The 46,121-nt window shown below is 35.7% G+C and carries 47 protein-coding genes; 23 read left to right on the top strand and 24 right to left on the bottom strand.

What is annotated here, in order from left to right; translation table 11 throughout:
* The 3 genes from A9G32_RS12760 to A9G32_RS02685 form a co-directional block, all read left to right on the top strand.
* A partial coding sequence (locus tag A9G32_RS12760; protein ID WP_176701307.1) for a hypothetical protein occupies nt 1-444 on the top strand: 444 nt, incomplete at its 5' end.
* Between the two features lie 241 nt (nt 445-685).
* On the top strand, nt 686-1,807 hold the full coding sequence (locus A9G32_RS12945) for a hypothetical protein (RefSeq protein WP_176701306.1): 1,122 nt from the start codon (nt 686-688) through the stop codon (nt 1,805-1,807).
* Nucleotides 1,808-2,472: 665 nt separating this feature from the next.
* Nucleotides 2,473-4,011, top strand: a complete 1,539-nt coding sequence (locus A9G32_RS02685; protein WP_065590462.1) for a hypothetical protein — start codon at nt 2,473-2,475, stop codon at nt 4,009-4,011.
* 408 nt (nt 4,012-4,419) lie between these two features.
* Here A9G32_RS02685 and pgm read toward each other — a convergent pair whose 3' ends face one another.
* The 3 genes from pgm to A9G32_RS02670 all read right to left on the bottom strand — a co-directional run bounded on the left by pgm (nt 4,420) and on the right by A9G32_RS02670 (nt 6,868).
* Nucleotides 4,420-6,057 carry a phosphoglucomutase (alpha-D-glucose-1,6-bisphosphate-dependent) gene (gene pgm, locus A9G32_RS02680; protein WP_065590463.1) on the bottom strand — a complete coding sequence of 546 codons (1,638 nt, stop codon included), beginning with the start codon at nt 6,055-6,057 and terminating at the stop codon, nt 4,420-4,422.
* Nucleotides 6,058-6,156: 99 nt separating this feature from the next.
* Nucleotides 6,157-6,660, bottom strand: a complete 504-nt coding sequence (locus tag A9G32_RS02675) for a hypothetical protein (protein ID WP_065590464.1) — start codon at nt 6,658-6,660, stop codon at nt 6,157-6,159.
* A gap of 22 nt (nt 6,661-6,682) precedes the next feature.
* Entirely contained in the window at nt 6,683-6,868 is a 186-nt protein-coding gene (locus A9G32_RS02670; protein WP_065590465.1) for a hypothetical protein, read from the bottom strand.
* Between the two features lie 166 nt (nt 6,869-7,034).
* On the opposite strand from A9G32_RS02670, the gene A9G32_RS02665 reads away from it, so the two are divergent.
* Together A9G32_RS02665 and gloA are read left to right on the top strand one after the other, a co-directional pair.
* The gene (locus A9G32_RS02665) at nt 7,035-7,535 is read left to right on the top strand and encodes a glycine zipper 2TM domain-containing protein (RefSeq protein ID WP_065590466.1); all 501 of its coding nucleotides are present in this window, start codon (nt 7,035-7,037) and stop codon (nt 7,533-7,535) included.
* A 222-nt stretch (nt 7,536-7,757) separates the two neighbouring features.
* Nucleotides 7,758-8,165 (top strand): lactoylglutathione lyase, encoded by a 408-nt coding sequence (gloA, locus tag A9G32_RS02660; RefSeq protein ID WP_034910998.1) that lies wholly within the window; start codon nt 7,758-7,760, stop codon nt 8,163-8,165.
* 57 nt (nt 8,166-8,222) lie between these two features.
* Here the strand turns inward: gloA and gmk are convergent, their stop codons facing one another.
* Entirely contained in the window at nt 8,223-8,846 is a 624-nt protein-coding gene (gene gmk / locus A9G32_RS02655) for a guanylate kinase (RefSeq protein ID WP_065590467.1), read from the bottom strand.
* A 194-nt stretch (nt 8,847-9,040) separates the two neighbouring features.
* Here gmk and A9G32_RS02650 point away from each other — a divergent pair, with 194 nt between their 5' ends.
* Together A9G32_RS02650 and A9G32_RS02645 are read left to right on the top strand one after the other, a co-directional pair.
* Complete coding sequence (locus A9G32_RS02650) at nt 9,041-9,745, top strand: AzlC family ABC transporter permease (protein WP_065590468.1); 705 nt, start codon at nt 9,041-9,043, stop codon at nt 9,743-9,745.
* On the top strand, nt 9,732-10,055 hold the full coding sequence (locus tag A9G32_RS02645; RefSeq protein WP_065590469.1) for an AzlD domain-containing protein: 324 nt from the start codon (nt 9,732-9,734) through the stop codon (nt 10,053-10,055). The genes A9G32_RS02650 and A9G32_RS02645 overlap by 14 nt, the downstream gene beginning before the upstream one ends.
* Before the next feature lie 88 nt (nt 10,056-10,143).
* Here A9G32_RS02645 and A9G32_RS02640 read toward each other — a convergent pair whose 3' ends face one another.
* The 8 genes from A9G32_RS02640 to A9G32_RS02605 form a co-directional block, all read right to left on the bottom strand.
* Entirely contained in the window at nt 10,144-11,043 is a 900-nt protein-coding gene (locus A9G32_RS02640) for a heme biosynthesis HemY N-terminal domain-containing protein (protein ID WP_065590470.1), read from the bottom strand.
* 10 nt (nt 11,044-11,053) lie between these two features.
* Nucleotides 11,054-12,484, bottom strand: a complete 1,431-nt coding sequence (locus A9G32_RS02635) for a uroporphyrinogen-III C-methyltransferase (RefSeq protein ID WP_065590471.1) — start codon at nt 12,482-12,484, stop codon at nt 11,054-11,056.
* 99 nt (nt 12,485-12,583) lie between these two features.
* Entirely contained in the window at nt 12,584-13,327 is a 744-nt protein-coding gene (locus tag A9G32_RS02630) for a uroporphyrinogen-III synthase (protein ID WP_065590472.1), read from the bottom strand.
* Nucleotides 13,324-14,244 (bottom strand): hydroxymethylbilane synthase, encoded by a 921-nt coding sequence (hemC, locus tag A9G32_RS02625; RefSeq protein ID WP_065590473.1) that lies wholly within the window; start codon nt 14,242-14,244, stop codon nt 13,324-13,326. Before hemC ends, A9G32_RS02630 begins: the two co-directional genes overlap by 4 nt.
* A 135-nt stretch (nt 14,245-14,379) precedes the next feature.
* Nucleotides 14,380-15,750, bottom strand: coding sequence for an adenylosuccinate lyase (purB, locus tag A9G32_RS02620; RefSeq protein WP_065590474.1), 1,371 nt, complete (start codon nt 15,748-15,750; stop codon nt 14,380-14,382).
* Between the two features lie 48 nt (nt 15,751-15,798).
* Entirely contained in the window at nt 15,799-16,446 is a 648-nt protein-coding gene (gene hflD, locus A9G32_RS02615; RefSeq protein ID WP_065590475.1) for a high frequency lysogenization protein HflD, read from the bottom strand.
* 1 nt (nt 16,447) lies between these two features.
* On the bottom strand, nt 16,448-17,566 hold the full coding sequence (gene mnmA / locus A9G32_RS02610; RefSeq protein ID WP_065590476.1) for a tRNA 2-thiouridine(34) synthase MnmA: 1,119 nt from the start codon (nt 17,564-17,566) through the stop codon (nt 16,448-16,450).
* A gap of 275 nt (nt 17,567-17,841) precedes the next feature.
* Nucleotides 17,842-18,531, bottom strand: coding sequence for a LexA family transcriptional regulator (locus tag A9G32_RS02605; protein WP_065590477.1), 690 nt, complete (start codon nt 18,529-18,531; stop codon nt 17,842-17,844).
* Nucleotides 18,532-18,681: 150 nt separating this feature from the next.
* On the opposite strand from A9G32_RS02605, the gene A9G32_RS02600 reads away from it, so the two are divergent.
* Nucleotides 18,682-18,909, top strand: a complete 228-nt coding sequence (locus A9G32_RS02600) for a helix-turn-helix domain-containing protein (RefSeq protein ID WP_065590478.1) — start codon at nt 18,682-18,684, stop codon at nt 18,907-18,909.
* Between the two features lie 70 nt (nt 18,910-18,979).
* Here A9G32_RS02600 and tpiA read toward each other — a convergent pair whose 3' ends face one another.
* A complete protein-coding gene (gene tpiA, locus A9G32_RS02595; RefSeq protein WP_065590479.1) occupies nt 18,980-19,744 on the bottom strand; it encodes a triose-phosphate isomerase in 765 nt (254 codons plus the stop codon).
* Between the two features lie 100 nt (nt 19,745-19,844).
* On the opposite strand from tpiA, the gene zapB reads away from it, so the two are divergent.
* The 4 genes from zapB to A9G32_RS02575 all read left to right on the top strand — a co-directional run bounded on the left by zapB (nt 19,845) and on the right by A9G32_RS02575 (nt 23,323).
* The gene (gene zapB, locus A9G32_RS02590; RefSeq protein WP_034910977.1) at nt 19,845-20,090 is read left to right on the top strand and encodes a cell division protein ZapB; all 246 of its coding nucleotides are present in this window, start codon (nt 19,845-19,847) and stop codon (nt 20,088-20,090) included.
* Between the two features lie 78 nt (nt 20,091-20,168).
* On the top strand, nt 20,169-21,476 hold the full coding sequence (locus A9G32_RS02585; RefSeq protein ID WP_065590480.1) for a DUF2868 domain-containing protein: 1,308 nt from the start codon (nt 20,169-20,171) through the stop codon (nt 21,474-21,476).
* 1 nt (nt 21,477) lies between these two features.
* Nucleotides 21,478-22,836, top strand: a complete 1,359-nt coding sequence (locus A9G32_RS02580) for a DUF3482 domain-containing protein (protein WP_065590481.1) — start codon at nt 21,478-21,480, stop codon at nt 22,834-22,836.
* Nucleotides 22,784-23,323, top strand: coding sequence for a C40 family peptidase (locus tag A9G32_RS02575; RefSeq protein ID WP_081296713.1), 540 nt, complete (start codon nt 22,784-22,786; stop codon nt 23,321-23,323). Before A9G32_RS02580 ends, A9G32_RS02575 begins: the two co-directional genes overlap by 53 nt.
* 110 nt (nt 23,324-23,433) lie before the next feature.
* Here A9G32_RS02575 and A9G32_RS02570 read toward each other — a convergent pair whose 3' ends face one another.
* The 8 genes from A9G32_RS02570 to rsmE all read right to left on the bottom strand — a co-directional run bounded on the left by A9G32_RS02570 (nt 23,434) and on the right by rsmE (nt 33,162).
* Nucleotides 23,434-24,621, bottom strand: coding sequence for a pyridoxal phosphate-dependent aminotransferase (locus tag A9G32_RS02570; RefSeq protein ID WP_065590482.1), 1,188 nt, complete (start codon nt 24,619-24,621; stop codon nt 23,434-23,436).
* A gap of 261 nt (nt 24,622-24,882) precedes the next feature.
* Nucleotides 24,883-28,425 carry a pyruvate:ferredoxin (flavodoxin) oxidoreductase gene (gene nifJ / locus A9G32_RS02565; RefSeq protein WP_065590483.1) on the bottom strand — a complete coding sequence of 1,181 codons (3,543 nt, stop codon included), beginning with the start codon at nt 28,423-28,425 and terminating at the stop codon, nt 24,883-24,885.
* Nucleotides 28,426-28,712: 287 nt separating this feature from the next.
* The gene (purM, locus tag A9G32_RS02560) at nt 28,713-29,750 is read right to left on the bottom strand and encodes a phosphoribosylformylglycinamidine cyclo-ligase (RefSeq protein ID WP_065590484.1); all 1,038 of its coding nucleotides are present in this window, start codon (nt 29,748-29,750) and stop codon (nt 28,713-28,715) included.
* 98 nt (nt 29,751-29,848) lie between these two features.
* Entirely contained in the window at nt 29,849-30,259 is a 411-nt protein-coding gene (gene ruvX, locus A9G32_RS02555; RefSeq protein ID WP_065590485.1) for a Holliday junction resolvase RuvX, read from the bottom strand.
* A 3-nt stretch (nt 30,260-30,262) separates the two neighbouring features.
* On the bottom strand, nt 30,263-30,820 hold the full coding sequence (locus tag A9G32_RS02550; protein ID WP_065590486.1) for a YqgE/AlgH family protein: 558 nt from the start codon (nt 30,818-30,820) through the stop codon (nt 30,263-30,265).
* 21 nt (nt 30,821-30,841) lie between these two features.
* Nucleotides 30,842-31,294, bottom strand: coding sequence for a GNAT family N-acetyltransferase (locus A9G32_RS02545; RefSeq protein WP_065590487.1), 453 nt, complete (start codon nt 31,292-31,294; stop codon nt 30,842-30,844).
* Between the two features lie 3 nt (nt 31,295-31,297).
* The gene (gene gshB / locus A9G32_RS02540) at nt 31,298-32,254 is read right to left on the bottom strand and encodes a glutathione synthase (protein ID WP_065590488.1); all 957 of its coding nucleotides are present in this window, start codon (nt 32,252-32,254) and stop codon (nt 31,298-31,300) included.
* Nucleotides 32,255-32,436: 182 nt separating this feature from the next.
* Entirely contained in the window at nt 32,437-33,162 is a 726-nt protein-coding gene (rsmE, locus tag A9G32_RS02535) for a 16S rRNA (uracil(1498)-N(3))-methyltransferase (RefSeq protein ID WP_065590489.1), read from the bottom strand.
* A 97-nt stretch (nt 33,163-33,259) separates the two neighbouring features.
* On the opposite strand from rsmE, the gene folB reads away from it, so the two are divergent.
* From folB to A9G32_RS02515, 4 genes are all read left to right on the top strand, one after another.
* On the top strand, nt 33,260-33,631 hold the full coding sequence (gene folB, locus A9G32_RS02530) for a dihydroneopterin aldolase (RefSeq protein WP_034910947.1): 372 nt from the start codon (nt 33,260-33,262) through the stop codon (nt 33,629-33,631).
* A gap of 28 nt (nt 33,632-33,659) precedes the next feature.
* Nucleotides 33,660-34,664: an MBL fold metallo-hydrolase gene (locus A9G32_RS02525; RefSeq protein ID WP_065590500.1), complete on the top strand. Its 1,005-nt coding sequence runs from the start codon at nt 33,660-33,662 to the stop codon at nt 34,662-34,664.
* A gap of 62 nt (nt 34,665-34,726) precedes the next feature.
* Nucleotides 34,727-34,933 carry a hypothetical protein gene (locus tag A9G32_RS02520; RefSeq protein WP_065590490.1) on the top strand — a complete coding sequence of 69 codons (207 nt, stop codon included), beginning with the start codon at nt 34,727-34,729 and terminating at the stop codon, nt 34,931-34,933.
* Nucleotide 34,934: 1 nt separating this feature from the next.
* Nucleotides 34,935-35,363, top strand: a complete 429-nt coding sequence (locus tag A9G32_RS02515; RefSeq protein ID WP_065590491.1) for an EamA family transporter — start codon at nt 34,935-34,937, stop codon at nt 35,361-35,363.
* A gap of 91 nt (nt 35,364-35,454) precedes the next feature.
* Here A9G32_RS02515 and moeA read toward each other — a convergent pair whose 3' ends face one another.
* The 3 genes from moeA to rsmI form a co-directional block, all read right to left on the bottom strand.
* Nucleotides 35,455-36,681 (bottom strand): molybdopterin molybdotransferase MoeA, encoded by a 1,227-nt coding sequence (moeA, locus tag A9G32_RS02510; RefSeq protein WP_065590492.1) that lies wholly within the window; start codon nt 36,679-36,681, stop codon nt 35,455-35,457.
* A gap of 165 nt (nt 36,682-36,846) precedes the next feature.
* Nucleotides 36,847-37,938 (bottom strand): redox-regulated ATPase YchF, encoded by a 1,092-nt coding sequence (gene ychF / locus A9G32_RS02505; protein ID WP_034910937.1) that lies wholly within the window; start codon nt 37,936-37,938, stop codon nt 36,847-36,849.
* Nucleotides 37,939-38,143: 205 nt separating this feature from the next.
* On the bottom strand, nt 38,144-38,971 hold the full coding sequence (gene rsmI / locus A9G32_RS02500) for a 16S rRNA (cytidine(1402)-2'-O)-methyltransferase (RefSeq protein WP_065590493.1): 828 nt from the start codon (nt 38,969-38,971) through the stop codon (nt 38,144-38,146).
* Between the two features lie 417 nt (nt 38,972-39,388).
* Between rsmI and nlpD the strand changes: the two genes are divergently transcribed.
* The 7 genes from nlpD to A9G32_RS12750 all read left to right on the top strand — a co-directional run bounded on the left by nlpD (nt 39,389) and on the right by A9G32_RS12750 (nt 45,707).
* Nucleotides 39,389-40,459 (top strand): murein hydrolase activator NlpD, encoded by a 1,071-nt coding sequence (nlpD, locus tag A9G32_RS02495; protein WP_065590494.1) that lies wholly within the window; start codon nt 39,389-39,391, stop codon nt 40,457-40,459.
* Between the two features lie 118 nt (nt 40,460-40,577).
* Nucleotides 40,578-41,330 (top strand): 2,3-diphosphoglycerate-dependent phosphoglycerate mutase, encoded by a 753-nt coding sequence (gpmA, locus tag A9G32_RS02490; protein WP_065590495.1) that lies wholly within the window; start codon nt 40,578-40,580, stop codon nt 41,328-41,330.
* A gap of 113 nt (nt 41,331-41,443) precedes the next feature.
* Complete coding sequence (locus A9G32_RS02485) at nt 41,444-42,022, top strand: thymidine kinase (RefSeq protein ID WP_034910926.1); 579 nt, start codon at nt 41,444-41,446, stop codon at nt 42,020-42,022.
* 178 nt (nt 42,023-42,200) lie between these two features.
* A complete protein-coding gene (locus tag A9G32_RS02480) occupies nt 42,201-43,409 on the top strand; it encodes an aldose 1-epimerase family protein (protein ID WP_065590496.1) in 1,209 nt (402 codons plus the stop codon).
* A gap of 225 nt (nt 43,410-43,634) precedes the next feature.
* Nucleotides 43,635-44,228: a UbiX family flavin prenyltransferase gene (locus tag A9G32_RS02475; protein WP_065590497.1), complete on the top strand. Its 594-nt coding sequence runs from the start codon at nt 43,635-43,637 to the stop codon at nt 44,226-44,228.
* Nucleotides 44,229-44,368: 140 nt separating this feature from the next.
* A complete protein-coding gene (locus A9G32_RS02470; protein WP_141672749.1) occupies nt 44,369-44,683 on the top strand; it encodes a hypothetical protein in 315 nt (104 codons plus the stop codon).
* Between the two features lie 457 nt (nt 44,684-45,140).
* Nucleotides 45,141-45,707, top strand: coding sequence for a hypothetical protein (locus tag A9G32_RS12750; protein WP_141672865.1), 567 nt, complete (start codon nt 45,141-45,143; stop codon nt 45,705-45,707).
* Nucleotides 45,708-46,121 lie beyond the last annotated feature (414 nt).

The following is a 46,121-nucleotide window of genomic DNA, read 5'->3' as shown; positions in this document are numbered from 1 at the left end:
TCTAAATTATCTAAATTATCTAAATTATCTAAATTATCTAAATTATCTAAATTATCTAAATTATCTAAATTATTACCGAAATTTCTCACAAAATTATTGCTAAAAATCCCATTGGCATTGTTGTTATTGCTGTGTTCATTAAAATCACAGGCATTATCGACCACGACAGCAGATAGCATTCAAGGTAGAGCATCCTATTTAGCCTTTGATGACCTCGTCATTAAAGTGACAGCAACAGATGACTTATTAGGTATTAATTTATCAAATAGTCGAAAATTCACACCACAAAGCCGCCTTTCATTATCGACAATCCAGATTAAGTTACCCGAGGTAAACCAAAGTTTTGCTGATATTAACATGACGACAGCGACATTATTTAGTTCATTGAATCTGAAGGAGTTAGTGGCACAAAGGAATAGGAGGGCGATGTTGATGAACAAGTGAGTGCCCCATTTTGGCGCAATAAATTAGCAGTAAACACATATTTTGGTGATGTTGTCAGCAATAAACACTATGCCAATCTATCAGTTGTTTGCGTTGTTCTTCAACCTTTAGCCTTCAATGCTTAGGGTGTCGGATAAGTTTAAATAATTTATTTAACAAATTATATGTTTGTTGGCGTGGGAATTTATTAGTAATGCTAGAAACTTATAAAAATAAAATATTATTTGATAAAGGAAATAAAATGAAGTATCCAAACCATTTAACTGCTGAACGTATTTTATTTTGCAATATATGTTTGCTTTTTTTTATTTTATGTAGTGCCTTTTATAGTAGTTATTCATTTGGGGTTAATCGTAGTGATGCAATAATACTTTCATCTAGCCCATTACCACCATTACCAGAACCGCCGCCGCCGCCACCGCCGCCGCCGCCGCCACCGCCGCCGCCACCGCCGCCACCGCCGCCGCCGCCGCCGCCGCCGCCGCCACCACCACCACCGCTTAAGCCGTTTCCGCTTTTTGCAAGGCCGAACACGGACTGGGGCGATGGTAAATATGCTGGTGCTCCTGAGTGGGATCCAGATAAGGGATACAAAGTTTTAGCCAATGATGAAGGAGCTTACAAAAATAATTTTCCAACAACGGGAGCAGATGGTTTATACTTTGATATTTTAAATACATCCGTTCAAGATTTAAGCCAATTAACTTGGTCCCCTGTTGAGTATGATGGAATAAAAGTAACGGCGCACTGGACAAGGCCAGATCCGCGTGATTATTGGATTAAAGATAAAGGGCAATTTGTATTAAGAGTATGGTTAAATGGTCCTAGAGCGAGAGACTATTATAATCCTGAAAAAATTCACAAGCCAAATTTACCTCATACCTTCGTACTAGAAGGCAAGGATGCTAGTGGGCGAGTAATGGTGAAATATGGATTTGAATTGAGGATGTGGTTTGTCCATCGGGGGGGGGCAATGGAAAGACGTTCGAATCATGAGCATTGGTGTGATCGTTTGGGTTATCATCGAATGCCACTGATAAGAGATTTAAGCAATGCACTAAACTGGGGGGCTCCTGACGCCGCCAAACCTTACTCACCATGGCCTCATAATTACCAGCGTCGAATAGGTGGGGGATTTTTCTCGGAGTGGGGCTATCTGGCGAAGTACGCTGATGCGGGTTTCAGTGATGGAGGCACCTACATGCGGTACTACTGGTCAGGTGACTGCGAGCGGTGGTCGTCGAAGGGCACTTGCTCCATCGGATATTACCATTACGTCGTTATAAGCGCGCGCAACGGCTACTACACCTACACCTATGACGACTCGAACAGCAAATTTCTGGGCTTTTGTGTCACACCTTAACTTTTAGTTCTTAGTTCTTAATCCTTAGAGCGCGGAAGGTGGTTATGGCGCTTGATAGGACAATATAAAAAAGAATAAAGCCCCTGCGTAAGTGTGGGGGCATCCCTTAGAGTTGCGCAGTTGTGGCAAAGCCACAATTGCGCCGCCACCGTCCCCGACGCAGAAAGCTTGCGCTTTTGTTATTAATTAGTTCTGATTAACAGTCTGTTATAAATAGCTATTATCAAATAACAAAAGCGCCTTTCTTAAAAAGCCAAATTCAACGTAATAAACAACTAGCCTATAAGTATATGATTTTATTTAAAGATAAAAAATTCAATAAAATCAATAGTCTACCTGAGCGATTTTAGAGCAATAAAATCTCACAATATTGTAAAGTCAATATTTTACTTTTTCATAGCGATAGCATGCACGATAATTAAGTAAAGCTAGTACACCAGACAGTGCGAGTTGGGAAATTTTTGCTTTGGATGTTATCGCTAATGTCAATTATTTTCGCAAAAGGTTAAATGTTCTAAGCCTAATACTATATTTTAATTAATAAATTATCCAAAAAACTAGCCAAAATTTTCACAAAAGATTATACTTTTACAGCTGATAGAAAATCAGCTTATTTAATAAGTTAATAAAAATGAAATGGAACATTCATTAATAGGTGAAATGTAATGGATTATTGTCGTAGGTGCAAGAATAGGCAGGCCTATATCTTAAATTCTCTTAAATCTTCAAATTATCAAAAACTCTTACAAATTGATATTTCTTTAGTGAAATTAGCGGATTTATTTATACCGCAACTAAAATTCATCTTTACATTCTCAAGCGTATGGTTCTTGACTCCGTTGTTGTTATTATCGTATTCATCGAACTCTCAAGCACTAACGGCTCATACAAGCGGTGTTATACAGGGTAGTGCGCCTTATTTAACATTTGACGAAGGTCGGACTAAGGCTATAACAACTGATGAGCTATTGGCTATCACATTATCCGATGGTAGTAAAATCACACCTAGAATTAATAGTTCCTCGTCTACAAAGCCAATTGAGTTACCCATAGATGGCCAAAGTTTTGCTGATATTAATATGCTGGTGCCAGCATCTACCAATTCAGTAAGTATAAACAGCTTAGTGACACGTTATCATTATTGGGGGGATGATGATGGTGATGGAGAAGGTAGCGGTGGAGTTAAAATAACAGGAAGTATAACGCTCAGGATAACCGATAGTGATGGTCAAGCAGTTAATCGTAATGATGTTTTAGATATTTGCAAGTCACCTTATAAAGTGGAATTAAGTAGTACAGACGGTAATATAAGCACTTATTACGGCATACCAAACACCAACTCCTTTAAAGGTCGTAAAGTAGCATATTATATCAAACCGAAGGCATCGCCAACCGTTTGTTTTGTAAGACCGAATTTGTTTTGGGGGGACAGATTAAGTGCTGGTCCAGCCGACATATGGAACGACAAAAAAGGATTTTTAGTTCAATCAAGCCATCCAGACTCATACAGTCAAAATTTCCCGACAACGGGAGCTGATAATTTATATTTTGATTTCATCATAGGTGGAGTTGACGTTGGTCAGTTGACTTGGAAAGCGGTTACTTTGGGGGGAATAACTGCTACGGTAACAAATGTTGTAGCTAGTGATGGATGGATTCCTAATGCCGATAGAAGGAAAGTCGTAGCACGCGTTAAATTAACAGGGCCTGCAGCAAGCAGTAATCAAAAACAGTCAGATACTCCCAGTATAATTTCCAGGCCAAGTTTACCACAGACATTTGAATTAGTGGGTAAGGATAGTCGTGGTAATGTATTAAAATATGGATTTCAATTAAAGAAATGGTTCGTTAGTCGAAATAAAAAAGATATAGTTTCTAATCAAGAATCTTGGTGTAATAGTATAGGTTATCGTCTTCCACAGACAAGTGATTTGACTAATGAAGGTGAATCTGGACGTGGAGCAAAACCGTCTTCAAGTTATAAACATTATCAACGCCGAATAGGAGCTGGATTTCTTACAGAGTGGGGGCCTTTGTATAATTATACTGATGTGGGCTTTGGCTCCTCTTTTTGGTCAAGTGACAGGAAAAAAGATCTCCATGATAATATAATTTATTGGCACGAGATAAGCCCAACAGGTCGTTCTGTCTGGAAGAGCAGTGTTGACAGTACTGCGGCTGTTTGTGTTTTTAATGCTTTGTAAGGTGTAGATGGTAGATAGAAGTTATGGTGTTAATAAAAGACAAAACCAACGTAAAGATAAGTTCAAATAGGTAAAGTTTGCTGTGGGTACTTTAATGATTGAAAGCAAAAAAAGCGATTCGACTAGCAATACTGAAGGCTTACGCTTTTGCATAAAGTGCAAAAGCATTTTTTTAATTCACCACAATAAAAAAATCAACCAATAGTTATTTGATTTACTTTAAAATTTAATAAAATCAGCATTCTACTTGAGCTATTTATATAAAAAATTCCACTGCTTTAGGTAAAAATTGCTCAGAAAATATATTGATATTATTTTTGTTTTGATATCTTTCTAATAAAAGACTTATGTAAAAAAACAGCAACCAAGCAAATAGCTGCTGTTTTTTATTGCGTTTGTTTTTTTCGGTTATTTAATCGCTTTAGCCACAATTTGTTGCGCCTCTTGCTGTAGCGTATTTAAATGTTCGTTGCTTATAAAGCTTTCTGCATAAATTTTGTAAGCATCTTCTGTTCCTGATGGGCGAGCGGCAAACCAGCCGTTTTTGGTTATCACTTTAAGCCCACCAATTGCAGCATTGTTAGCTGGTGCAGTGGTTAAACATTGAGTGATTTTTTCACCTGCTAAGTTGTCGGTGGTTAGTTGGCTGGCATCAAGTTTGGCTAGTTTTTGTTTTTCACTAAACGAGGCTGGCGCTTGGATTCGTCCATAATAAGAAACACCAAATTTATCTTCAAGTTCTTGGTACTGTTCTTGTGGATTTTTGTCTAGTTTAGCCGTCATTTCGGCAGCAAGCAGACATAAAATAATGCCATCTTTGTCGGTAGACCATACTTTACCATTCGTTCTTAAAAACGATGCGCCTGCGCTTTCTTCGCCAGCAAATCCAAGTTTACCATTGTAAAGCCCATCTGCATACCATTTAAAACCAACTGGGTATTCTAAGTACTGTTTGTTTAAGCTATTAGCAACTCGGTCGATCATTGAGCTTGTGACTAGTGTTTTACCAATAGCAATATCTTTGTGCCATTGTGGACGGTTTTGGAACAAGTAATTAACACAGGTTGAAAGGTAGGCATTTGGGTTCATTAGCCCTTTTGGTGTCACAATGCCATGACGATCAAAGTCGGTATCATTACCAAAGGCTAAATCAAATTGGTCTTTTAATTTTAATAACCCAGCCATAGCCCAACGGCTTGAGCAGTCCATACGAATAACTTCGTCATGATCTAGATGCATAAAGCTGAAAGTTGGATCGACTTTGTTATTAACAATATTAAGGTTGATGCCATACTTTTCGGCAATGCGTGGCCAATAGGTGATACCAGCACCACCCAATGGGTCAACACCGATTTTGAGCGATGATGATTTGATAAGAGAGAGATCTAAGATGTTTTCAAGATCGTTGATATAGTCGGTTTCGTATTCTTTGGTGTGGATGTAATTTGAATTTAGAGCCTTGTCTAAGGTGACACGTTTTACACCATTGAGTTTGTTTTTCAGTAATTCGTTGGCGCGGTTTTCAATTTGTTTGGTGATGTCAGTATCCGCAGGTCCGCCATTGGTTGGGTTGTATTTTATTCCGCCATCTTCTGGTGGATTATGCGATGGAGTGATAACAATGCCGTCTGATAGCTGTGATTGTTTGTTTTGATTGTAAGTTAAAATGGCATGCGAAATGACTGGCGTTGGCGTATAACCCCAATCACGAGCCATAACCACCGTTTGCTCGTTGGCGACAAAAACTTCAAGCACTGATTTTAAGGCAAGTTCTGATAAAGCATGGGTGTCTTGACCAATAAAGCAAGGGCCTGTAATGTTGTTCGCTTTGCGGTATTCGGCAATTGCTTGAGCAACGGCTAATATATGTGCTTCATTAAATGTGCCTTTGTTTGAGCTTCCGCGATGACCTGATGTACCAAAAATGACTAATTGGCTAGCATTATCCGTATCAGGTTGGATTTGGTAATAGTTATTGCGTAATGTTTCAACGTTGATAAGATCTGATGGTTGAGCTAACATTCCTGCGCGGCTTTGCTTGGCCATTTTTTACTCCTCTTTCATAAAAAATACTTTATATGACTAAAAACGCGAATCTGTTGAGTTTATATCACGTTTTTAGCTTTTTTATTTTTATTTAACCTATTAAGGTAAAAATGCGTTGGTGACTTGGTTTATCATGGTTTCAGATATGCCCATGTCACTCATTATTGATTCAATAATATATAATTTTCTGGCAGTATTAGTGTTGCTGATAACCCAATAAGGTGTACCAATGATTTCGCGGGGTTTTGTGTTTTTGCCTGATGTTTCTAGTAATTGTTTATCTTTGGCTAAATATTTTCGCTTGCTTCCATGTAAGGATGTTGCAGCTATGGCAAATAGTGCTGGATTATAGTTATACAACGCACTAAGCAGTAATATAAAGCGACTAATAATGGATTTCTCGTTCGTGAAAGCGTCACTAGTTAATAAGTCATTAAACAGTGGATAATGATTCTCTTTTTGTGCAATAGTCTGTTTTTTTGCCGATGTAGATTGGTTTATATTTAATAAACGTCGTAATATACTTGATGCATCTTCGCCAATGTGTTTAGTTTGGCCAGCAATAAATTGGTATAATTCTTCGTCGATTTCGATAGTTTTCATTATGTTACTTGTGCCTATTGTATTATTTCACGGGACATCCTAAAGCAGGAATTTTGCCTAAATGCGAATCATGGGCTGATTTGTTATCTAAACAATCATTCGATGGCTGTTTAATGGCAGCATTATCGGTTGTTGTAGGTGCTTGATTTGCATCATGACAAGCAGTTATCATAACTGATAATATTAATAGAAAAAATAACCGTTTCATATATTCATTGCATAGTTGATAAATTTTTGTGCTGAGTATAACCTAACTTAAGCATAAATTGTATTGGCTATTGATAAAATAATGAAAATGGTATTGTTGTTTTTAAAAAAAAATATTATTCTAAACTGTGTATAAAAAGCTTATACTATTATTATATGAGGAATAAATTATGAAAAAAATCGTCACGTTAACTATTTTAGCTGCAATTTTATCTGGATGTAGCAATAGTGATGTTTATTCTGGCGATGTTTATACAGCAGATCAAGCAAAACAAGTTCAGCAAGTAAGTTATGGTACAGTTGTTTCAGTACGACCTGTTAAAATTCAAGCTAATGCGTCAAATGGTAAAAGTGAAAGTGTAGCAGGTAGTCTTGGTGGTGCTGTTATAGGTGGCGTTTTAGGTAATACTATTGGTAATGGCTCTGGTCGTGTGTTAGCTGCTGCAACAGGAGCTATTGGTGGTGCGATTTTGGGTGATGCTATTCAAAATAAATCTAGCCAAGCTAGTGGTGTTGAGTTAGAAATCAAGCAAAAAAACGGATCTAATATTGTTCTTGTACAAAAAGGTTCGGCTAACGATTTTTATGTTGGTCAAGCTGTTCGTTTAGTCACTAATGGTAAACAAATTAGCGCATCACCACGTTATGGTAGTAGTATAAAAAAATAACGCTTAATTTTATTAGTTTTGGACATATTGTCCTTAAATAACAACTAATTTTCGCTCATCTTGATGATGAGTGAAATGCTTTGGCTAATAATTTGATTAAGATAATTCTTGTTGCTTGTCTTTTACCTATAATCACTCAATTTTTAACAAAAATTTGCCTGTCTGAATTCTAACGTATAAACTCAAACAAATTATTAATTGTTATAAAGGGATAATAAAGTAATGCGTATATTACATACTATGATTCGAGTTGGCGATCTACAGCGCTCAATCGATTTTTATACTCGTGTAATGGGAATGCGGGTGTTAAGAACTAGTGAAAATACTGAATATAAATATTCACTTGCATTTGTTGGTTATGGTGATGAAATAACTAGCTCAGTTATTGAGTTAACTTATAATTGGGGTACCGATAAATATGAGCATGGTTCGGCGTTTGGTCATATAGCTATTGGTGTTGATGATGTTGCTAAAATGTGTAATGATGTCAAACAAGCTGGAGGCAAGGTAACGCGCGAAGCTGGACCTGTAAAAGGTGGCTCAACCATTATTGCTTTTGTTGAGGATCCTGATGGCTATAAGTTAGAGTTGATCCAAAATGATCAGGCTGATAAAGCGTTAGGTAATTAATTTATTCCATAAAAATATCGCCACTTTTTTGGCGATATTTTTTCATCTTATTTCGAATTATTCCCCTAGCAAATCTACTAATAATTGCCTATTGATGATAGCTTGTTTTGGTTGCTCAAGGCTGGCAGTGGTAATAATGGCACTTAAGGCATTTAATGAGGTGTCAAAATCATCGTTAATAATGATATAGTCATATTCGTTATAATGTGAAATTTCAGCTCGGGCTTTTTGCATTCTTTTGGCAATCACATGGTTGTCGTCTTGCCCACGTTTAACTAGGCGGTTTTCAAGCTCTTTGAGCGAAGGTGGTAGTATAAATATGCTTTTTGCTTGTGGCATTTTTTGGCGTACTTGCCTTGCACCCTGCCAATCAATATCTAGAAAAACATTAATTCCTTGCGATAGGCTTTGTTCTATTTCGGCTTTAGATGTTCCGTAATAGTGATCAAATACGTTGGCATATTCGACAAATGCTTGCTGATCAATTAAAGATTCAAAGTGTTTGTGATCCACAAAGTAATAGTGTTCACCATGCGCTTCTCCTGGGCGAGGATCGCGCGTAGTATGCGAAATTGATACTTTAGCTTGATGTTGATTTTTTTGCGCTAGGTAGGCTCGGATCAGACTTGATTTGCCTGCACCACTTGGTGCAGAAATGATAAATAAAGTTCCTGTATGCATAGATATATTTGCCACATTAATTGTTATTAAGTTATTTTGATTGTCATCAATATTAGTTAAGCAATATTATAGCAAATTTCGGCAATATATTATGGCTTATTGTGAATTAAGTTATTTAATTTGTCATTTTTAATATGTATTTGTAATATAGGTAATATTAATCTATAGCATATTGTTATTATTAAGGAATATCTATGCCATTATCATTTAAAGATGGAGTTTATGCTTGTATTCCAACGCTATTGGGGTATATCGGTATTGGTATTGCTGCCGGTGTTGTGGGTAAATCGGCAAATTTATCGGTACTCGAAATTACATTACTGGCTATTATTGTTTATGCAGGCGCTGCGCAGTTTATTATTGCTGGATTAATGATAGTAGCTACACCTATTTCGGCTATTATTTTTACTGTTTTTTTAGTTAATTCACGTCATTTTTTGATGAGTATGGCAACAGCTCCAGCTTTTCGCAAAGCATCGTTATTAAATAATATTGGTATTGGTAGCTTATTGACCGACGAAAGTTTTGCCGTGGCAATAAATGCGATTACAAATAAAGTGCCAGTTAATGCTGCTTGGATGCATGGCCTTAATTTAACGGCTTATATTACTTGGATTTTGTCTTGTTTTATTGGTGCTTTAATCGGAGAGTGGTTGCCTGATCCTACACAATTTGGTCTAGATTATGCTTTAGTCGCCATGTTTATTGGTTTGCTCTATTTGCAATTGATTAGCGATAATAGCAAAAGTCTTAAAAATCGACTTTTAGCTATGTTAACGGTTGCTGTTTTGCTAATTTTCTTAATGCGTTTTGTGTCACCTGAAATGGCTATTTTAATCAGTACGTTTGGCGGTTGTTTTATGGGTATGGCAATGGAGAAAAAGCATGACAACTTATAGTTTATTGATTATTTTAGGTTGCGGGTTAGTAACTTGGTTGCCAAGAGTGATTCCATTTATATTAGTTCGTAAATTTCAGTTGCCTAATGTTGTGACTCAATTCTTGTCATATGTACCTTTATGTATTTTAACAGCGCTATTTGTGCAAAATTTATTTGTGGCAAAGGAGGGGCATTTTCCTGATTTTAATGTGGAATATTGCTTAGCGACAATTCCAACCGCTATTGTTGCCTTTTTGACTAAGAATCTAATGTGTATTGTGGTTGCTGGTATGTGCTTTATGGCGTTAATTCGCTATTTTATGATTTGATTTGTATCAATCAATAACTTAATTTTAATCATTATTGTGAGTTCAAACAAAAACAGGGCAATTACCCTGTTTTTCTTGTTATATTTTTTTATGTTCTTTCTTTTTGTTCAAGTTTACTAATCGATTTTAATATCTTTTCTGCTTCGTTTGCTTGGCCTAGTTGAGTTAGATAATTAGCCATCGCTTTTTGATAAGCCATATTATTTAAAATGGCTCTTGGTTGTTCATTCCACCATTTTACTAGTGTTTGTGCATCACTATTAGTCGATAATTGCTTAATTCGACCAATATAGGCTGCTTGTTTAAACTGATCTAGTTGCGACTCGCTGTACACTTTAGCTTTGTACATTGCTGGTAATAGGTCAATGATCGCTTGATAATCACCCATTTCATAATAAAGTTGATCTGCTAATCTAAGTACTTCAGCATTGCGAGGCTTTTCGTTTAGTAGCTGATCTAATGTGATGCGTGCAGTTGTGTATTCTTGGTTTTTTAGTTGCAATCTAATTTGTACTAGCTGAAAGGCAAATAACTCATTAGGTTGGCAACTTTTAGCGGCTTGTTCTAGCGACTGATTAGCGGGGATTAATTCATCATTATCAATTTGAGCTTGTGCCGCAAGTAAATACGATAAGGTGGTATTTTTTGCCCCTTTGGCACTTTTGATAAATAGTTTAGCAGCTTGCTTATAATCACCTTCAAGTAATAACATTTGCGCTTGTTCAACACGTTTTATCGATTTTTTTGGCGACTTTAAGCGTAGCCAATTGCCTAATTCTGTTTTAGAATTAAAAATTTTATTCAACAAACAGTAAATTAAATAAAGGCAAAGTAGACCAACTAATTCAAGTATCATAAATGAATTAAATGACATACTGACACGATATTTGGCAAATTCAAATACCGCTGAACCTTGGTGCCCTTGTAATAATGGTCCCAAAAAGAATCCACCCACTAGTACTAAGAAAATAATTAGTATTTTTATCATTATTATTCTCCTATTTTGTTAACATTGAGCGAACGCGGGTTTGCATTAGTTTTTCAAGTTCGCCAATGCTAGTTAGGCTTTCAGGCACATTTTGATTGCTGATTGATTGATTTTGCAAATTTTCAAGTTCATTAATAAATGCTTTAACGCTTGGAGCATTCCCATCAAAATAAGCATTAACCCAAATTGCGGTTTCATTTAGTGCACGTTGGTAAATAAGTTCTTGATGTCTTGGTACGGCTTGCGCTGCAATCAATAAACGGAAGCGGATGTTTTCACGTAGGTAAAGCGACTGTTCCAAATTCAGTGGTGCTTTTAATATTTGGCATTTGACGATTTGTTTTTCGTCTTGTCCTGCTTGTTCTAAGCAAGCCTTAAAGTTGTTCTCTTTGTCATCAAGTTTTTCTATGGTGATAAATTTATCCATAAAAGTCTTGGTACTGCTTAATAAATTATCAGACCAATCGTTAACCGATGATGATACCCCACTATTATTATCATTAGCTATACTGTTAATGTTTGTTTGTGGTGTGTTTGTAGCATCTTCGGCATATTGTGTCATGCCAAGATCGATATCTTTATAATTACCTACTAAAGGTAATTCGGTAAGCGATTCTGATAAACCAATTAAATTTATTATAATGCCATCGGTATCTGTAAAACTCACTTGAGCAAGTGAATTAATATCTTTACTAATTGCCTGTCTTGCTGGTAGTAGGCTTGGGTCATTAGCTTGGGCTAGGCTTTCGTCGGCACTTTTTAGTAGTAATCGTGCGGATGTGTAGTCTTGGTCATTCCAGATTTTGCGACCAGCTAAATGTACTAAGTAATTGGCTTGTGAAATTAACCAAACATTGTGATCACTTGTTGACATTGCTGCTAAGCGTTCATTGATATTTTGTAAGCTTTGTTCTGTCAATTTTTGTGAATCATTAATTTGAGTTGTTAATTGTTGCTGTAGCTGTTGTTGATCACTCAGTTTACGATCAATACGCTGTTCTAGTGAATTGAATTGCTGATTTTGTTTATTAACTGCGTCGGTAATACTACTTTGTAAATCATTTGTTATACTTTGCTTGGTTGTTTGTTTTAAATTGGCCAGCTCAGTTTGTAATATTGAGATGGTTTTTTTTTGTTTTTTAATTTCCTGTTGACCATAATAAAGCCCCAAACCACCTAAGCAAACAGTTAATGCTATAGCAATTATTGATAGTTTTGAAACGGGTGATTTGCTTGTGTTCTTAGTGTTATCGCTAACACTGTTTTTAGGTTGGGATTTAGATTCCACAGATGGATTGGATTGAGTGGTTGTTTGATTTTTTTTATCTTCTTTCATAGTGTTATTCGCTTCATTTTGAACCGCTGTTATCGTTATTTGACTAAACGAAGTTGTGTTTATTGTTGAAAGTGTTGCATTGGCACCGTAATATTTTGGTGGCATAAATAACCTCATTTAGATTTCTAGAAATTTATGTTGCATTATGACATAGAGTTAACATTGTTTTAAATAAATTTTAATTATTGTCTTAATAAGCAAGTGTCATAGATTATTTATATTATCGGCTATAGTATAATTTATCATTACAGCGTTAAAAAGCTTTTGATTATTCGCACTACTCACTAGTTGAACTTTTTGCCAATTAAGTTGTTTCGCTTTTGCAAAAATTCGTTGGCTTGTTACTACAAGATTAGCATGCATTTTATGTTCAAGATTGATATATAACTCAAGCTGGATTAAGTGTTCTAGACTAGTAATAATGATGATTTGATTTTCAATATTACTAGATAATATCTTTGGCGGATAGGTGATTGGCTCACGGCAGTAACACGTTATTGATTTTACTTTGGCTTTTCGATTTGTTAGTGTTTGAGATAATAATTGCCGACCTGAATTACCGCATAAAATTAAAACAGTATGATTTTGTACAGATTCTTGCTGTAGTTTTATCAATAATCCTTCACTGTCTTCTTGTTCTGGATAATTGACTTTAGTTGTGGTGAGCTGGTTAAATAATTGTGCTGACTTTTTTCCTATTGCGTAATACCGAACATTAGTTGGTAATATTAGATTGCCAATATAGGTTTTAATAACGTGTGTAACTTGTGGTGAAACAACGATCACAATATCGTTAGGTAAAAGTTTATTCAGTTGTTGTTGTAAATTTAGTAGGTCATTGCCTTGTGAAATAGTAAAAAATGGAAGATGTTGTACAGGCAAATTTGCTTGAGCAAATAGTTGGGTAAGGTTTTCACCCTCTGGAGAGGGTCTAGTTACATAAATCATCCGCCATTTAATTCCTTTAATATTGTTTTCGCACCTTGATCTAATAAGCGTTTTGCTAATTCTTGTCCTAACTTTTCGGCTTCAGTTATACTACCCTCTAATGTCCCTTTAATTATTTTAGAACCGTCAATGCGTCCAACAAGGCCTTGTAGTGATAAAATATTGTTATTTAATTGGCTATAACAAGCAATGGGTACTTGGCATCCTCCTTGTAAGGCTTTATTCATTGCTCTTTCTGCTTCAATACAAACTCGGCTATGTTTGTCATCAAGCACTGAAAGAATCTCTAATATTTTTTTGTCATCTGCTCGGGTTTCAATACCAATAGCACCTTGTCCGACAGCAGGTAAGATTAAGTCAGTATCAATATATTGTTTGATTCTGTCTTGTAGTGCTAAACGTTTTAAACCCGCTGAGGCTAGTATGATGGCATCGTATTGTTGATTATCCAATTTAGCTAAACGAGTGCCGACATTGCCACGAAGATCTTTAATTTGTAAATGGGGATATTTTGCCCGCAATTGACATTGACGTCGTAAACTTGATGTACCAATTATCGCACCATTGGGTAGCTCATCTATATTTGAATATTTATTTGAAATGAAGCTATCACGTACATCATCTCGCTTGCAAATTGTGGCTAATGTTAATCCTTCAGGAAACTCAGCAGGGATGTCTTTTATTGAATGGACAGCAATATCCGCTTCGTTATTTAATATTGCTTGTTCTAGTTGTTTTACAAAAAGACCTTTACCACCAATTTTCGATAAAGGGCTGTCTAGCAATACATCACCTTTAGTTACCATGGGAATTAATTCCACTGTCAAATTTGGGTGATTAGTTAAAATTTGTTGCTTAACAAAATTTGCTTGCCATAGCGCTAATGGGCTTTTACGAGTTGCAATGCGAATGTTCAATTCATTTCCCTATTTTTTGTTTAGGTGATTTATATTTAATGAGTAATTTCTACACTAGTGTGATTAATATGATCACCTGAAAGTCAATATGGCCTGATAGGGTGTGACTGTATCAGGCTATTTGGATTTAAGTTGTTATTCTAAATTGTCAACAAAGCTAACGGCATAACCAATATAGTTAGCTGGTGTTAACTGTTTTAGTCGTGTTTTTTCGCTTTCGGGTAGATTTAATGAGTCAATGAATTCTTGCATGCCTTTTGCATCAACTCGTTTGCCTCGAGTTAATTCTTTTAATTTTTCGTAAGGTTTTTCGATACCATAACGGCGCATTACTGTTTGAATTGGCTCGGCTAATACTTCCCAGTTGCGATTAAGTTCTTCAAGTAAGTGGTCTTGGTTGACTTCGAGTTTGTTTAATCCTTTTAGGGTTGATTGATAAGCTATAATGGCATAACCAATACCTACACCTAGATTACGCAACACTGTAGAATCGGTTAAATCACGTTGCCAGCGGGAAATAGGTAATTTGCTACCTAAATGGTTCATAATTGCATTGGCAATCCCTAAGTTGCCCTCTGAATTTTCGAAGTCGATAGGATTAACTTTGTGTGGCATGGTTGAAGATCCGATCTCGCCAGCAATAGTTTTTTGTTTAAAGTGATTTAGTGAAATATATCCCCAAATATCTCGATCAAAGTCTATCATAATGGTATTAAAACGTGCTACACAATCAAAGAATTCGGCAATGTAGTCATGTGGTTCAATTTGGGTGGTATAAGGATTCCATTTTAGTCCTAGCGAGCTAACAAAATCTTCACTAAATTTATGCCAGTTCACTTGCGGATAAGCAACCATATGTGCATTATAATTTCCCGTTGCGCCATTAATCTTCCCTAGTATTTCAACCGATTTTAGTTGTTGTAATTGGCGCTTTAAGCGGTAAGCTACATTAGCAAACTCTTTACCTATGGTTGATGGCGTAGCGGGTTGACCATGTGTTCTTGATAGTAGTGGTAAATCACGATAAGCGATAGCTTGTGAGGTGATTTTATCAATGAGTTTATTCCAATATGGCACTAAGACAGCTTCTCTAGCTGTTTTTAGCATTAACGCATAAGATAAGTTGTTAATGTCCTCTGATGTGCAAGCAAAATGGATAAACTCATTAATGGCGTGTAATTCTTCATGAGTACTCACTTTTTCTTTTAGAAAATATTCTACAGCTTTAACATCGTGATTAGTAGTTCTTTCGATTTCTTTAATGCGACTTGCATCTTGCACACTAAATTGGTCTACAATTTGATTAAGATGATTAGTAGCTGATTGACTTAATGTTGGAACCTCTAAAATATCTGCTTGTGAAGCTAATTTTTGTAGCCAACAAATCTCGACCTGAACGCGGTATTTTAATAAACCATATTCGCTAAAAATGGTGCGTAACTCTGTGGTTTTTTCACCATAACGCCCGTCAATTGGCGAAAGGGCAGTGAGTGCAGATAATTCCATCGGTTTTACTCCGTTACAATATTTGAAATATCAGTTATAAAGTGCAAATTAGTTTGCGCAATTAATTTGGTCTAATAGTTCTTGTGCTGCTTTACAAATGCGTTTACGGCAAAAAAGAAACTGGAAACGATTTCCACCAACTTGATACCATAAAATAGCCGATCGAACACATCCCAAAAGGGCGGTTCTTACTTTTGCTTGTACCAATGTGTTTTGTAAAAATTCGATTTTGCCAACAACTTTTATTCTTGTTGATATCGGGCTGATGATATCAGAATAAATTCCGGCTAATGAATAGGACAGATCATCAATATTAGTACTAACAGTTTCATCATTTATGTCTAGATAAAGTCCTGAAATGCGTTTTAATCGTTGGTCAATTTTATCTAATGCGTCATTATTTTTTAATAATTTGCTAGTAATGCCAATTGTACCAAACAGGTAACGAATAATTTGGAATTGTTCTTTTTGTCCTGATAATAATAATTGTATTACTGTTTGTAATCCTGTTTTGATATTTTTAATACCATCATAAACATCATCCGTTGTTTTTGGCGAGGTTTTAAACAAGCTTTTTATTGCTTGTTCATAAAGTGTAACATCACAAACGCCTGTGTTAGCAAGTTGTGGCACCAGTATTGCACTTTGTGCCGCACCAGCGAGGGCAATAGCAATATGGTGGTATTTATTATTCACGTTAGTCTTCCTTACTGTTTGTAATTCGTTCTTCTATAATACCACCACCAAGACATACTTCATCTTTATAAAAGACAGCAGACTGACCTGGTGTAACAGCTACAACAGGATTATTAAATATGACTTTAATTTTGTCATCGGTTAATGGTATTACTTGGCAGGCTATGTCTTGTTGACGATAACGTGTTTTTACAGTACAGCTAAATGGTTTTGTTACTACTTTACGATCAACCCAATGAAGTTGTTGAGCAATTAATCCTTCAGAAAGGAGTGCTGGATGATCATGACCTTGTGCCACAATCAATTCGTTATTGGTAAGATCTTTGTCTACAACATACCATGGTGTGTCGTCAGCTTGTTTTAAGCCACCAATACCAAGCCCTTTGCGTTGCCCTAATGTGTGATACATCAAGCCTTGATGTTGACCAATAATCTCTCCATCAATAGTGCGAATGTTACCTGCTTGAGCGGGTAAATATCGTGCTAAAAAGTCACTAAATTTACGTTCACCAATAAAGCAGATGCCAGTTGAGTCTTTTTTAGCAGCGGTTGCTAAACCAAGTTGTTGTGCAATTTTTCGCACTTCTGGTTTTTCGAGTTCACCAACTGGAAATAAGCTTTGGCTTATTTGTGCTTCGCTAAGGGTGTAAAGAAAGTAGCTTTGATCTTTGTTATTGTCGATCCCTCGTAATAATTCGACTTTATCGCCTGTTTGACGTTTACGGACGTAATGCCCTGTGGCAATAAAGTCTGCGCCAAGATCTTCGGCCGCATATTCTAAAAAAGCTTTAAATTTTATTTCTTTATTACATAAAATATCAGGATTTGGCGTTCGGCCTGCTTTATATTCAGATAAAAAATGTTCAAATACGTTGTCCCAATATTCGGCAGCAAAATTGACAGTATGTAATTTTATATTTAATTTGTCACAAACTGCTTGCGCATCGGCTAAGTCAACAGCGGCAGAGCAATATTCTTCTGTGTCGTCTTCTTCCCAATTTTTCATAAATAACCCAACAACATCGTATCCTTGTTGTTGTAATAAATAAGCTGAGACAGAAGAATCAACGCCGCCAGACATACCGACAACGACTTTTTTTCGAGTGTTTATATTTGGCATAATATTATATTAATAGGTAAAACTAATAAAAAATTTAATGCTAATTTTAGCATAACTAGTGAAAAAAGCATAAAGTTATGCTGATAACACTTGTTAAGTTAATTTATTTTTTATAATAGCTTTACATTGATTTTATACTGAAACACATAGTTACCTGAAACTTTTTGACATTTTTTTACCTTGGTATTCATAGAAAAAACGGGAGTTAAATACATTAAAACAGCCTTACCAGTCGAAGCCGATAAAGCTGTAATTAGCCCAAGCTTAAATGGGTTTTAGTTAAGATCTTTTAGAAGATAAACTACATGCCCAATAATTTTAAATTCTTGCGGTTCATGCTTATCCCCAATAATGGTTGGGTACTTAGGATTGTCGCAAAGTAATGCTAAGTTTGCTCCTTGATTTTGAATGCGTTTTATACTGATTTGATCCTCATATTCAACAGCATACAAATAGCCATCGATCGGTTTATAATGCGCTTTATCAATAATAAGAATATCATGATTTGATATTGTTGGCTCCATGCTATCACCTTTTGCCCATACGGCGACTAAGTCTTCGTAATTACAGCCTTGATGCCTTATTAAATTAATATCAAATGGGATTGATTCGATTTTTGAGTAAGATTTCACCATATTATTTAAATGGTGGAATGGGATATATACTGAATCTTGAGTATCTGAATCTGATAATAATCGACATTTTCCTTTTCCAGTTACTAACCATTCAATAGGAACATTACATTTTTGGGCTATGATAGCTAATCTATTTAGTGATGGGTAGGTTTTGCCTGATAAGTAATCTCTTATTACAGCTTCTGACATGCCAACTTTTTTAGCAAAGGCATTACCTGAAAGACCTTCTAACACTAGGCTTAATCGATTTTTAAAATTAATGACCCCTGTATTAGTTAGGGTTCGTGTTTTTTCTTTTTCGGTTTGGTTTTTTATTTTATTTTCGAACATTTTTTCCTCTATTCCATTTTTTTATTGTTTTTATTGTTTTAAATCGTTTTTTTCTGTGTTATTCTGTTCTATATAAATTCATATCTTTTGAACATTGTATTACCGATAATCTTTACAATAGTAAGAATTTAACTAATAGAGGATCTCATAATGAGAGAGCAAGATCAAGACTGGGCACCATCTAGAGTTGTAGGCGAAATTAAAATTAGAGGCGGAAATTTAAGAGCATTGTCTAGAGCTAGTGGTTTGCAGGCTGATACTTTAAGAAACGCATTATATCGCCATTGCCCTAAGTATGAACGAATTATTTCTGATTATTTACAAGTACCTGTCGAAAAAATTTGGCCTTCACGTTATCCGACTAAGGCTAAAAAATGATATTAATTTAAATGATAAAAAGACGCTAAATTAAGCGTCTTTTCATTTTGTTATTCGACATATTTATGCGTTATTTTTTAGCCTGTTCAGCCGCTTTAACAATTGCCGCAAAAGCATCAGCTTTTAGTGATGCACCACCAACTAATGCGCCATCAATGTCGGGTTGAGTAAATAGTTCAGCCGCATTTTTATCATTAACTGAACCACCATATTGAATGGTTACTTGTTGTGCCACTTTTGCATCTTGTTTAGCAATATGATCACGAATGAATTTATGAACAGCTTGTGCTTGTGCAGGAGTTGCAGATTTGCCAGTTCCAATAGCCCAAATTGGTTCATAAGCAATAACAGCACCGTTAAATGCTTGAACACCAAGTGCTTTTATTACTGCATCAATTTGGCGTGCGCAAACAGCTTGTGTTTGACCAGCTTCGTTTTCTGCTTCGGTTTCGCCAATACATAATACAGGCACTAAACCAGCTTCTTTAATTACACCAAATTTTTTTGCAATAAATTCATCAGATTCTTTGTGATAAGTTCGGCGTTCAGAATGTCCAATAATAATATGAGTCACGCCAATTTCTTTTAACATGTTAACTGATACTTCGCCAGTAAAAGCACCTGATAAATTAATACCAACATCTTGTGCTCCTAAAATAATATTAGATCCACCTAATTGGTGTTTTACAAAATCAAGGTATACAACAGGTGGTGCAATTGCAATATCACATGCTGTGTCGTTTGATAGCTCACTTTTTAGTCCTGAGACTAAGCTTTTAGCCATATCCAAACTACCGTTTAATTTCCAGTTACCCATAACGAGAGGTTTTCGCATAATTTTCTCCAACTTAAGATTTAAAAAGGTGTTGATTTTAGAATGAATTCGGTATAATGATTAGCATTATACACCAAATAATTTGAGCTTGAGGAAAAATATGTCATTAGAAATACTAAATCAATTAGAAAGTCGAATCCAACATACTATAAATACTATCAATACATTACAACAAGAGATTGCAACCTTAAGAAAAGGCAATCAAGAGTTAGAGCAATTAATTAATGATAGTTCAGATGAAATGAAAGCACTACGTGACGAAAACGAAAAGCTAAAACAAGATCAGCAAGTATGGCAACAACGTATTCAAACTTTATTAAGTAAAATTGGTGAAATTACACAATAATTGATTCGACTTTATGAACGCGACTTATGTCGCGTTTCTTTTATATTTTATTTATTATAATGTTGAAGATTAAGTCTAATGCGACAAAAGCTAAAATCACTCTGGTTGACCGAAACGATCCATTTAATTGAAACAGAATTTGGGCAGTTTGCTGATCAAGATATCAACCGACAAGTAAGAGCCGAACAAATATCGCTTCCAGATCGAATTGTGATGCGGGCAATCATGTTGTCTAAACAAAATGGATTGTATTTGGCGCAAAAAGTACTTTTGCGATCGGTAAAGTTATCTTTTGCATTATTGCTGCTACTATCTGTTTTTTTAGGTGGTTCATTAGCATTGGGAGCATTAAGTCAAAACCCTATCAATTTGTATTGGGCGCTTTTTAGTTTGTTAGGCGTTCATTTAATTACGCTAACTATTTGGCTTGGTTCGTTTTTCCTCTTTTCCAATTTTGGTGGTAGTTTGTTGATTCATTGTTGGTTATGGTTGGCTAAAAAGCTTTCTCAAAAAAAGACAGTGCAACAACTGATCCCTGCATTTGTTGAACTATTTGGCTCTCGTATTCGTTGGCTTATTGGGTTTGTGCTTAACCTGTTTTGGACTGTGATTTTAAGTTGTGCATTATTAGTTTTAGTTGTGCTATTTTCAACTAAGCATTATAGTTTTGAATGGCAAACCACTTTGCTTAGTTCTGACACGATTATTGGTTTAACTCATTATTTAGGCTATTTACCGTCATTACTTGGCTTTGAAATTCCAAAAGACGAAGTTATAAAGCTAAGCGAACATGCGTTAAGTGCTGGTGAAATTCGATCATCGTGGGCTGTTTGGCTGTTAGGTGTATTTATTGTTTATGGATTAATGTTGCGGCTTTTGTGTATGGTGTTTTGTGGTGTTAATTGGCTTATTAGTAGTCGTCGAATTGAGCTTAATATCTCTCATCCTGATTATCAAATATTAGCAAATCGGTTGCAGTCATTATTTGTGAATATTGAAGATGCTGATAAATTAGGTCAAAATAGTCACCAGTGGCATTTTTCAACACATTCAATAGAAGCTGCTGAAGGTAATTTTTTGGTTGCCATCGATGTGCAAGAAAGTTGGCACTACCCTGAGTCTGTCTCATTTTTAGGTTTTTTAAATACGCGTGAACAGCGCAGTAATATTCTAGATTATTTGCAATTGACGCCAGCTCAAAAATTATTAATTGCGGTTGATACCGATAGAGCGCCAGATAGGGGAGTATTAAATTTTATTAATCAACTGATTAATAAATCTCAGCAAACTCGTATTTGGTTTATTAATCAAGGTAAACAGTATCATAATTGGCAATCATTATCTTTACAGTTGGCTCAACCTGACTGGCTAAGCGAGGCTCTGTAAAATGCTATCAACATTAAAATTAGCAGTGGTTGGTCATGCCAATGTTGGCAAAACATCTTTACTACGCACCTTAATTCGTAATAGTCATTTTGGAAATGTATCTGATAGCCCTGGCACCACAAGACACGTTGAATCAATAACATTGCCACTTGAGCATAATAAATCAATAATTTTTTATGATACTCCAGGATTAGAAGACAGTTTAGCACTTTATGATTATATTAACCAATTACTTCCTACTAATGCAAAACTTGATGGTGTCGATAAATTAACATTTTTTTTACAAAGCCCAGAGTCTGAAAACGTATTTAATCAAGAAGCTAAAGTCATCAAACAACTGCTAAATAGTGATGCGGCTATCTATGTGATAGATGTACGAGAGCCAGTATTGGCAAAGTATCACGATGAATTAGCTATTTTAGCCAATAGTGATAAGCCCATATTAGCTGTTTTAAATTTTACTGCAGACAGTAACCAAAATGAAAAGGAATGGAAAAGATTACTGTCACGCATTGGGATTCATGCTATTATAAGATTCGACGCTATATTTCCTCCTTTGGATGGTGAAGAACGTTTATATCATAGCCTTGCTTTACTAGTTGAGCCTGCTAAGGTTATATTAGATAACTGGCTAGATAAAATCGCACAAACTCGTAATTCTCGAAATCAAACCGCTAATCTGATTATTGCCGAAACACTCGTTGATGTTACAGCCTTTTATGAAATGGCTAAATCAGAAGATGTGCAGGCAATTGCTGATATGCAAAATAAAGTTAGAAAGCGAGAACAAATGGCGATCAATGAATTATTAAAATTGTATCAATTTGATTCAAATCAAGAAAGTGAAGAGAATTTACCTTTAATAAAAGGTCGCTATAATGCTGATCTATTTAATATTGATGCTCTAAAAATGATGGGTACTCATTTGACTAAAGGCTTTGTTCAGGGGGCGACAATTGGTGCTAGTATTGATTTAGCGACCGGAGGTATCTCACTTGGATCAGCTGCGTTAATTGGTGCCGCAGTTGGTAGTTTAATGCAGACTGCAAAACATTATGGTTCTAGAGTTCGGTATCAGCTTTCTGGATATAGAAAGTTAAGTGTTGATGATGTTATTATCTGTTTTCTTTCTTTGCGCTTAATTCGCCTTAAAGAAAGTTTGAATCATCGTAGCCATGCGGACACTAGCCCAGTTAGATTATCTAAAATAGATAAAACCGAATGGGAAAAAGGCGTGTTGCCTAAAAGCTTAAAATTGGCTAGGCGTTATTCGTATTGGTCAACGTTAAATAAAGGAACAAAAAGAAATGATAAAAAAAGACAATCAACTATTAGGGACGTTGCTCGACAACTGTACTAACGTGAAAAAACGTTTTTTAATAACTATATTGTTTTTTTCTATTTTCATGTTGTTTGGTTGTAGTACTACCCAACGTCAAGTTTCTATTAAGAAAACTAAACCTAGTCCTAATCTAACCATGTTAACTAAAATAGAATCTCATTATAAAAAATGGCAAAACACGCCATACCGTTATGGCGGTACGACTTTAGCGGGTAGTGATTGTTCTGGTTTTGTAATGAATTTTTTTAAAAATAAACTTTCAAAAAACTTACCAAGAAGTGCTGCTGAGCAAGCTCGGTTGGGTGTTAAGGTAAACACCCCTAAAGCAGGTGACTTAGTATTCTTTAAAACAGGCCGTAGCCGTAGTGGTCTACATGTTGGCATTTATTATGCAGACGGCAAATTTTTACACGCTTCAACATCAAAAGGTGTAGTTTATTCAAACTTAAATGATAGTTATTGGAAAAAACATTATTGGATGACGCGTCGTATTATGGGTAGCTAAATTTTTTTCGTCATTATCTTCAATGAATAATTCAATTTTGACGGCTTATAATAAAAATAAAGCTCTTTAAATTAGCTAATATTTAAAGAGCTTTAGAATAAGCCGTTAATTTAAATTTTTCCTTTTTCTTTTAATTCACGCATTACATTTGCAACGTAAAGCATCTCACTCGGCGAACCTAGCGATATTCGACACCAATTTGTTGCTGGTGCGAAATCTCTACCAATTAATACAAAATTATTTTTCATTAGTTCTCGATAATCTTTCAAATCAATTGGACTTTTGTGAAACATAAAATTAGTTTGAGATTTTAAATAATGCAAACCTAGTTCTGATAAAGCTTTTTCCATAATTTGCCTTGATACATCAACCGCTTTTTTAGAGTATGTTAAAAAGGGTTGATCATCTATTGATGCGAGAGCTGCGCAAACACCACAGTAATTCAGTTTTTCACCAGCAACATATTGAGCTATATTCTTAACGTTTTCAACTGAACTGACCACATAACCCACTCGTAACCCTGCCATAGCATGGATTTTTGAGAATGTTTTAAGCAATATAACATTGTCATAACCTTGTGTAATTAATTTATCGACTGATTCAAATGCAGGATCATTAACAAATTCAGCATAGGCTTCGTCAACAATAAAAATAGTATTTTTAGGCTTACTTTTTATCCAAGATTCAATTTCACTTGTTGCAAAAACTGTCGAAGTTGGATTGTTTGGATTAACTAAATAGACAATTGAAAATCCATTATAATCTTCGGCAGCTTTTTGTATGCCTTTTATATCGATCTGCCAATCTGGCAAACTTGGTACTTTGGTAATTTTTAAATTAAAGATTTTTGCAAAATGTTCTCCATCTCCATAAGTAAGCTCTGGAATGACTAATTGAGTATTTGACTTAACAAATGCAGCAATAGCACTACGAATACCTTCCGAAGATCCTGCAGTTAATAAAATTTGAGTATCATCGACTTTATGATATTTAGCTAATCGTTTGTTAAGCAATGGCATTTCGGCTTTGGCATAGCGATTAGCTTTTGGTACAGCCTCAATTGCAGCTTGTTTTGCACGTGGTGACATACCAAGCGCATTTTCATTAAAGTTGAGCCTTACAGGATTGTTAATATCAGGTGTTGCTGCATTTTCAAGCATAGGTAGAGAGAATGAAACCGAGTTCTGCGCTTCTATTGCATGAGCTTTAGATAATAATTGATTAATAGATATCCCTGCAATTGCCGCACTGGAAAATGTGATTAATTTTCTTCTACTAACGTTTAAATTGGATATCATGATTCACCTCCCATTTAATTAATTTTTATGTGGTCAATTATTAATCATGCAAAAATAATACCAAGTTTTTAACGATCATTGGATAATTGATTCGTATATTACTCAATAACATAAAGTTAGTGATATTGGGTTGTTATGTGAGCTATTGTGATTTGAATATGCACAATTCTGGTGCTTTATTGCTCAAATGCGGTAATAAAAAAGGACTGTTATTAATAACAGCCCTTTATAATGGCTTATAATTACCATGTATAGCTATTGTCAGCTATCTGCTGGTGTCTCAATATCCGAATAGGTTGCTAGCATCTGTAAGAATTTATATTTAGAATCTGCCATTTTTGTTGAACGTTCATGCAAGGTATTTGCAATTACAGGTTCAAGTGTTTCTAAACGACGAAAACGTTGTTCTTTTAGTAAGATACCAGTTAGTGACTCACTATTTGGTGCTTTTGAGTCTAGCACTAATCCTGGTTTGCCTTCTGCCATACGGCGTGGGTCGTAACGATACAAAGGCCAGAATCCTGATTTAACTAGATCTTTCATTTGTTCATGCGATTTAGCCAGATCATAGCCATGTTCCTCACAAGGACTATAAGCAATAACTAAAGATGGTCCATCATAAGCTTCAGCTTCTTGTAAGGCTTTAAGAGTTTGGTTAAGTTGTGAACCTAATGCAACTTGTGCAACATAGACATGGCCATACATCATTACACTAACACCAAGATCTTTACGTGCTTTATGCTTACCTAAATCAGCAAATTTTGATACCGCACCCATCGGCGTAGCTTTTGATTGTTGACCTCCAGTGTTTGAATAACACTGAGTGTCTAATACCAATATATTTACGTTATCAGTTAAACTCATAACATGATCAAGCCCGCCGAATCCAATATCGTAAGCCCAACCATCGCCACCAATAGCCCAAACTGACTTATCTACCAAATAATTTGCATCTATCATTAACTCTTGTGCTTGCGAAGAATCTAAGTGTGCAAGCTGTTCACGTAATAACTCGACTTGTTGACGTTTTTCCGCTATAGAGGTTTCTGGCGATTTTAAGGCGATGACTATTTCGGGCGAAATGTCGCCAGCAACATAATCAAGTAAGCGTAACGCTCGTTTTTTATGTTGGTTATAAGTAATACGATATCCTAATGCAAACTCTGCATTATCTTCAAATAATGAGTTTGCCCAAGCTGGACCACGACCATTTCGATCAGTAGTATAAGGCGATGATGGGAGGTTGCCACCATAAATTGATGAACAGCCAGTGGCATTGGCAATGGCTAAATGGTCACCATAAAGTTGGGTCAACAATTTGATGTATGGTGTTTCGCCACAACCTGCGCAAGCACCCGAATATTCAAATAGCGGTGTAAGTAATTGTGATGTGCGCACATCAATGCGTTCAAGCGTGCTGATATCACGATCAGGCAATGCAGTAAAGTACTCAAAGTTAGTGCGTTGAGTCTCAAGATTATCGATACGTGATTGCATGTTAATGGCTTTAATTTCAAAATTATTACGATCACGAGCTGGGCACACTTCGACACATAAATTACAGCCAGTACAATCTTCTGGTGCAACTTGTAAAACATATCGTTGTCCCTTCATATCACGAGCTTTTACTTCAAGTGAGCTTAATGAATCAGGCGCATTGATCATTTCATCAGGATCAACAACCTTAGCTCGAATAGCCGCATGAGGACAAGCAACCGCACAATGATTACATTGGGTACAGAGTTCAGGTTGCCAAATAGGGATCTCTTCAGCAATGTTACGTTTTTCCCACTTAGTTGTACCTATAGGCCAAGTTCCATCGGGTGGAAATGCTGATACAGGCAAGTTATCGCCTAAACCAGCTAACATTGCAGCAGTGACTGTTTTAACAAAATCAGGCGCATTAGCAGGTACAATAGATGGCATTGTTGAACTGCTTTGGTCAACACAGCTAAGTGGTATTTGTTCAAGCGAAGCTATAGCTAAGTCGAGCGCTTTCCAGTTATTTTCAACTAAATCTTGTCCTTTACTGCTGTAACTTTTGGCAATGACTTCTTTTAATTGGGCGATATTAAAATCGTTTTTAAAAATTCCAGCTAGATGAAAAAATGCCGCCTGCATAACGGTATTAATTCTTGCGCCTAAATTACATTCACGAGCTATTTTTGCCGCATTGACAATGTAAAAGTGTGCTCGTTTTTGTATTAATTGAGCTTGCACTTCTTTTGGAAGTCTATGCCAAATTTCGTCTTTGCTATACGGCGTGTTAAGCAAAAAGATGCCATCGTCTTTTAATTTATCAACAATTTGATATTTATCGATAAACTGATCTTGGTGGCAGCCAATAAAGTGTGCGCTGGTAATTAAATAGGGTGAATCAATTGGATCTAAGCTGACTCGTAAGTGTGAAGTCGTCAAACCTCCTGCCTTTTTAGAGTCATATACAAAATATCCTTGTACATAAAAAGGAGAATTATCACCAATAATTTTAATATTATTTTTGGTTGCAGATACCGTGCCATCACTGCCAAGCCCATAAAATAGCGCTTCAAGAGCAGATTTTTGTGGTATCGATTGGTCAGGTAAAGGTAAAGAAAGCCCAGTTATATCATCATAAATACCAACGGTAAAACGTGGTTTGGGTTTATCTAATCCAAGTTCAGTAAAAATAGCAAGTACACAACGAGGGTCAAATTCTTTAGATGATAACCCATAACGTCCACCTATAATAAGAGGCATAGTTGCGCGTTCTTTGCGCGACAGGCTTTCAGCAAATGCGGTCATAATATCTAAATAAAGCGGTTCGGCTTGGGCCCCCGGCTCTTTAGTTCTATCAAGCACAGCAATTTTATTAACAGTACTTGGAATAACTTCGAGCAGATGATTGGCTGAAAATGGGCGGAATAGCCGAACGATCACAACCCCGACTTTTTCGTTTTGTTTAAGTAAAACATCAACTACTTCTTTTGCGGTGCTAGCACCAGATCCCATAATAACAATAATATGCTCAGCATCACTAGCACCATAATATTCAAAAGGTTGATACTTTCGGCCTGTTTCTGCTGCAAAAGCGTCCATAGCATCAACAACATGTTGATAGACATTATCATAATAAGTATTTATCGCTTCTCGGCACTGGAAGTATGTATCAGGATTAGCTGATGTACCTCGAGTTACCGGTTTATCAGGCGTTAATGCTCGTGAGCGATAGGCTTTAATGGCTTCGTGTGGTAATAAATTACGGATTTGGTCATCACTTATTGGATAGATTTTATTAACTTCATGTGAGGTTCTAAATCCATCAAAAAAATGAACAAAAGGAACAAGGCTATTAAAACTGGCCATTTGCGAAATTAAGGCAAAATCTTGCGCTTCTTGCACTGAACTAGAACAAAGCATCGCAAAACCAGTTTGCCTAATTGCCATCACGTCAGAATGATCGCCAAAAATTGAAAGAGCATGCGTTGCAACAGTACGTGCTGCAACATGCAAAACAAAAGGAGTCAGTTCGCCGGCTATTTTGTACAGCGATGGGATCATTAAAAGCAAACCTTGTGATGAAGTAAACGAAGTTGCAAGTGCACCTGTCATTAATGAACCATGAACGGTTGCAATTGCACCTGCTTCGGATTGCATTTCAATCACTCTTGGTGTATCACCAAAGACATTTGGTTTATTAAACTCAGCCCAAGTGCTAGCTTGCTCGGCCATGGTTGAGCTTGGTGTGATTGGGTAAATAGCAATGACTTCGTTTGCCCGATAAGCGACGGATGACACCGCACTATTAGCGTCTGATATGATCATTAAAAAACCTTTTATTTTATAGTGTTATGACATTACTTTGTTATAATATTTTATATTATTGTATCAAAAACTTAGATTGCTTTGAGCTATTTTACATTAATTTTGAAGTAAAATGAGTTGATTTTTTGAGCTTCTAGCTTCTAATAGATGAATGATGACGACTGAAAATAAAATAATATTATCTTAGAGTCATACCATAGATTATTGTTTAAATCGATAATTATGGGAATAGTTTATAGATATTATCCAACTTATAAAGTTGAATAATATCTCCAATAGATTGTACGCTATTTTATTACAACGCGCTCGCCTGATGTAGAGTGTTTAATTTCACCTAATAACCATGCCTTTTCACCATGATTATTTAGTAAAGTAATTGCTTGATCGGCTAACTGTTTTGGTAAAGCAATAATTAAGCCAACACCACAGTTAAAAGTTCGATACATTTCGTGACTGCTGACATTACCTGCTTTTTGTAACCAATTAAATATTTCAGGCCATTGCCAGCTTGCTTCATTAATTATGGCTTGTGTATTATCAGGTAATACGCGAGGGATGTTTTCCCAAAATCCGCCGCCTGTAATATGGGCAATGGCATGCACATCAACTTGAGTAATAAGGTCAAGAACGGACTTAACGTAGATCTTAGTTGGTGCAAGTAGATGATCGGCAAGAGTTTTGCCACCTAACTGTTCAGTGGCAGGATTTACACCGCTGACTTCAATTATTTTACGCACTAATGAATAGCCATTAGAATGAGCACCGCTTGATGCTAATGCAATTAATGCATCACCATCTTGTACTTTGCTACCGTCGATCATGGCTGATTTTTCAACAACACCAACGCAAAATCCTGCTAAATCATAGTCATTACCATGATACATACCAGGCATTTCAGCTGTTTCGCCCCCAACTAAGGCACAACCTGATTGTTTACAACCCTCAGCAATACCAGTTACCACAGTGGCTGCAACATCAACATTAAGTTTGCCGGTAGCATAATAATCAAGGAAAAATAAAGGTTCAGCACCTTGTACAATCAGATCGTTAACACACATTGCTACTAAATCGATGCCGATTGATTCGTGGCGATTTAAATCCATTGCTAGACGTAATTTAGTCCCGACACCATCGGTACCAGATACTAAAATAGGTTCTTTATATTTTTGTGGAATAGCACACAGTGCGCCAAAGCCACCCAGTCCACCCATAACCTCAGGTCGTTTGGTTTCTTTAACAACAGATTTAATACGATTAACAAGTTCATTACCAGCATCAATATCGACACCAGCATCTTTATAACTAAGAGAATTGTTGTTTGACACGGTAAGTAGTCCTTACAATAAAAAGTTGTTGTTATTTTAGCAAGGATGAAATTTAATGGCGATTAATTATTTACAAAATAACCAATTAAATAAAATTACTAATTATTTTCAAACCAACTTTCCAAAATAATAATGGCAGAAGTTGCATCAACATGACCCTTTTCAAGTGCTCGATAACCTCGTGAAGCAAAAATATGTGATTTTGCTTCAACGGTCGATAACCGCTCATCTTGCAAATGTACTTGATAACCAAATCTGCCATGCAACCGATTAGCAAATTTACGAGCTCGGGCTGTTAATGGTTGTTCGGTGCCATCCATATTTAGGGGAAGCCCAACGACTAAAAAATCAGGTTTCCACTCATTTAATACCTTTTCGATAGTTTGCCAGTTAGGAATACCATCTCGGGCTTTAAACGAGCATAAAGGATTGGCTGTTTTAGTTATATCTTGTCCAATAGCCGCTCCAATACTGGCAGTGCCAAAATCAAATGCGATAATGGTTGCCATGGGTCATGCATTTCCCATTTGGTGTGAAATAGTATTCATATTGATTCCAAGTGATTGAGCGGCTTTTTGCCAACGTTCATCAATGGCAACTTCATAAATAATTTGAGGATCGGCATCAACCACTAACCAATCATTACGAGCAATTTCATCTTCGAGTTGTAGAGACTGCCAACTTGAATAACCTAAAGCCAAAAAGATATTTTGGGGCTGTTCAGGAGAGCCGATTGATTTAAGCGCATCAAGCGAAGTGCTAATCATCACATCATCTGAAATCTGAATACTAGAAGCAAACCCATCTAAAGGTGTGTGTAAAATAAAACCCTGTTCATCAGCAATGGGGCCACCACAAAATACAGGTTGTTCTAGTTCTGCGCAACTTGTTGGTGATGTAATTTCTAAACGTGCAAGAACGGTTGCCACATTAAGTTCAATAATTGGTTTATTAATCATAATCCCCATAGCGCCATCACGATTATGTTCACAAATATAAATAACTGAATGACTAAACATAGAATCATCAAGTGTAGGCATTGCGATAATAAAATGGTTTTTTAAATTCATAGTTTCACATTCAAGTTAATTTTATAATGCACATTTGCCAATTTTAACGTTGTGTTCAACATTACAGTGCATTAATAATTCTGGTTCATTTGTTTCTTCATTGATCGATTCTGAAACAATTTCAAAATTTTGAGAAAGATAAAAGTTGATCGCATTAGTATTTTTTTTATAAACATGTACCAACAGTTCGTTATGGCGTTGTTTTGCTTTTTCAACAAGAGCTTTACCTGTTCCTTGTCGGCGAAAAGCTTCATCTACAAATAGACCTGAAATATAATTTTCAGTTATACCGATAAACCCTTTAACTCCATCAAGGTCTTGAACGTATAAAGTAGACATTGGAATTAACATTTTTACTAAATCACAATTTTGTTTAAAAAACTCAGGATTGATAAAGTTATGAGCTTGCAAATTACCTTGCAACCATATTGTCATTACGCTATTTAAATCTTCAGATTTATATTGTCTAATCATTGTTTAACTCTTTTTATTTAATCGATGTTCTATTGCGTCCATTAACATACCGGTAATTGAAAGGCCTGGGTTAGCTGCTTCAATTTCACGAACACAGGTTGGGCTGGTAACGTTAATTTCGGTTAACTTATCACCAATGATATCAAGTCCTACAAATAGTAGGCCTTTTTCTTTTAAAACTGGGGCGATGCTTTTAGCTATATGCCAATCGCTTTCGCTTAAGGCTCTAACTTCGCCATGTCCTCCAGCAGCAAGGTTGCCACGAGTTTCACCTTTTTGAGGGATTCGTGCTAAACAATAAGGTACAGGTTCACCATCAACCACTAATACACGTTTATCACCGTCTTTAATCGCAGGAATAAAGTTTTGAGCCATACAATAACGTGTGTTATGTTCGGTTAACGTTTCAATAATCACTGAAACATTGGGATCGTCTTGTTTGATTCGAAAAATGGATGATCCCCCCATGCCATCAAGTGGTTTTAAAATGATATCATGGTGTTGTTCGTGAAAAGCTTTGATATGCTGTGTTTGACGCGTAACCAAGGTTTTTGGTGTAAACTCGGCAAACCAAGCGGTAAAAAGTTTTTCGTTACAATCGCGTAGGCTTTGTGGTTTATTGACAACCAATACACCTTTAGCTTCGGCACGCTCTAGAATATATGTAGCATAGATATACTCAGTATCAAAAGGTGGATCTTTACGCATTAAAATTGTGTCAAGGTCACTTAGTGGAATCGTTTTTTCTTGCCCAAGTTCAAACCAATGATCTTTATCGTTATAAACTGTTAAAGTGCGAGTTGTGGCATAAGCTTCGCCAGTATCTAGAAAAAGGTCATTCATTTCGATATAAAAAAGTTCATAACCCCTTTTTTGCGCCTCAAGTAACATGGCAAAACTGGTATCTTTTTTTATTTTGATGTGACTAATTGGATCCATTACAATGCCCAGCTTTATCATGATGACTCCTTACCTATTTTGTCTTTATAAAATTGTTTTATACTGAAACATGGGTATTCCTGAAACTTTTTAACAGGTTTTTAATCATAATACCCAAATTAAAATTTAATATTTGTTGTTATCATACTCGTTACAAGTTCAGTTGCAAAGCAATCATTACTTATCATTTGTATAAGATATATTTATCCAAGATCGCCTAAATGTACTTGTAAGGCGGTGAGAGCCGTTAATGCTGCAGTTTCTGTTCGCAACACTCTAGGACCGAGTAAAATGTCAGAAAAATGATAGTTATGTGTCATGCTAATTTCATTATCAGATAAACCACCTTCAGGTCCAATTAGTAAGTAAATTTGTTTATGCGTATTAGTTAACTGTCTAATACCATATTCAGCTTTGGGGTGTAAATTGAGTTTTAAGCCTTCAGTTAAACTAGCACACCAACTTTCTAACTTCATTACTGGATGAATAACTGGGATCACGTTTCGACCGCATTGTTCACAAGCAGAAATAACAATTTTTTGCCATTGTTGAATTTTCTTTTCGAGCCTTTCTTCATGAAGTCTGACACCACAACGTTCAGAAAGGAGTGGAGTAATACTCGCTACGCCTAATTCGACTGATTTTTGAATTGTAAACTCCATTTTTTCACCGCGTGAAATCACTTGCCCTAAGTGAATATCTAATGGTGATTCACGATTATCTAAAATGGGCAAAGAGGTTTTTACTGTAACTGTTTTTTTATTGATTTCATGTATAACTGCAGGAGTAATATGGTTTGAACCATCAAATAAAATAATATTTTCACCTACTTTCATGCGTAACACGCGAATAAGATGATTAAATGCATTATCATCTAGGGTAACAAGACTATTTGGCTCAATGGTAAATGGTTGAAAAATTCGAGTCATAATTTTGTATATCTTATATTATTTGCAATAAATTATAGCGTAATTTATCAAGATTCGGTAATCTCTATTTAATGTAACTTATGTTTTGGAATCAGGTATGAATACATATAGCAAAGATAGGGTATTAATCGAAGGATTAACTGTTTTAACCACCATCGGCGTATATGAGTGGGAAAAGACCATCAAACAAAAATTAATTATTGATCTTGAAATGGCGTGGGATAATAAACCTGCTGGAGAAAGTGATAACGTATCACTTTGCTTAGATTATTTTGTGGTTAGTCAAACTATAACACAATTGGTTGAATGTTCGAATTTTGAATTGATTGAATGTGTTGCTGAGCGTATTGCTGAGCGTATTATTCAACAATTTTCGGTTAATTGGCTTAAAGTTAAAGTATCCAAACCGAATGCAATAGCTAATGCTCGAAATGTTGCTGTAATAATTGAACGTACGGCAAATAAATAAACTAACTAGTGGTAAAGATACTGTAACAATGATAGATAATAAAAAGCAAGATTTAATTACTAACAAAAAACATCATACAGCTAAAGGGTTTAGGCACGACGAATCTTTTAAAATAAAAATAAGTGAGTTTTTGCGTTGGCGTTTTGAACGTAAAGTTTTACCTCCTAAAGAGGGTTATCACAACTTTAATCAGACGTGGTTTGAGCAAATAAATCTTGACTTGCCCGATGATAGAGTTTGGTGGATTGGTCACTCAACAACATTGATTCGTTTGGGCGGTAAAATGATTTTGACAGATCCTATCTTTTCTAAACGAGCTTCGCCATTACAATTGATCGGACCGAAACGTCGCACACCTCCAGCTTTAGAAATAGAACAACTACCGCAGATTGATTTTATTGTAATTTCACATAACCATTATGATCATCTTGATTATCATAGCATTCGGAAATTAATTGCGCGCTTTCCTAATATTGTAATAATGGCTCCTCTTGGTTTAAAAAAAGCATTATTAAAATTGGGAGCAAAACAGATTACTGAATTAGATTGGTGGGATAGTGTAACCGTTGATGGCCTTACTTTTTCCGCAACATCGGCTATACACTGGAGCAATCGTGGGTTATTTGATGTAAACAAAGCATTATGGTGTGGTTGGGTGATTCAATCTAATATTGATAATCAAGATCAATCAAAGACGGTCTATTTTATGGGGGATACATGCTACTCTGCTGAATTAAAAGAGATCGCTAAGCGTTTTCCTTCAATAGACTTGGCATTAATTCCAATTGGTGCTTATGCACCACGTTGGTATATGCAATCACAGCATATCGATCCTAAACAAGCTGTGCAGTTATATGACGAACTCAATTGTCATTGTGCAATAGCCATTCATTGGGGGGCATTTGAATTAGCTGATGAACCATTAGATGAACCACCTCAATTATTAATTGAACACAAAGCCGAGCGCGCTTTTTATCTATTAAAAATAGGTGGTAATTTAGCTATTAAACGTATTAATTATGAATTAAAATAACTTCAATAGAAACAAATGTAATACCTATAATTATTTAATGTATTTGCCAAAAGGAGAAAGAAATGAAAGTAGCAGTTATTGGGCTATCTTGTTTAATGTTTAGCCTAGCATTAGTTGGATGTGGTGGGAAAAACGACGAAGGCAAGACCTATCATTGGTCAAAAGCGCACGGTGTTTTAGAAGATTGTCGTGGTGTAATGAATAAATCTCAACAATGTAGCAATAATTCGAATAATCAACAATATTTATTCAAAGTAGATAAATATTAATATGAGTGCATGGCTGATTTACGCATTACTTTCTGCCATTACTGCGGCCAGTGTTGCTATTTTAGGGAAAATTGGTTTACAACATCTTGATGCTAACACCGCTACTGCAATTCGTGCCGTTGTAATGGCCATTTTTTTAGTCGGTGTGGTTGTTGTTCAAGGTAAATTAAATCTTATCAACACTTTTTTTAATGATAAAAAGGCATTACTTATTATTGCGCTAAGCGGTATTGCAGGTGCGTTATCTTGGCTATTTTACTTTATGGCGATCAAAGAGGGCAAGGTGTCGCAAGTTGCGCCAATTGACAAATTAAGCGTAGTTTTTGCTGTTGTGTTTGCTGCTGTTTTATTTGGTGAAAAGATCTCGTTGTTAGCTGGCGTTGGTGTCGCTATGATTGCAGTTGGTGCGATATTAGTGGCACTATTTTAATTGTGCACCAACGAACGCTATTGCCTTGGTTTATTGATATGCGTGGCTTTATAGGAGGCAGAATTCATAAACCATGGCTTGAACTATAACATCACTTAAGTAATGTATTAAACAGTTCAACATTCACCATTTCGCCTTCACTAACATTACCACGATCTTGTTCAAGCACAATAAAACAGTTAGCTTGGTTAAATGACTGCGTAATATGAGAACCTTGTTGACCAGTTGTTGTTACTTCTAACTCACCTTGTTTATTAATTTGTAATATTCCTCTTTGAAAATCTAATCTCCCGATTCTTTTTTTGACGCTGGTGGCAATTTTTACTTTGAAAGATAAATCGATTGATGTTAGTTGTTGTCCTGAAAGCACTAAAATAAGTGGTTGTACCAATTGATAAAAAGTCACTAAAGTTGAAACGGGATTACCAGGTAAACCACAAAATAGTGCATTGCCAATTTTGCCAAAGGCAAAAGGCTTGCCTGGTTTCATTGCAATCTTCCAAAAATTGATTTGTCCTAATGTTTCAAGTGCAGTTTTGGTATAATCAGCGTCACCGACGGATACGCCTCCACTTGTTATCACCAAGTCAGCTTGACTTGATGCAGTTATTAACGCTTTTTTGATTTCGGTAAGATCATCAGCAATAATACCGAGATCAATAACCTCACAGTTAAGTTTGGTTAATAATAATTTTAGTGTGAAGCGGTTGCTGTCATAAATAGCACCATTGCCAGATAATGGCTGACCAATAGGGGTTAATTCATCACCCGTTGATAAGATGGCTACCTTTAATTTTTTAAAGACAACAAGATCACTAATGCCTAATGTTGCAAGTGTCGATAGTGTTGGTATCGTTAATTTAGTCCCTTTGTTGACTGTGATCGCACCTTTTTTAACATCTTCACCTATACGACGAATATTATCGCCAGCTTTTACGCTACTTAAAAAGGTAATCCCTAGATCAGACTTTTCGGTCTGCTCCTGCATAACAACCGCATCGGCATCATTTGGCACTGGCGCACCTGTCATAATGCGTAAACAAGTGCCTTGTGGCCAATGAAGATTGTTTATATCATCACCAGCAAAAATAGCGCCAGCCAGCGGCAACAATTTTGATTGCTTAAGATCTGCTAACCGAACCGCATAACCATCCATAGCTGAATTATCAAAACTAGGTACATTAATAGGGGAAATTACAGGTTCAGCGGTAATCCTTTCTAATGCATCAAATAACGTAACTTTCTCACTATGCAGCGATTTTATGGTTAATGCGCTTTGAAGTAGTTGTTGCTTGGCTTGTTGAAAAGTGAGTAACATAAAAGTGGGCTGTCCTTATATTTACCAATCTATTATTGGTTCAGTTGACAAAAAGTTTCAGGTAACACTACGTTTAAGTAAAAAAATAAATTTTATATCAATATTAATTAGTTATTATGGACATCAATATAACAACGTCGCCAAAAGGCGACGTAAAATAATCAACTATACATTAAATAAGAAGTTCATAATATCGCCATCTTGTACGATATAATCTTTACCTTCAGCACGCATTTTGCCAGCCTCTTTAGCTCCTTGTTCACCGCCGTATTTAATAAAATCATCAAAAGCAATGGTTTGCGCACGAATAAAGCCTTTTTCAAAATCGGTATGAATTTTGCCTGCTGCTTGAGGGGCGGTATCGCCAACCGAAATTGTCCATGCACGAACTTCTTTTACGCCTGCGGTAAAATAAGTTTGCAGATTAAGTAAGCTATAGCCAGCACGAATTACACGATTTAAGCCTGGTTCGGTTAAACCTAAATCTTGCATAAACTCATCACGATCGGCATCATCAAGTTCAGCAAGTTCTGCTTCAATTGCAGCACAAACAGGTACGACAACAGCTTTTTCTTGTTCTGCTATTGCTTTTACTTTATCTAAATAAGGGTTATTTTCAAAACCATCTTCATTCACATTAGCGATATACATTGTTGGTTTTAATGTTAAAAAACTAAGGTATTTGATGGCTTCAAGTTCTTCTTTGCTAAGATCTAATAAGAGTAGCTTTTTGCCTTGCTCAAGATGAGGTAAACACTTTTCAAGGATTTCCACTTCAAATTTGGCGTCTTTATCACCACCTTTAGCGCGTTTTTGTTGGCGAGTTATTGCTCGTTCACACGCTTCAAGATCGGCTAATGCTAGCTCGGTATTGATAATTTCGATATCTTCAGCAGGATCGATTTTACCCGCAACGTGGACAATGTTCTCGTTTTCAAAGCAACGCACTACATGACCGATAGCTTCTGTTTCACGAATATTAGCTAAAAATTGATTTCCTAAACCTTCGCCTTTTGATGCGCCTTTAACAAGCCCAGCAATATCAACAAATTCCATGGTAGTAGGTAATGTGCGTTGTGGTTTAACAATTTTAGCTAACTCATCTAAACGGGGATCGGGCATTGGTACAACCCCAGTATTTGGCTCGATAGTACAAAACGGAAAATTAGCCGCTTCAATGCCAGCTTTAGTTAGTGCGTTAAAAAGTGTTGACTTACCTACATTCGGTAATCCGACAATCCCACATTTAAATCCCATACTGTTTGTTACCTTTTTTGTTTTAAAATATCTTAAAAATAAGGGGCGATTATATACTAAATTGCGCTATTTGTGCTAATCTTCTTATCAATAAATCAACCGATAATTAAGCAAATTAGTAATAATCATTTAGTTTATTATCCAGTCAACGCTTTCTAAAAACCGTTTTATAAGCCATACCAAGTAATGTTACTTAACGACCCAATTATTGTTCGGAATCTAAACCAATTTGATAAAGTTGATTTTTTTTAAGTCCATATATTTCAGCAGTAATGGCTGCTGCCTTTTTTAGCGGTAATTCTTTTTGCAATAGTTTAAGGGTACTAATTGCCTGAGGATCGATATCATCATCGCATTTGATATGACCTTGAACAATCAATACAAATTCACCTTTTTGACGAGAAGTATCCTCGTTTAGCCAATTAATCAGCTCATTAACCTTAAAACTGACAATGGTCTCCCATGTTTTGGTTAGTTCCTTAGCTAAAATGATCTGCTTATTAGCTCCCCAAATAGTTTGCATATCGTTAAGCGTGTCTAATAAGCGATGTGTTGATTCATAAAAAATCATTGTTCGAGGTTCGTCCAACAATTTTACAAGACAATCTTGGCGAGCTTTAGCTTTAGCTGGTAAAAAACCTTCATAAATAAACTTATCTGACGGCAATCCTGATGCACATAAAGCAGCAATCGCAGCACAAGCACCAGGAACGGGAACTACTTTTATGTTATTTTCGCGACAAGCCTTAACTAAATGATACCCGGGATCATTAATTAACGGAGTGCCAGCATCAGAAATCAAAGCAATTGATAAGCCAGATTTAAGTTTTTCAATCAAAATATTGGACTTTTCTTGTTCATTATGATCATGTAAAGCAAACAATTTTGCTTTTATTCCAAGATGTTGTAAAAGTAAACCGCTATGGCGAGTATCTTCAGCCGCAATAAGATCGACACTTTTCAGTGTATTGATGGCTCTGAGTGTAATATCATCTAAGTTTCCGATGGGGGTGGCAACAATATATAAAGTCATTATTTTAAATCACATTAAATTTTTTTAGAAATACGGCAAAGGTACTGTACGAAAACCTATTTTATTGTATATACTCGTTACATTCAAAATAAATCCGACAAAGCCTGAATAATTAGTTAATCAAAAGTAGAAAAATAGCTTGCTTATAACAAAATTAAGCATAAGCTGATTGGGATTATACCTTTGGATAATAAAGAAATTATATTAGCTCAGTTTGAATTTTAGTGGTTATAGATCGCAAGAATAATCAAATAACAAATTTAAGGTTTTCATCGTGAAATTCTAGATGAATTTATTGATTTAACTAATAACTAATCAATATAATAGCGTTTTTACTATAAAAACGCTAAAATGTGCTGATAAAATAAGATGTATAAATGCTATTGAACGCAAAATAGTCAAAAACAAAATTTACGAATGAAAGGTGTTGCTTTGAAAAAAATACTTACATTAAGTTGCTTAAGTTTGTTGATTGTTGCTTGTACGCAAACTGAGCAGGCCGAAATTGAAGATATTTCTGGCGCAGGTGGATCATCAACTTCTTCTGTCTATACCAAACCACCTGCCAATATATCAACAGGAGGTAGAACAGTTTCTACTCCTACTAATCATAACCTTCCATCATCAAGGCAGGCGACGGTTTCAAATTCCAACACCGCTAATAATACTAGCACGGTGATTAGTAATGAGCGTATTGTCTATAATCGTAATTACGACGACATTCCAAAAGGTGGATACCAAGGCGATACTTACACTGTTAAACGAGGCGATACTTTATTCTATATTGCATGGGTAACTGGTAATGATTACCGTTCACTAGCAGCTAAAAATAATATCAAAGAACCATTTGCCGTTAATGTTGGGCAAGTATTAGACGTTAGTGGCGGAACTGTTGTGGTAACACAAAAAACCACAACCAATAATACAACGACAAATAAATCAAACAACAATAATTCATCTGTAGTGATTGGACAAGCTAAAACTAAACCAACAATAACCAAAACAACAACGACTTCAATTACCACAATAGATAAAAATAAACGTCCAACAACAACTGAAACAACTGAAACAATCACTGAACCGCTAGATGATTCTACTAGAAGTCCAACTATAAATTCAAAAGCAGTCAATATTTCATGGCGATGGCCTGCACGAGGCAAGATTATTGAGAAATTCTCAAAGGCAAGTAAAGGTATTGATATTTCGGGTTCAATTGGCGATAAGGTTTTGGCTGCGGCTGATGGACGCGTTGTTTATTCTGGTAATGCGTTACCAGGTTATGGTAATTTAATCATTATTAAACATAATGATGACTATTTAACAGCATATGCGCATAACCAATCTATATTAGTAAAAGAACAACAAGCCGTTCGCGCAGGTGAGCAAATAGCCACAATGGGTGCAACTGGCACTTCGTCAGTTAGATTACACTTTGAAATTCGTTACAAAGCGCAATCAGTTGACCCGTTAAAATACTTACCCAAATAATAAACGTTTTGAGTCAGTCTGGTTGGCTCAAAACAAATGGGCATGCACGGTAATAACCTAGCATGTCTATGACAGAATATACCAAAAATTTAATCTACGTAACAAAGGAGTTATATTCATGGCAGTTAAAAAATTAGTGCTAATTCGACATGGAGAAAGTGTTTGGAACCAAGAAAACCGTTTTTGTGGTTGGACTGATGTTGATTTATCTGATAAAGGTAACAAAGAAGCGGCTGAAGCAGGTAAATTACTAAAACAAGAAGGTTTCGCATTTGATTATGCTTACACTTCAGTATTAAAACGTGCAATTCACACATTATGGCACGTTTTAGACGAAGTAGATCAAGCATGGTTACCTGTTGAAAAAAGCTGGAAGCTAAACGAACGTCATTATGGTGCATTACAAGGTTTGAATAAAGCTGAAACAGCAGCAAAATATGGTGATGAACAAGTAAAATTATGGCGTCGTGGCTTTGCAATTACACCTCCTGCACTTGAAAAATCAGATGAACGTTTTCCAGGTCACGATTCACGTTATAGCAAACTACCTGAATCAGAATTACCATTAACCGAAAGCCTAGCATTAACTATTAAACGTGTACTACCTTACTGGGAATCAACAATTGCTCCACGTGTAGCTAAAGGTGAACGTGTTATCATTGCTGCTCATGGTAATTCACTTCGTGCATTGGTAAAACATTTAGACAACATCAGCGATGATGATATTATCGAGCTAAACATCCCAACTGGTGTGCCATTAGTGTATGAATTTGATGACAATATGAAAGTTATCAAACACTACTACCTAGGCAATGCTGACGAAATCGCTGCAAAACAAGCTGCTGTTGCCAACCAAGGTAAAGCAAAATAATTATTCAATAAACTATTAAAGAGGTAGGTTATTTAACTTACCTTTTTTATTATCCAAATTATCATTTTATTTAACCACTTTTATTGATTTAATCTAATTTTGAGAATTTAATTTTGTCTAAAATTTATTATATATATGGCGTAATGAATGCCGGAAAATCCACAGAGCTTTTACAAATTGACCATAATTATTTAAGTAATAATATGCAGACTTTATTACTTAAATCATCAGTCGATACTCGTGACTCGGCAGTTGAAATTGTTTCTCGCTTAGGATTACGCAAAAAAGCGTTACAGCTTGATGACACAACGGTTGATGAAATTATTGAGCATATCAAACAAAGCAATTATGCCTGTATACTAATCGATGAAAGCCAGTTTTTATCGCGTAATACTATTTGGAAGTTATCTGATGTATGTGACGAATATGGCGTACCAATCATGTTTTTTGGTATCAAAACCGATTATATGGGACACCTGTTTGAAGGTTCTAAAACACTACTTGAAATAGCCGACAATTTTAGAGAGCTCAAAACTGTATGCTGGTGTGGCAAAAAAGCAACTATGATTTTATTGGAAGGACAAGACGGTAAAATTGTTAAATTCGGAAATTCTATTCATCTAGGTGATAGCGAATACCACTCAGTATGCCGAAAACACTGGAAAGCAGGGCAAATAAGGCCTAAAAACTGATCCTCTTAAAATTTCACACTTATTTCTTTCAACAAATTGCTTGTACATATGCAATATGCTTTTGGAAAAGTGTGAATAAACTCTCATTTTTGCGATTTTCTTTTTGTTGATTCTTTTTATTTTATGTCATATTAACTGACACGATTCAGTATTATTTTGTTAACTATGAGGAATCACCATGAAAATCAAAATTATTTCACTAGCTGTTGTGATTAGTTTAGTTAGTTATAATGCCAATGCTAAAGAATTTGTATTAACTGATAACGAAAAAGGTATTGCCAAAGGTAATTGGTCAGTTTCGAGTCAAGATTTAGGAATAAAAGGTTCAAAATTCGCTATTCAAAATACGATCCTTAAAGGTGGTAAACAAGACGGAACTGAACTACTAACAATTTCTAGTGATAATTTCACTATTAAATTAATTCCAACTCGTGGATTAGGTATTTTGTCTGTTGTTGGTGATGGTGTTCGCATGGGATGGGATTCACCAGTAGATGAAGTCGTTCATCCTAAATATATTAACTTAGAAAGTCGGGCAGGGCTTGGTTGGCTAGATGGCTTTAACGAAATGATGGTTCGTTGTGGTTTTGAATGGACAGGTCATGCTGTGCAAGATAGTGGCATCATGTATACGCTTCATGGTCGTGCGCAAAATACACCTGTTTCTAAATTAATTGTTGATGTATCGGACAAAGCACCGTACACCATTACAGTTAAAGGGTTAATTAAAGAAAATACTTTCAAAAAAAGCAATTTAGAAACTTGGGCATCGCTGATCTATGTGCCAGGAAGTAGAGAATTTACGGTCCACGACGTTCTCACCAATAAGAGTGATTATATCCGTGATTATCAAATTATCTACCATAGTAATTTTGGTACACCTATTCTTGAAGATGGTGCTAAATTTGTTGCACCAGTTAAAGAAATATCTCCATTTAACGATTATGCAAAAGGTGGCCTTGATACATGGCAAACTTATCTAGGTCCAACTAAAGATTTTGATGAAATGGTATTTAATGTTTATCCTTTTTCTGAGGAGAATGGCGAAACACAAGTTATGGTGACCAATAAAGCAGGTGATAAAGCAGCTGGTATTAGTTTTAATACTAAACAGCTACCCGTACTATCATTATGGAAAAATACCGATACCCTCAAGCAAGGTTATGTTACAGGCCTAGAGCCAGGTACCAGTTTTGCTTATCCAGTGACTATCGAACGTGAGCAAAAACGTGTACGTCAGCTTAAACCAGGACAAAGCACTGAATTTACTTTAACTTATAGTTTATTATCTAGCAAAGATGCTGTAACAAAATATGAACAAAAAATTAAAGCCATTCAAGGTAAGCAAGAAACAAAAATTGTAAATGAACCAATAGCTAAAGAATAAATTATTAAAAATGGCTACCAACCTTATATGGTAGCCATAAAACAACCTAATAATCTCAACACTTAATATTCATGATAGTAGCCTTAGCTACTTGATTCGCTATCAATAGATAGGTATAGTCACTAAATTAATAACTAGCTTTAATATCGCTTATTTTTAAATGTACAATATAATTTGTAGACTAAATAAAATAATGATTAACAATTTTATTAATATAGGATAAACATGACTCTCCAGCGGATAGTGATTGGCATTAGTGGTGCAACAGGGTTTGCTTATGGAATAAAAGCGTTAGAGCTTTTAAAACCACTTGATATTCAGACTCATTTAGTAATATCAAAAGCAGCACAAATAACGCGCGCTTACGAATTCCCTAACACCAGCATAGCACAAATAGAATCACTAGCTGATAAAGTATATTCTGTCAACAATATTGGTGCGGCCATTGCAAGCGGATCGTTTAAAACTATGGGTATGCTAATTGCACCTTGCTCAATGAGGACTCTAGCTGCCATAGCACATGGCTTATCAGATAACTTACTTACTCGTGCTGCTGATGTTGCATTAAAAGAGCGTCGTCGCTTGGTATTAATGGTTCGTGAATCACCCTTAAATTTAACGCACCTAAAAAACATGGAAACCGTGACACTTATGGGTGGCGTAATATGCCCGCCAGTACCAGCTTTATATCAGCATATTGAATGTTTGGATGATATCATCACCCATAGCGTAGCAAGAGCACTTGACCTATTTAATATCAACATTCCATCGCTACCACGATGGGGCGAAGATCTGCACCTAAACACTAAAACTGAATAACTCCAATAAATAAAAATATGCAAGCCGACTCTAAAATCATAAAATTTATTAAAAATAACCATGTATTATCGCTAAACGTAATCTTACCTGACAACAAACCATGGGCATGTAACACCTTTTATGTTTTTGATGAATCGGTAATGTGTCTGTATCTTCTTTCCGAATTAAAAACCGAACACGCTAAAGCCATGTTAACAAACCCACTAATAGCGGGCACGATCAGTATTACGCCTAAGACGGTTGCACAGATCCAAGGGATCCAATTTCAAGCTCAAGCAACACGATTACAAAAACAACAAGCTAAGCATGCCTATGCGCTATATTATCGGGCATTTCCCTTTGCAAGAGTTATCAAAGCACCAATCTGGGCATTACAGTTACATTATGTGAAAATGACGAATAATTTGCTGGGATTTGGGCGTAAAATTTATTGGAAAAAAGAAGAAGATTTTTAGATTTCTCTAAAAACTATAATTTTACTCATCCCTCCTGTAATTAGCTCATTTAAATAAAATCAAATCAATGTTTTATATAAATAATTTTAGAGCAAAAACACGCCTATGGCACCTCAATGTTAATAAGTCTGCCTTATCACAGCATCAAAATATGTCGATAACGAAGTAAAGCTAGCACGCCAAACTGGGCTGTTGGGCGTGTTTGTGTTTTAGATGTTATCAGCAATATTAATCATTACGTAAAAGTCAAAAAGTCCTAAAGGTAACACCATATTTTTATTATAAAATTCACCTATCTATAAAACCGAATCGTTTTCATCTTTACATTTCTTTACAAAAAATCCGTCAAAAAACTAGCCAACTATTTCTAAAACGGTTATACTTTAACCGTTTTAGAAAGGTAAGCTTATTAAATAAGCGAATAATTATAAAAAATCGAAATAAAACAAAATATTACTTGACAGGTGGAGCAAAATGCAGTACCATTTTAGGCACAAGGCACAAGCACTGGCAAACTTATGTCTTAAATTTATCAAATAATCCTATTCGACGAGTTCTTGCGCAAAACTTATTTATATCTTCTAAATTATCTAAATTATCTAAATTATCTAAATTATCTAAATTATCTAAATTATCTAAATTATCTAAATTATTACCGAAATTTCTCACAAAATTATTGCTAAAAATCCCATTGGCATTGTTGTTATTGCTGTGTTCATTAAAATCACAGGCATTATCGACCACGACAGCAGATAGCATTCAAGGTAGAGCATCCTATTTAGCCTTTGATGACCTCGTCATTAAAGTGACAGCAACAGATGACTTATTAGGTATTAATTTATCAAACAGTCGAAAATTCACACCACAAAGCCGCCTTTCATTATCGACAATCCAGATTAAGTTACCCGAGGTAAACCAAAGTTTTGCTGATATTAACATGACGACAGCGACATTATTTAGTTCATTGAATCTGAAGGAGTTAGTGGCACAAAGGAATAGGAGGGCGATGTTGATGAACAAGTGAGTGCCCCATTTTGGCGCAATAAATTAGCAGTAAACACATATTTTGGTGATGTTGTCAGCAATAAACACTATGCCAATCTATCAGTTGTTTGCGTTGTTCTTCAACCTTTAGCCTTCAATGCTTAGGGTGTCGGATAAGTTTAAATAATTTATTTAACAAATTATATGTTTGTTGGCGTGGGAATTTATTAGTAATGCTAGAAACTTATAAAAATAAAATATTATTTGATAAAGGAAATAAAATGAAGTATCCAAACCATTTAACTGCTGAACGTATTTTATTTTGCAATATATGTTTGCTTTTTTTTATTTTATGTAGTGCCTTTTATAGTAGTTATTCATTTGGGGTTAATCGTAGTGATGCAATAATACTTTCATCTAGCCCATTACCACCATTACCAGAACCGCCGCCGCC

Origin of the sequence: Gilliamella sp. Gris3-2 (assembly GCF_001690345.1) — a bacterium.
GTDB lineage: Bacteria > Pseudomonadota > Gammaproteobacteria > Enterobacterales > Orbaceae > Gilliamella > Gilliamella bombi.
The sequence above is the reverse complement of the archived record's forward strand: the minus strand, read 5'-3'. Positions and strand labels throughout refer to the sequence as shown.

Coding starts and splice junctions, on each gene's coding strand:
- A9G32_RS12945 (WP_176701306.1), top strand. CDS start 686: ATGAAGTATCCAAACCATTTAACTGCTGAACGTATTTTATTTTGCAAT.
- A9G32_RS02685 (WP_065590462.1), top strand. CDS start 2,473: ATGGATTATTGTCGTAGGTGCAAGAATAGGCAGGCCTATATCTTAAAT.
- pgm (WP_065590463.1), bottom strand. CDS start 6,057: ATGGCCAAGCAAAGCCGCGCAGGAATGTTAGCTCAACCATCAGATCTT.
- A9G32_RS02675 (WP_065590464.1), bottom strand. CDS start 6,660: ATGAAAACTATCGAAATCGACGAAGAATTATACCAATTTATTGCTGGC.
- A9G32_RS02670 (WP_065590465.1), bottom strand. CDS start 6,868: ATGAAACGGTTATTTTTTCTATTAATATTATCAGTTATGATAACTGCT.
- gloA (WP_034910998.1), top strand. CDS start 7,758: ATGCGTATATTACATACTATGATTCGAGTTGGCGATCTACAGCGCTCA.
- gmk (WP_065590467.1), bottom strand. CDS start 8,846: ATGCATACAGGAACTTTATTTATCATTTCTGCACCAAGTGGTGCAGGC.
- A9G32_RS02650 (WP_065590468.1), top strand. CDS start 9,041: ATGCCATTATCATTTAAAGATGGAGTTTATGCTTGTATTCCAACGCTA.
- A9G32_RS02645 (WP_065590469.1), top strand. CDS start 9,732: ATGACAACTTATAGTTTATTGATTATTTTAGGTTGCGGGTTAGTAACT.
- A9G32_RS02640 (WP_065590470.1), bottom strand. CDS start 11,043: ATGATAAAAATACTAATTATTTTCTTAGTACTAGTGGGTGGATTCTTT.
- A9G32_RS02635 (WP_065590471.1), bottom strand. CDS start 12,484: ATGCCACCAAAATATTACGGTGCCAATGCAACACTTTCAACAATAAAC.
- A9G32_RS02630 (WP_065590472.1), bottom strand. CDS start 13,327: ATGATTTATGTAACTAGACCCTCTCCAGAGGGTGAAAACCTTACCCAA.
- purB (WP_065590474.1), bottom strand. CDS start 15,750: ATGGAATTATCTGCACTCACTGCCCTTTCGCCAATTGACGGGCGTTAT.
- mnmA (WP_065590476.1), bottom strand. CDS start 17,566: ATGCCAAATATAAACACTCGAAAAAAAGTCGTTGTCGGTATGTCTGGC.
- A9G32_RS02605 (WP_065590477.1), bottom strand. CDS start 18,531: ATGTTCGAAAATAAAATAAAAAACCAAACCGAAAAAGAAAAAACACGA.
- A9G32_RS02600 (WP_065590478.1), top strand. CDS start 18,682: ATGAGAGAGCAAGATCAAGACTGGGCACCATCTAGAGTTGTAGGCGAA.
- tpiA (WP_065590479.1), bottom strand. CDS start 19,744: ATGCGAAAACCTCTCGTTATGGGTAACTGGAAATTAAACGGTAGTTTG.
- zapB (WP_034910977.1), top strand. CDS start 19,845: ATGTCATTAGAAATACTAAATCAATTAGAAAGTCGAATCCAACATACT.
- A9G32_RS02585 (WP_065590480.1), top strand. CDS start 20,169: ATGCGACAAAAGCTAAAATCACTCTGGTTGACCGAAACGATCCATTTA.
- A9G32_RS02580 (WP_065590481.1), top strand. CDS start 21,478: ATGCTATCAACATTAAAATTAGCAGTGGTTGGTCATGCCAATGTTGGC.
- A9G32_RS02575 (WP_081296713.1), top strand. CDS start 22,784: ATGATAAAAAAAGACAATCAACTATTAGGGACGTTGCTCGACAACTGT.
- A9G32_RS02570 (WP_065590482.1), bottom strand. CDS start 24,621: ATGATATCCAATTTAAACGTTAGTAGAAGAAAATTAATCACATTTTCC.
- nifJ (WP_065590483.1), bottom strand. CDS start 28,425: ATGATCATATCAGACGCTAATAGTGCGGTGTCATCCGTCGCTTATCGG.
- ruvX (WP_065590485.1), bottom strand. CDS start 30,259: ATGGCAACCATTATCGCATTTGATTTTGGCACTGCCAGTATTGGAGCG.
- A9G32_RS02550 (WP_065590486.1), bottom strand. CDS start 30,820: ATGAATTTAAAAAACCATTTTATTATCGCAATGCCTACACTTGATGAT.
- A9G32_RS02545 (WP_065590487.1), bottom strand. CDS start 31,294: ATGATTAGACAATATAAATCTGAAGATTTAAATAGCGTAATGACAATA.
- gshB (WP_065590488.1), bottom strand. CDS start 32,254: ATGATAAAGCTGGGCATTGTAATGGATCCAATTAGTCACATCAAAATA.
- rsmE (WP_065590489.1), bottom strand. CDS start 33,162: ATGACTCGAATTTTTCAACCATTTACCATTGAGCCAAATAGTCTTGTT.
- folB (WP_034910947.1), top strand. CDS start 33,260: ATGAATACATATAGCAAAGATAGGGTATTAATCGAAGGATTAACTGTT.
- A9G32_RS02525 (WP_065590500.1), top strand. CDS start 33,660: ATGATAGATAATAAAAAGCAAGATTTAATTACTAACAAAAAACATCAT.
- A9G32_RS02520 (WP_065590490.1), top strand. CDS start 34,727: ATGAAAGTAGCAGTTATTGGGCTATCTTGTTTAATGTTTAGCCTAGCA.
- A9G32_RS02515 (WP_065590491.1), top strand. CDS start 34,935: ATGAGTGCATGGCTGATTTACGCATTACTTTCTGCCATTACTGCGGCC.
- moeA (WP_065590492.1), bottom strand. CDS start 36,681: ATGTTACTCACTTTTCAACAAGCCAAGCAACAACTACTTCAAAGCGCA.
- ychF (WP_034910937.1), bottom strand. CDS start 37,938: ATGGGATTTAAATGTGGGATTGTCGGATTACCGAATGTAGGTAAGTCA.
- rsmI (WP_065590493.1), bottom strand. CDS start 38,971: ATGACTTTATATATTGTTGCCACCCCCATCGGAAACTTAGATGATATT.
- nlpD (WP_065590494.1), top strand. CDS start 39,389: ATGAAAGGTGTTGCTTTGAAAAAAATACTTACATTAAGTTGCTTAAGT.
- gpmA (WP_065590495.1), top strand. CDS start 40,578: ATGGCAGTTAAAAAATTAGTGCTAATTCGACATGGAGAAAGTGTTTGG.
- A9G32_RS02480 (WP_065590496.1), top strand. CDS start 42,201: ATGAAAATCAAAATTATTTCACTAGCTGTTGTGATTAGTTTAGTTAGT.
- A9G32_RS02475 (WP_065590497.1), top strand. CDS start 43,635: ATGACTCTCCAGCGGATAGTGATTGGCATTAGTGGTGCAACAGGGTTT.
- A9G32_RS02470 (WP_141672749.1), top strand. CDS start 44,369: ATGTGTCTGTATCTTCTTTCCGAATTAAAAACCGAACACGCTAAAGCC.